Origin of the sequence: Aequorivita sublithincola DSM 14238, assembly GCF_000265385.1 — a bacterium.
Taxonomy (GTDB): domain Bacteria; phylum Bacteroidota; class Bacteroidia; order Flavobacteriales; family Flavobacteriaceae; genus Aequorivita; species Aequorivita sublithincola.
Map to the genome: position 1 here is coordinate 3370858 of NC_018013.1, position 57671 is coordinate 3428528.

The following is a 57671-nucleotide window of genomic DNA, read 5'->3' on the forward strand; positions in this document are numbered from 1 at the left end:
CCTCAAATTTACTCCTTTTATTAAGCATTTCTGCGGCTATGGCTACTAGACCATCAACCTCTATGTCAAACACCCCTTTGTTGGAATTGGTTGCGGGTTCAAATTCAAGCGCTCCCATACCTCTAGTACCGATAAAGCATAATTTTTCTATGGGATTCATGCTGTTTTCTGCACGACCCTGTTGTGCCAACCAATTATTGATAAGTTGATTTCCGTAACGATCTGGCAATACATCGGCCAAGAGACCTGGCAGCCCATTGAATGTATTCTCTGAATTGATATTTCTTGGTCTTAACTCTGGAAAGCTATATATCGTTCCTTCCTGTAGTGGCATTTTAAGAGGAGCTAGTTGATATCCATTTTTTACAAAACTTGGCGCATATTCAAAAGTAGCTACTTGTTCATTTTCAAGCCACAGTACCGCTCCAACAGTTTCACCCCATATTTTAATTGTGGCCGTATCAATCATTACCAATCACTTTTATGGTTTGGAAGTTTGCTTTTATTTTTAATGGTAACACCACTGGCTCTCTGTCTTTCATTTTTCTGCAATTTCACTGCCTGTAGCGGACTTATTTGTTTACTTATTGTAAAATTGTCAAGCACATATAGTGCGTCCAACGCCCTTAAAATTTGAATCAATAGGGATAAAGTGATGGACTCTCCATTTTCCATTTTACTCACAGTCCATCTATTTATACCCGCTGCTTCAGCAATTTGGGCTTGTGTTTTATTTTTTGCTATTCTCGTTTTCTTGATAAAATTCCCTATTTGTTTGATAATTCCATCATCCGTCATTGCAATCCATTTAACGTTGGTATCTGCCATCATAATAAAGTAAAGTTATGTTTAATGTTGGTATTTACAAACAAAGATAAAGAATTATTACATATAATACAAGGTTAGCATATACCAACATTATTGATTAAAATATAATTTAATGTTTGTAAAAACTAACATTAACAAACATTACCGCCTTGTTTTTAAACCTCATAATTTAATCCTACATAGATATGATAAATTGTTGTTGAATTGCCATGCTTAGATATACCAGCTCTGATGGAGGTAGACAGCAAATCCAATTCTATGGAAACATCTTTGGTTTCAGAGGAGGTAAAATTAAAGTCTTTTGGATAGTTTAAACTTGGAATTTCGTTATGCCAGTATTTTTGCCATCTTTTATCAAAACCACTGAAGTCAGGATGATCATCATAGACCATAATGTAAAAGCGTTCCCTTCTATGCGTATAATTGAATATTTTGGTCATATGATCTTGAAGTGTTGACTTGCTCTTATAAATCAATGCCTCAAAAACGGCCAACTCATCATGCCCCCTGCCTATTACCAAATCTTTTTCTCCTGCAGATTTTTTAGAAGGAGAATGACCTCCAGTGGATTGGGGTGAATTGAGAAGCCCCAAGTACAGAGGGATAACTTTAATCCCATTTCAACGATATCGGAAAATGAATCTTCAAAATGTAACTTCCTAATTGATTTAATTTTTAGAAGATATAAGTTTGCAACATCGATTATCCTCTCCATTAAGTAGTAACCGATATTGGTGCTTTTGGTAGGATCCTTATTAAGAATTTTTGCAAATATTTCCGCTGGCGCCATACAGACTTGATTAATAATATTTATAATGCCGGCCCCTTTTATCTTGACTTTGTCAGAAAAAAAACCTAACTTCGCCTACATACCTTTTACTAAGGTGTTTAATAAAACAAACTTCTAATAAAAGTAAAAAACACCTTAGTAAAAGGTATGTAGTATAGTGTCATCCATAACACAGAAAAGAGGGCAGTTGCCCTCTTTTCTGTGTTATGGAGTTAACTCCTATTTTCCTTCTATATCTACATACTTTATTACCATCTTATTTGTCACAATTATTTACTATATTTGTGACAGAATTTAAACAAGAAAATGGCTGTATCTATTGAGAATAGAGTAAAAAAGGCTATCACTAATTATAAGAGGGGTAAAATATTTTTCCCAAGTGATTTTTCAAAACTTGGATCATCAACTGCTATAAGAAAAGCCTTAAACAGATTAGAAAATGACACCTTTCTTTTGCGAATAGCACATGGAGTTTATCTATATCCAAAAGAACATCCTTCATTTGGTATTTTATATCCAAGTACCGAGCAAATTGCTAAAGCTATTGCTAAAAGAGATAAGGCTAGGATAATACCTACAGGGATTCAGGCACTTAACAAATTGGGACTATCTACACAGGTACCGATGAACATTGTGTATTTGACGGATGGTTCAGCAAGGTCAATAAATGTAAATAATGGGAGCATCAAGTTTAAAAAAGCTTCTCCAAAGTTGCTTTCTGTAAAAAGTAATAGTATTATACTGATTATTCAAGCCCTTAAGGAATTGGAGGAAAAGAATGTTAATTCAAAAATTAAAGAAAGAATAAAACAAATATTACAAACCGAAGATAAAGATATTATAACACACGACATTAAACTTGCCCCCCAGTGGATAGCCAAAATAATTAAAGAATTAATTGCACTTTAAAATATGGAGGAATGGTTTAAATTAACAGAAGAGGATAGAAGAATTATAATAAATCAAGTTAGTTCTAAAACTGGGTTACTACCTGTAGCTGTGGAAAAGGATTTATGGGTCATGATAGCATTGCAGGCTATATTTTCAACAGAAATAGCACCCCATTTGGTTTTTAAAGGGGGAACTTCCTTGAGTAAGGCATGGGGAATAATAGAAAGGTTTTCAGAGGATATAGATTTAGCCATAGACCGATCTTTCTTTGCTTTTGAAGGTGACTTAAATAGAACTCAAATTAAAAATCTTAGAAAGGCTTCGTGCAAGTATGTGGATGAAAAGCTCCCTAAGCTACTTAAAGAAGCTCTTCTAAAAAATGGAGTAAAAGAATTTGAATTAAGCGTAACAGAATTTGAAGAATCTGATACCGACCCATTGGCTTTAGAACTGAGATATAATTCCTTGGTAGAAAAACAAGAGTATCTACAACCAAGAATACTTATAGAAATTAGTTCAAGATCACTTATAGAACCCTTTGAAAATAGAGAACTGTCCTCTGTAATAAGCGAAGTTTATCCAGATCAAAAATTCATAGCTAAACCCGTTCTAATACCTACTGTTACACCAACTAGAACTTTAATTGAAAAAATGTTTCTATTGCACGAGGAGTTTCAAAAACCAAAAGACAAAGAAATAAAAAGTGAGCGAATGACAAGACACTTGTATGATCTCTCCAGACTTATGGACACCGATTTTTTGGAAAAAGCTATTGAAAGCAAAGAATTATATAGAACAATAATAGCACACCGCAGTAAATTAACTAGAGTTTCGTGGGTAGATTATAGTAAGCACGATTATAAGACTCTTGATTTCATCCCTCCACCTGAAATTATTGCAGAGTATAAAAAAGATTATTTGGCTATGAAGGAAAGTATGTTTTATGGAAAAACCGAATCTTTTGACAGCTTGATTAAAAAATTGAAAAAGTTAAGAGATAGATTCAACAATTTAGAATAATTAATATCGTCTTTCACCCTATTACGATTTCTCACAAATAATTTTATTTCATTAAAAATTTGACAACCAATTAACAATTATAATCCTCCTAAAATAACTTTGTTTCAGAACATTATTAAACTGTCCTTTTAACGGTGTTGTGACGGTGTTGTGTTTTGTTTGAGGGGACCGTTTACTTGGTCACTAAGTTTGGTTATTTGGGTGCTTAAATTTTGGGGTATGTTATTATCATTGTCTTTAGCTTGGTCATTAGCTTGGACATAGTGTACAAGTAGATAGTCAAAATGATAATAATGATGCTAAGCTTGGACATAAACTTGGACACCATGTCTAAGTAGATAGCAATGGAGGAAGGAATAGGGTAAAGCTTGGACACCTTCATTCTTTAAAACAGATACAAGTCATGTTCGATTTACATATAGTGTTTAGAATATAGTGTAACTGTAGATTTAATTTTTAGACGATATGAGGAATTTTTTATTCCAAAATTATTATTTACTCTTGACAGAATATTCTTGACAAGGTTTTGAAACCTCCTAATAAATTAATAAAATCAATGCTAACGGCTGACAACATGAATATCAAGCTCCAAAAACAGTTTGTAAATATGTATGTTCTCTGCTATTTATTATATAAATATTTCCGTACTTAATGAATTGAAAATTTATAATAATTTATAATAATTTATAATATAAGCACGATTAAAGTTATAATATTTCGTTTATTGGGAACTATATTTTAATATTCTTTTAAAAATAGTTAAATATTTAATAAATAATTTATTATATTTAAGAAAAATTAGTTTAACTTAAATCTCAATGCTATGAAAAAAATTATCTATTTATTTCTGTTCTTTACTTGTTTCGCATGGTCTCAAGCTAAAGATGACATTAGACCGTGCACTTTAACTTCTGGACATTCAACCAATCAAATAGATTGTGATAGCTATCAATTTACCGCTACCTCGACGGGTGGTACTTATACAAATATTATAGGATATTATTGGAATTTTGGTGATGGCACTTCTGGGACAGGCCAGACGGTTTCCCACAATTATAATAATAATGGAACGTACACTGTAATTTTAACCACTATTGGCAAAACGAATAGAGGTTGTTGTTCTACAACAGAATGCTTTACCGTATCTGTTAATTGTATAGGAAGCGATTGTGGTACGTTATTTAATTTTAGTGATGTGGCCGGTAATGGTAATTGTGACGTTTTACTGATTGTTAGTACAAATGACTATATTCTAGATCCAGGATGGACAATAATAACTGGTGCTAATGCTTACGAATGGCATTTGGTTAATCAAAATAACAATATTGACAGATATGAATACGGTGGGCCATCCCATTTTGCTGACTTAACTGATGGGGACATTGGGCCATGGACAATTACTTTAAAAATCACCTTAGAGGACGGAAATGGTAATTTCTGCGCCTTAGAACATACTGAAACTTTAATGTCTGGATGTGGAGGAAATCAGAAAATTATTATTCATCCAAATCCAGTAAATGATTTTATAAATGTTACATATGAAAAGGTACCTGATAATAACCAAAATATGGAAATATACGATTACTCAGGATTAAAAATTCGTGATGTATTAATTCCAAAAAGTAATGACTTTTCGATTGATGTATCCGATTTAAAAAGTGGAATTTATTTTATGAAGATATTTGAAAATGATCAGGTTATCAAAACTGAAAAATTTATAAAAGAATAAATAAAATAGGATATTTATGATAGTAATAGGGCTGTTTGAACAGCCCTATTTTTTTTGTGATTCTCATTTAAATATTGAATTACTAGGTGCTTAACAAACTTTTGCGATTTTGTAGCAATGTGTGTTTGTAAATACTAATCCTCCCATCTACAAATGGATCTACCCTTATCCTTTGCTTTACCAATGGTCAAGGAATCAATTTTTAACCCTCTACAGTCCTTTTTATAATGATATCCTTTGCTTTGTGGACCGTTGCATATATAATTATTTTAAAAAATAGAAGTTTGTTGTTTTCAATAATTTGATTGATGCTTGCTACTTTTTAATTAAAGAATTAGTACAATATAATTTAAATTTTCGAAAAATTACATCCGTTTCTAATACTTTCAAATCGGAAGGAAAACTGTGTATTTATTAAAAATGTAACAAAAATCTGAATAATTCGTCAGTCTTTTGGAATGAGAATGGATGAGGAAGGTAAAATCTGAGAATGAAAAGTTTCAAGGAATTAGATCATTTTGTATTTAAATTCTTTTTGAGATTGCTGAGCCTTTTGCTGCTTGGAACTATTGCGTTATAAATTATAAATATTAATTAAAAAATGATAACTGATAAAAATTTAGCTCGTATTGCCGGACTTTGTTATCTAATTGTGATAGCTACAGGTTTATTTTCCGAAGTTTTTGTCCGACAAACATTAAGGGTTGCGAACGATGCTATGACTACGGCCAACAACATCCAAACCTACGAAATGCTATATCGTTGGGGATTTGTGGCGGACATTATTAATTTTGTGATTGGTCTGCCAAGCGTTTTAATTATGTACTTTTTGTTCAAAAGAGTGAACAAACTTTTGGTTCAGCTTGCATTAGCATTTGTCATTATCCAGACGGCAATTATCGCAGTCAATCTTTTAAATCAAATTTCGCCATTATTAATTTTAAGTAACGATGTTTATCTCAATTCATTTCAGCCAGAACAATTAGCATCACTTTCATTATTGTCCCTTAATATCCAAGCTCAAGGATATGGTCTTGGCTTGGTGTTTTTTGGTTTTTATTGTATAATTATTGGTTATGTATTATTTAAATCTGAAATGCTACCTAAATTCCTCGGCATGCTTTACGTTATTACGGGGCTGTGTTATCTTATAAATAGTTTTGTAATGTTTCTTTCAAAAGGATTTGAAAATCCATACTTTGTTTATTTGGCAATTCCAATATTTATTGGGGAACTAACATTATGTTTGTGGTTGCTAATTAAAGGGGTTGATACAGCAAAAATTAGCGGGTGATAAAGGTATTTTAAAATAAATAGATATTAAATATTTAATTCCAATTTTGGCTGCATTCTTTAGAGTACGAATTTGATGTTTATATTATAGCTTCCTTGGAAATAATGAAGTTCTTGTGAAGTTCCTGTGTCAGGATAATTGTAATTCAAATTTTAGTTTGGCAATCTTTCCAATAATTTTTTAATCACAGATGTCTTAGGAAAAACAACATGACCAAACCGAAAATAATGTGTCCAACTACCAATTGACAATAAAACAAAATCCTATTATTTACGGGAGGATTTGGGTGTACTGCAAATGCTAGCGCGTATATTATTACTCCTAATATACCGCCAAAAAACCCATATATGAAGCCAGTGAAATATGTTAGATCGACAAGAAAATAAATTCTGATTATTTTAAAAACCGCTACAAACAAAATGCCAACAGCGAAATGAATGATCCAGCCATAAATATCATGCCTTTTTACATAAGATTGATTTTTAAGGGTTTTAAAGATTATAAGATTTATAATCTGAGGTTCTTTAAAATTACTTTTTAAGAAGAACGACAGGACATAACTGAAAAAAGTCATAACAATAGTGGCAAAAATTCCAGCAATAAAAATTTGGGAAACGAATGACATATATTCTACAAATAAATTTTCCTAGAAGTAAATTTATAAATTAAAGTGTTATAAGACTAAAATGTATTTGATTGCATTAATATTCTAATCGATTTCAACAAAAATGAAGTGAATAATTTTTTTATGGGAATTGTAATTTTAAAAAACCTTTTTGAAAATTTGGCTATACTATATTTTTCTGTTGTAGTAAGTTGAAAAAAGAAGACCTTTCATTTGTATACTATCAAAAATATATTTGATTGAGTCATTAACATATTCTAACCTGCAATAAATTTGCAGAAAATTAATTCAGGGTAACGCTATTTTGGGGTTAAAACTGATTACGATATGCCTGATAAAAAAGCGAAATTTTCAATTTTGAATAGTCCAAAATTTTTAATTTTTATTTTTGTTATAGGATTAGTATTATTTTTCGCTATTTTATTTCTTATGATTTTGCTGCACTATGAAATTCGCTAATTATTGGAAAGTTCTTATTAAATTAGCAGTCCTTTAATAAGAAAAAGAGTTTTAAATTTGTTTAGATTCTTTAGCCTACTCGAGTTGAATTTTATTATGAATTATTATTATAAAATTTATAATTTGAACATTTTTTCAAAAACTTTTAATATGGAAGATAAAGAAGACAATACCCGGCCAGATCAACGACCTATAGATCCAGATAAAAACAATGCAAACCAGGAGAAGGAATACAGAAAAGATAAACGGAAAGGGAAAATAGATAAGGATGATATAGGTGAGTTGGAGGATTGATTAAAATTAGAATGCTCAATTCTTATTTTAAAGCTCTTTTTGTATTAACTCAAAGGCAGCTGATTTTCAGCCAATTTAATCTTTAAAAAATTACAATCCGTAAAAACACAGTATTACCACTTAAATAAAAATCCCGCAATTTGCGGGATATATATATTAATAATTAGCGACTAAGTCTTAATCAAACTTCATATCATCAAAGAACTTATTGACATTTTCCTTAGTCTCTCCTGTTCTTTTTTGAATTCTACCTTTTAATTCGTCTTCTTTACCTTCGGCGTAATCCAAATCATCATCGGTAAGATCGCCCCATTGTTGTTTTATTTTTCCTTTAGCAATATTCCAATTGCCTTTCATTTTATCTGAAAATGCACTCATAACTTATATTTTTTTAGGTTAATAATTTTGTTGATTGAATTTACGAACTTATTTTATCTTTTCTGGACTTTGAATCGATATTTCTTTCTAATTAAAGAAACTTTAACTGTAAAAATGGTTTTAGATTAATTCGTGAATGATACGAGCTAACAAAAATTTTCTCACCATTTTTATTTAATATCATTTTAAACCATTCAAATAAAACACTGCGAAAGCAAGTGAATTTCTCTGAAGAATTTTAGATTATTATATTCTCTGCTTATTTATATTCTTAACTTCAACCTCACCAATATAACTAATAGCAGAATATTAATGAATTTGAGAGCACTTTTAAAATGCGGGAATGATCAATTTTAAGGTTTAAGATTATATATATACTCCAAATTGCAAACGACGATCTCTGTTTGCGGTTTAATTTAATAGATAATTGTTAGGCAAAGGGATTGGAACTTTCGTAAGAAACTACTACTGCTGAGAGCTGAAATTAGTATTGAAAAATGATTTTATTTTGAACAATTCAACTTTTCCCCGAAAAAATAGGGGGATTTACCTGTACGATAAATCCCACATTCTTCGTAACTTAGATAAAATTTCTGCAGAATTTTTATACTTATTTTGATGGAGGAACCCGAAAAGCCAGTTTATAGAGTAGGGATAAAATAAATTTATTCTCATGAAAAAGCTTACAATTTTTCTACTGACCATTTTCTTGATAACAGGAGCGACTATTTACTCACAAGAAAAAATGACAATTAATCAACAGATTTTCACAAAAGTTGATTTGGATTGGAAATTAATAGACCAAAAGACAGGTAATTTATTTAATCTAAGCGACGAATTAACTATTCAATTTAAAAGCTCTCCATCCCAGGAAAAAATTAAACAATTGGAAAAAGCCTATGGCATGAAACTAGTTAGAAGTAATAAGCTCGGGTTTTATGACTTTCGTCCCGTCCAAAAGCAAAATTTAATAGATATATATCGGCAATTGCTCAAAAACCCGATTGTAAAGGATGTATTTGCAAATACTATTGGAAAATATATATTAATACCGAATGATACACAATATACTGCACAATGGTATCTGGAACAAGCCAGCGATGCTGATATAGATATTTCCAATGCTTGGGATATAACAACTGGAAATAGTAGTGTTGTGGTGGCTATTTTAGATTCTGGATCAGATTGGACCCATCAAGATTTAGGATTTGGAACAGATTCCTACCAAAATATCCATTTAAATACTGGAGAAGATAGTTGGACTAACCCGAATAATCCAGCTACAGGAAATGGAGTGGATGATGATGGAAATGGATATATTGATGATTGGAAAGGATGGGATTTTGGAAATTCCAATAACGATTCCCGTGGACCTTATTTTCACGGAACTCACGTTGCTGGCATAATAGGCGCTAAAACAAATAATGGTATTGGAATTTCTGGTATTGCAGGAGGAAATAATAGTCCAGGCGCAGGATTAATGATTGTTGGTGTTGGAGATTACGGTCCCAACTCAGCTGCAATGGACGATGCTATTCTTTACGCAATGGACAATGGCGCAAAAATAATTCAACTTAGTTTAACTGTTGCGCCATCCTCAGCAATTGATGCTGCACTGCAGGCTGCGTATATTAGTGGTGTTTTTATTGTATGTTCATCAGGAAATGGAAGCAGTACCAGCATTGGTTATCCCTCGTCCAATTCCTATGTATTTTCTGTTGGGGCCACTACCCAAACCGATATAAAAGCGGGCTTTTCTAATTCAGGAACTGATTTAGATCTGGCAGCACCTGGGGTTAGCATTTTGAGTACTCAAATCGGGAATACCTATGGCTATAGTGATGGAACTTCATTTTCTTCGCCAATTGTATCTGCAACTGTGGCATTAATGCTTTCAGTAGATGCGACATTAACAAATGAAGAAATTGAATATACGTTAAAATGCACAGCAGATAAAGTGGGCAGCTATAATTACAATTGGAATCCTTCCAAACAAGGGCACTCTAAAGAATTGGGCTATGGACGTTTAAATGCATATCAAGCTGTTTTAGCCGTAAGTACTTCAGATATTTATACAAGAGATACTCCTACTGACAATGGCGTAGAACCTTCGTCTGGAATTATGTGGGCAAGTCCTGATATTTGGGTGCGTAATGACGATGATGGTGGTTTGACCAATGAAAATCCAGAATATAAGACTTCAAGTCCTAATTGGGTTTACATTCGGATTAATAATAAAGATTGTTCTAAAATAGATGACGCAAGTGTGAAGCTATATTTCAGTAAGGCATCAACAGGACTTTCTTGGCCGTTGCACTGGAACAATTATTATGAATTCGTGGGTAGCAATAGTGTTTTACATGGAGATTATATTGGCTCTACTTCAATTCCCATGTCCATTCAAGAAGAAGTAATTGTTAAAATACCATGGTATCCTCCAAATCCTGCGGATTATATAAATGATGTTCACCATTTCTGTTTACTTAGTAGAATTGAATCAGCTTCTGATCCCATTGGAACAGAAGGAAATTCTGTAAATACCAATACTATTAATAATAATAATATCTCTTGGAAAAATGTAAGTGTCTATGATTTAAATCAATTTGATTCTAATGCTCCTTGGGTTTTTATTAGAAATGTAGATAAAAAGAACCAAAGTATAAACTTGAATTTAAATCTGACGGAAAATAATACTGGAGTTGCTTTTAAAGATATTGGAAAGTTTTATATTAAGGCTGACAAAAAATTAGAGAGATTATTAGAAAAAAGCAAGTTGGAAGGTATAAAACGAGTAGATAAGCAAACCTATCAAATAATATATCCAGAAGCTCGTATAGATAATATTCTAGCTAAAGCTTTTGAGACATATAGTTTAAAGTTTTATATTATACCTAATCAAGAATTGCCAGAAGGGAAGAGCATTACTTATGATATAATTCAAACTGATGCAAGACAAAATAATGTTGGAGGCGAGAGATATACGATAGGTAATTTCAAGAAGAAAAAATCTTCTAATCAAAATTCAGTTATTGATGAAAATAATAATGAGAAGAATTTCTATAGTATTGTTCCTAATCCAACTTCGGGGGAAATTAATATTCTTTTTGATAAAACCTATTCAGGTATTTCAATAACAGTGAAGAGTATTACAGGGCAAGATTTTGGGGCAAAGTATTTGCAGAAAGGTAATGAGGTTTCACTTAATATCAATGGACCAAAAGGACTTTATTTCGTTAGCGTATTAACTGATGAAGGATTTTCAAAGGTTTCGAAAGTTTTAAAAGAATAAGTATTACTTTTATTTTAATTAATAAGAGGCTCCCAAATAGGGAGCCTCTTTTTTTCGGATTAAGGGTAGTGAAATTACAAATATTTTACAATTTATAAGAAAATTTGAACAACATTACTTCTTGTCCTTATTGCTATAATGATGATATATAAAATGAAAAAAAAATAATATTTAGTATTGATAGTAAAATTTTAAATCATTAGAAGATGGGACTAAAATTTTTTAAATTTAAAATTTCAATTACCAAAATTTTGCTTAAAATGCAAGCTAAGTGTTGAACGAGTTTAAATATTGAATCAAGTTTTAGCAAATTTTGTAGCGAACGTAAATTAAAAGATGCAGATGATTTGAAGTTTAATCGATTCCGGTATTTTTTGAAGAATAAGCGATCAAGAAAACGGAATCTTAATCTTTAAAGCTTTGTTCAAGATTTTTTGAAGAAGATCTCTCTACGGAATTAAGCTTACCTGCAACACAGTAAAATGAGCTTACTTCATTCTCAATTTCAAATATATTTTCTGTTATTAATACAAGATTAATAAGCCCGTCAAAAAAAAAAATCAAGGATATTAATTTAATTTATAAATTGAATCAGCTAAAAAAATATTTTATAAAATGCCTAACTAAATGTTTCAATTCATAATTTAGCAGAAGGTTACAATATAATTACATTTATAGCATGATCGTAAATAAATCTATAAAAGGTTTACACATTATTTTTCATCAGGCTCATGGTTTATTGGCCGGAAAAATAGCCAATGAAATTAAAGAAGAGTTTAGACCGCCCCATTGGTTTGAGACCCTTATTGCGGTTTGTGAACACGATGACAGACAACTTAATTTTAAAGAAAAAGATTATCTGTCTGAGATTGGGGTTCCTCTGGATTTTACGGAAGATAAATCAACTGTGAAAGAAGTTCTTGAAAGAATGGAAAAAATAATCAGCAGCGCCAATAACAAATCTCGGTGGATTAGGCTGCTTATTTCGTACCATCTAGAATTTATTTATTCAGACTACAAAAATAGTAGTAAGCAGATAGCTCAATTTTTTGAGAATGAAGAAATTGAGCGAAAAATTATTTTGAAGGTCTATAAATTTTCAGATGTAAAGGCAAGAGCATATTATGAGTTTTTACGTTTCTGCGATAGATTATCTTTAATTCTCTGCAATGATGAAGCACCAGATTGTGAAAGATTATTGGAAATAAATACTTCGATTAAAGAAGAGACTTACTTCATTAAAAAATCTGAGGATGACACCTTAGTCATTTCACCTTGGATTTTCACTTCGGCTAAATTTGAGCTTTCGGTTGAAGAACGTATTCTTAAACAAACCCAATTTTCCTCAGCCAAAGAATTTGAATCGATTTTAATGGCAACACCTCCAAGTTTGAAGAAATGGAAACTCGGCAAATTATAATTGTCGAAGCGTTTAGCAAACCAACAAGATTTTTAGTAAATATAGTTTCAAATGAGCTATTTTAAAATGTTTTTGAATCCATTTAAAAACATTCAAATTTTTAGATTTGATTACTTTAAGGTGAACATTAAATCCATAAGTTCTAAATAATCCATTATGATCGAAGGAAGTGAATATTTTTTTGATTTTCAACGAATTTTCATAGGCGATTTTGACCTGATGATTTATTTGGAAATAGTGCTTAGAGTCGTGATAATTATGACCTACACAATAATAATTATTAGATGGATTGGCAAACGTGCTGTTGGCGGTTTAGGAAGTGCCGATGTTTTAATAATAATTGCGATGGGTAGTGCTGTAGGGGATGCAATGCTTTATCCTACAATTCCCTTAAGCGTTGCCATAACTGTCATTACATTAATTGCCGCTTTCCAAAAGCTCTACGTCTATATTAGTGTCCGAAATAATAAGGTGCGAAAAATCACCCATCCTTCAGTTCTTAAGTTAGTTGCAAATGGTAAACTTTTAGAAAAGAATTTTAAAGTAGATGAGATTGACAAAAACGAAGTTTTAATGTTGCTTAGACAAAATGGAATTAAATATCTATCTGAGGTTGAACACGCTTATTACGAACAATCGGGCGAACTAAGTGTTTATAAATATGATAATCCTATTTTGGAAAATTCAATTTTGCCTGAAAATGTTGATAGTATTGACTATAAAGATAATACATAAGAATTATTTTTTACCACTGTAAATTGAGCCAATAAATTATGTTATACCCCAAAATTCCAATACAAAATAAGGGAGATTATCATGACTTTGTCAGCACTATCTGTGCCGATTCTATTGATGAGGCAAATAGAAATTTTAAAAATTTAATCTTAAGATTAAAATCAGTGAATGACTGGCATTCTTATTCTGAAGAGGTTAATGCGAATTTTAGTTTAATAGATTACAACACAAGTGAAATTACCACAAACGTCGCCATTGATAATTTAATTAAAATTGATATTCCAGGTCCTGGAAGTCCAAGCGGTAACGGAAGCGATTGGACAAAAATAATTGATTTGCAAAATGGATTAAATAATTATCAAAGTCCTTTTTTTGCGATAACAATAAGGACTTGCAGTGCACCAGGATCTGAAGATATCACAACTGTACAATTTTATACAGAAGAATCGACAAATACTTTTATAGTAAGGAGAATTGGCACTTGTATTTATGCAGAAGTTCACGGACGCAATCTACAAGAAAACTCTAAGGATGTACCGTTAACAGATTTGGTTAGAAACAAAGCAATAGTTATAGGAAGTAAGATTGCTATACGTAATTTAAAATGGGTGGCTCTTACAGAAGCGCTAATTGAACCATTTGAAATCAAACAAAATTTATAGTTGCTTTAACAGAAAAAAGACAGCAAATTATTATATTAAATAAAAAATTATGAAAAAAAGTACACGTAAAACAATTTCGAGAATATTTACTTTAACTACAATAGCACAGGTTGGATTCTATGCTTATTTGTATTTTAGAAATTCAAAGAATAAGAAAGCTAAATAAAGAAAAAACAACTTTTAGGAAAATGGGTGTCGAGAAAATTCTTGACACTTTTTTTTCGAAATTATTTTTCAGAAATTGTACCTAAAGCATTTTCTATATTGATACCCTGCCCTAATACTCCTTGAAATATGTCACCTATTTTTTCCAGACGCTTTGGAACGGTTTTAATAGTAAAATCTTCTAATTGTAAACCTTTTTTCAGTTCATTCCAAGATATCGGCGTTGAAACTGTTGCACCAACTTTAGGACGCACGCAATATACTGAAGCTAATGTCTGCCCTCGCCTATTTTGCAGGTAATCTAGATATATTTTTCCTTTTCTATTTTTTACAGCTCTCTCCATACTTGTTAGTTTTGGCAAACGCTCTTGAATGTAATAGCAAAGCAGTTTTGTAAAATCTCTTGCTTCCTGATAACTATAGAGTTCATCCAAAGGCAAATAAATATGAATTCCAGAGGAGCCAGAGGTTTTGCAATAGCCTTCAATTTTAAATAAGTCCAGAACTTCTTTAGCAACTTGGGCTACCTCAATTACCTCAGCAAATGAATTTTCAGCTGAAGGGTCCAAATCGATTACCGTATAACTCGGATTTTCGAGATTATTAATTTTAGAATTCCAAGGATTTATTTCTATGCATCCCAAGTTAGCCATATAGAGTAAGGTTGCTTGATTTTGACAAATTAAATATTCAATATTTTTTTGGGAAGATTCGGAATGAATTTTAGTTGTCTCAACCCAGTTTGGTAGCTGATCGTTATCCTTTTGATAGAAAGATTCTCCATTAATTCCGTTGGGATGGCGGTGTAAATTTTGAGGACGATCCTTCAAATACGGTAATATGAAGTCGGAAATATTTAAGTAGTAATCTATCAAGTCATATTTTGTATAACCCATTTCTGGCCAATACACTTTCTCTAAATTAGAAATTGGTACCGATATTCCATTTACATCTAAAAGTGTGGAAGGATTTGAAGCGAAGGATTTTTTTTCCTTAATAGGTTGAGGGACAATTTCTTCAACATTTTTATCTTGTCTTATACCTTTATAGACAGGATGTCTCAAAATTCCATTTTTAGTTTTCTCCGAAAACTTTACCTCACAAACTAAAAATGGTTTCACCCAATGTGGTTTTCTACCTTTTAAATTTATTTTTTCTTTAAATGGACTTTCATCAATTGTAATTTTTTGAAATTTTGCCAACAACTCCTTTTGTTCTGTAACTGAAAATCCAGAACCACAATTCCCTATATATTTTAAATCTTCTTCGTTATATTGCCCCAAAATAAGCGATCCGAATAATGTATCACCACCTACAGAATCAGTGTAGCCACAAATTAAGGCTTCTTCCGTGGTGCTATTTTTAATTTTCAACCAATTTTCACTTCTATATCCGGGAGAATATTTGGAATCTGCTTTCTTCGCTATTACCCCTTCCATTCCTGCATCCAATGCACGATTATATAATGTTGGCCCCATTCCTTGGATATGATCGCAGTAAAAGACGTTTTTTAGGTCGTTTAATAATTCAGGCAACAGACTTTTACGTTCTAATAGGGTTAAGGCAATTGTATCCATTCCGTTGAGATGAAGTAAGTCGAAAACATAATATTTCAAATTTAAATTTTCAATGGTATCATCATAATTCTGAAGTTTTTGAAAATCGTTTTTTCCTTCCTTGTCTATAATAACTATCTCTCCATCTAATATGCAATCGTGTGGAATATTTTTCAACTCCTTCGCAATACTTGCAAATTTCTCATTATATGAAATTCCATTACGTGAATATAGTTCCACATTATTTTGAAATAGATTTGAGAGTACACGATATCCATCCCACTTTAATTCAAAAACCCATTCAGGATCCTTGAAAATTTTCTTTGCAGGACTGGCAAGCATAGGCTTTACAAAGCTCTGAATGTCTAAAGCTCTATAACTTTCTGAACTTTTTACATTATTGTTTTCAATAAATATTTCAGAATCGTATTCTAAATCGGTTGAATATTCATCCTTCTTCTTTATCAATAGCCACTGATTGCCTTTATCGCCTCTTTTAGTATGAACGAGAGCAAATGTTCCTTTTATTTTCTTTCCAAAGAATTCTATTTTCAGATCCCCTTTTTCTAATTGTTGAACTGGGTCATTTCCTATTTCACTTAATAACACATTATAATTTCCCTCGTCCCAAATTGTCATTACTCCCGCTCCGTAATTTCCTTTGGGAATGGTGCCATGAAAATTTAAATAACCTACAGGATGATCCTCGGTCATAATGGCCAAGCGTTTGTCAGAAGCATTCATTGAAGGTCCCTTTGGAACAGCCCAACTCTTTAAAACTCCATCCATTTCTAATCTTAAATCGTAATGTAATTTTGAAGCTTTATGACGTTGAATAACAAAACGTCTCGCATTTTCCTTATTTACAACTCCTTTGGGTTCAGGCGTCTGATCAAACTTTCTTTTTTCTATGTATTTATCTAAACTCAAATTAAGATGCTTTGCTTTTTTTCTTCTCCAGACTGGCTTTTAATTTCGCCATAAGATCTTCAGCTTGTGTGGGAGTAGTGTCCACTTTTTTAGAACGCGATTTTTTTCCGGTTGATTTGTTTTTAATGATTTTCATTAATTGTTTGTTGTAAACATCCTTATACTTTTCCAAATCGAATTTGGATGTATAATTTGCAATTAATGACAAAGCCATATCCACCTCTTTCTTAGAAACTTTAGTAGTTGGTAACTTTAAGTCTTTTGGATCTCTTATTTCATCTGCAAATCTAATTACGTGAAGCACTAAGGCGTCTTTGTAAATACCAATCAAACTAAGGTGCTCTTTTTGTCGCATCACAAAAGTAGCAACTCCTAATTTCTTGGTTTTCTTTAAAGCATCACGTAATAAATTGTAACTCTTACTGCCTTCTTTTTGAGGCTCTAAAAAATAAGGGCTTTTATAGAGTAGATCACTTACCTCACTTTCTTCAATAAATTCTTCAATGTCAATGGTTTTACTTTTTTTCATATTAGCCATTTCAAAATCCTCTTTTTCAAGAATTACATAGCTATCATCCTGTTTAAAACCTTTAACAATATCTTTCCACTCTACTTCTTTCCCTGTTTCTTCATTAACACGTTTGTATCTAATTCTAGCATTGTCGTGAACATCCAGCATATCCAAATCAAGTTTCCTATCTTCTGAAGCACTATACATTTTAATGGGGATTGACACTAATCCAAAGCTTATTGAACCGTTCCATATTGATCTCATAATATATTTTTATTTTAAAAATAGAGCTTATATGATTACGAAATAAATTGTTTCACGATATTTTAACTACTAGATAAAATCTATAACAGTAAAAACCTATCGATGTCTATGCGCCAACAAAATTGGAGGCCTCCCATCAAATGGGTTTCCTTGATTCCCAATTGTTTTTGATCCTCGCCCCAAAGTAGCTGCACGACGCACATAGTGATCGCCATATTTATCTCTAATTTTATCCATTGCCTTATAGAGATTTACCGTTTTGTTTGTATCTTCAAACATATCTATTTGATAGTGTCCATCTGCTAATCCTCCAAACTTAACTCCCACTAGCCTTACTAATACTCTTCGGTCATACAATTTTTGAAAAAGTTCTTTTACGGTCGGAATTAAAATATGATCTGCGGAAGTGTGCATAATTTTAATTTGTTTTGAATACGTCTGAAAATCGGAGTATCGAACTTTTACCATTACGGTTGAAGTTAATTTATTACCTCTCCGTAATTGAAAAGCCAAATTCTCTACCATTGCCAATATGGTTGTATTAATCATTTCCTGATCAAAAGTATCCTTGCCGTAAGTTCGTTCGCTGGAAATGGATTTGCGCTCGTGAAACGGCTTAATTGGGCTATCATCAATACCATTGCAGCGCTCCCAGATTATTTTACCATTTTTTCCAAATACGGAGATCATACGTTCCAAGGGCATTTTTTGCACCAGACCAACTTCTCGAATTCCAAGTAAAGAAAAAGTTTTATAGGTTTGGTTTCCAACCATCGGTATCTTTTTGATTGAGAGCGGTGCCAAAAAAGTCTTTTCACAACCATCTGCAACATTTATTTGATTGTTGGGCTTGGCTTCGCCAGTGGCAACTTTTGAAACGGTTTTATTTATGGAAAGTCCAAAGGATATCGGCAATCCGGTTTCCCTTATAATTTTAGATCGCAATTCCTTCGCAAATTTATAGCAGCCGAAGAATTTATCCATGCCACTCAAATCTGCATAAAACTCATCTACACTTGCCTTCTCAACTATTGGCAGATTTTGGGTGAGTATTTCCGTAACCTCTTGCGACATTTTTCCATACAGATGCCCATTACCGCGAATATAAATTGCCTGCGGACATAATTGCCGCGCCATTTTCATATTCATAGCACTGTGTACGCCAAATTTACGAGCCTCATAACTCGCCGCTGTAACTACTCCCCTATTTCCTGTGCCGCCAATAATTACCGGTCGATTGTTCAAACTACTATCTATTCTACGTTCACACGAAACAAAAAAGGCATCTAAATCAAAATGAATAATTGCTTTTCCCATTGTATTTGGAATTTGTCCAAAATTATGGAATATTTCCAAAATTTGATTTAGTTTTGTAAAACAATTTATCAACAATGTATCTTAATTGCCATTCGTATTATTCGCTTAGATATGGAACTTTTTCTGAAAGCACACTTTTGGAATTGGCGAAGGAAAATGGCATTACACAACTTGCACTTACAGATATTAATAGCACCAGTGCTTGCTTAAGCTTTATTAAACAAGCTCAGGAACACAATATTCACAGCGTAGTTGGAGTGGATGTTCGTAATGGTGTGGATCAATTATATATTTTGATTGCGAAGAACAATGAGGGGTTTTCAGAAATAAATACCTTCATTTCAGAACATCTTCATATAAAAAAGCTATTCCCGGATGTTGCACCCAAATTTGAAAATTGTTATTGTATCTATCCCTTTGAAAAGGCGATGGAAATTAAGTCGCATACTTTTTCAGAATATGAATTTATCGGCATTTCAATTAAAAACCTAAATCGTTTACCATTTTCTCCTTTCAATAAAATGATGGATAAATTGGTTATTCACCAAACGGTAAGTTTTAGAAATCAATCAGATTATAATGCGCACCGATTGTTGCGGACTATAGATTTAAATACCCTTTTAAGTAAACTTCCGCTCTCGGAACAAGGTGATAAAACGGATGTGCTTTTAGCTCCGGAATTGGTTAAAGTGAAATATCAGGAGTATCCAGAATTACTTTTCAATACTGACAAACTACTGAAATCCTGCAAAGTAAATTTCTATTTTGATGAACACAGAGTGAATCAAAATCAAATTATTTATGGGGAAGATAAAGATTCAGATTACACAATTTTGGAGGAGCTGTGCTATAATAAAATCAAGGAACGCTACAAAAATCCAAAAATGGAGGTTTATGAACGGGTCGAAAAGGAATTGGCGGCCATCAAGCAAATGGATTTTGTTTCCTATTTCCTAATAAACAACGATATTTTAGATTATGCCCGTTCTAAAGACTATCCATACATTGGTCGCGGAAGTGGCGCCAATAGTGTTGTTGCGTATATAATTGGCATTACGAATGTAGATCCCATTGAACTGGATCTTTATTTTGAGCGGTTTATAAATGTGTACCGTAGCAGTCCGCCAGATTTCGATATTGATTTTTCGTGGAAAGACCGAGATGATATTACCGATTATATTTTCAGAAGATTTAAAAATACCGCCTTGATGGGAACCTATGTAACTTTTCAATATCGCGCGGTTATTCGCGAATTGGGCAAAGTGTTTGGGGTTCCAAAATTTGAGGTGGACAGTTTTCTAAAAGGCTATAAAGTAAAGAAAAGCGCCAGTAGTGCTTATATTCAACTGATTGAAAAATATGCGCATTATATTCATGGTTTTCCTAATTATCTCAGCGTGCATTCCGGCGGAATTATAATAACCCAAAAGCCAATTTATTACTATACAAGTACTTTTTTGCCACCAAAGGGTTTTCAGACCGTTCAGTTTGATATGAATATCGCTGAAGAAGTTGGCATTTTTAAATTCGATATTCTCGCGCAACGCGGACTGTCGAAAATTAAGGATACTTTGGAAATATTAGCATACAACCAACCTGAAACTGATGTGCTGGATATGGAAGATATAGAGGTTTTTAAGAATGATCCCAATATAAATAAATTGCTTAATACCGGAGATTGTATGGGCGTGTTTTATGTGGAATCGCCCGCAATGCGGACTTTGATGACGAAACTACAAACCAACGATTATCTTAACCTTGTGGCTGCAAGTAGTATTATTAGACCTGGCGTTAGTAACGGCGGAATGAAAAATGAATATATTCTGCGCCACCGAATTCCCGAAAAGCGTAAAGAAGCGCATCCTGTTATGCTCGAAATTTTGGAAGATACCTATGGCGTAATGGTTTATCAGGAAGATGTGCTAAAAGTGGCCCACAAATTTGCCGGACTCTCCTTGGCAGAAGCAGATATTTTAAGGCGCGGTATGGGTGGTAAGGTAAAATCGAAAGGGCAATTTGAGCAGATAGAGAAAAAGTTTATAAGCTATTGCTTAAAGAAAGGATATTCTGAAACCCTCACCAACGAAGTCTGGAACCAAATAAAAGCCTTTGCCGGTTATGCCTTTGCGAAAGGTCATTCCGCATCTTATGCGGTTGAAAGCTACCAATCGCTCTATCTAAAAAAATATTTTCCTTTGGAATTTATGACGGCTGTTTTAAACAACGGCGGTGGTTTTTATAATATTGAAACCTATATTCACGAAATTAAAATGCAGGGCGGCACCGTGGAAGCACCTTGCATAAATAAAAGCGATCATGGTAATAAAATTTATGGCGAAGCCGTTTTTCTAGGTCTTGGAATGTTGAAGTCATTAGAGTTTAGGGCCATTCAATCTATTTTGAACGAACGGGATGTTTACGGTAAATTTTCGGGTTTTGATGATTTTGTAGATCGTGTGAAGATTGGTATTGAACAGATTATAATATTAATTCGCATCGATGCATTTCGATTTACTGGAGCCGATAAGCATACTTTGCTCTGGGAGGCCCATTTAAAGTTGGACAAAAACAAAACCCAAAATCCGTATCCCGTTCTTTTTAAACCTAAGCAAATTACCTACGATATTCCTGAAATAAAATCTACAACGGTTATTGATGCATACGACCAGATTGAATTATTGGGCTTTCCCTTACACTCAAGATTCAATCTTTTAGCTGCGCCCTTGCCCACGGATTTTAAGGCGAAAGATATGGTTGCATACGTAAATAGAAAAATAACAATCTGCGGAAAGTTGGTAACCGCCAAAGGCACGCCGACAAAAGACAAACGCTTAATGCACTTCGGGACTTTTTACGATAGTGAGGGCGTATTTTTTGATACCGTACACTTCCCGAATATTGCAGAAAAGTTTAGCATAAGCTCTGAAGGTATTTATGTGGTTCGCGGGAAAGTTGTGGACGATTTGGGATGTTTGGCGATTATTGTAGATTACATACAACATTTAGAAATGATTCCAGATCCAAGATTTGAAGATGCGGATAAGAGTGTTAAGTTGATGGATTAATAGATAATCTTTATTTAAAATTCTATAATAATATTAATGATTAGACTTTTCTAAACTTAAAATTTGCTTACGAAGTTTATCCACATCTTTATTTTTTGAACTTTCCGGTAGACTTTCAACCCTCTTGATATATATTAATCTTTCTGAGTATTTTTGTTTGGTTAATTCGAGAGTTAAATTAATCAAAGCTAAATTTTCTAAATATTCGTTGCCTACCCTCTTAGCATTAATCATAGCTGTAGTGTAAAAGTCAATACCTAATTTCTTTTCGCCTTTTTTTAAATAAATTAGACCCAGTGTAGCTTGGAATGTTATCTGTGATTCCACTGATAAATTTTTTAAATCAATATTTTCTAGTTTAGAGGTGTATTTATCTAATAATTTTATGTCTTCTGAGGTTGCTATTGAATAAATTATATTATTTAAAATAGTTGGATCATTAGGATTTGCTCTTAAACCAATTTGACAAATTTTAATAGCTAATTCTTTATTATTTAGTAAAGATCCCGCTATATATGATCCAAGAAGTATAGGACGTTTTGAATACGGCATATCCACAAACCAGTTCAGAGAATTAATTAATGCACTTTCCCAATCACCTGATCTGTATTGATCAATTGCGAATGCTTCAAATGGGTTTATGACATTAGTAAAATTAAAAGGATTAAATCTAATACGATTGTCATGTTTTGACATCCATTCAATTTGTGCCAAACTGTTATCGTTAGGGTTTTTCAAAGCCTCATCTATATGAGTTTTAGCTTTTTTAAATGTTCCTGACATTAATTCTAATGTGCCTATAGAGCTATTCAATTCAGTTAAATCAAAATTAGAATAATTGAGATTTTTAATCATTCCTTGTCCATTTTTTATAAGCGGTGAATACCGATCCATCAAAGACGATGTAGCTATATGTGCTGAAATTAACCATGGATCATATTTAGTTCTGTCGGATTTCCTCAAATAGAATAAAGCTTTATCAAAACTTTCAATATGTACAAAGAATCGAACTGACGATCTAAGAACGAATCTGTTGTTAGGTGCTAAAAAAAGAGCAGTTAATATAGCTTGCTCTGCCTTTGCATCTTGTCCTTGCATTGCGTAAAGTCTCGCAAGTTCTACATAGGGAATTGGATTATTTAACTGACCATGGATTTGAGCTTTAGTTTTACTTATTATTTTATGTATTGCTTTGTAATCGGTTAAATTTGTAAAATCTTCAACCGAGGATATTTTTTTTTCCAATAAACTATTTTTACTATTAGTTTTCGAGAAAAGCATCTCTCTTTTTGGATCCTCAATCAATTTTTTTGCTATATCATTTAAAATATTTGATGAATTCTCACTATTATCAATAATAAATTGCGCAGCATCTTCGACATCAGTATTTTCGTGAAGTCTTGATACAAATGCTGAATTAATTAAATCTGATGCGGTACCAATATTTTTTCTGTTGTTCCAATCCCGAATTTGTTGATCAATATTAAATTTGATTATGTTATTCGATTCCCAATTATTGCCTAATTCTCCCAGCTGAATTGTTCGTTTAAAATCCCGCCAATTGGGTATTACTCTTCTATCCTTTAATTGATATATTATAGCCATTATTTTACAAATTTAAGTTGCGCTTTTTTTGCGAGAATATCCAATTTTGAAATTAATCGTTGAAAATCATATTGATTCAATTTATTTCCACGTAATTCTTGATTCTTAGCGATCCGAATATTTGTTGGATGACCACGTAATTCTGGTATAGGGTGGCAACAGTATGTAATAATTTGTATTAATTCTCTACTTAATTCTTTATCATCTAAAGCAACCTCAAATTCTTTTAAAGATTTATAATACCCATTTATAAGGTAATCTTTAACATCTACGAAGGAACCTGTCCAAATATACCATCTAAAACTTTCTTCGATATTTTTAGAAAGTAAAGATGTCATGCTTACACCAATAAAATAATATATAATCATGCTTCCGAACAAATACAGATCTGTTGATTTTACTCTCTCTTCCCAATCAGGATTACTATAGCCATAAAGAAATTCGGGCGGTGCATAAGAATTATCGCCAGTAAAATTACCACCTCTATCGTGTGGTGCTAAAATATCTTTACAGAGTGAACGACCTAAATCACCAATTTTAGAAACTAGGTTATCTTCATACAATAATACATTTGATGGCTTTAGATCTTGATGAGCTATATTTACTGAGTGCAGTTGTTTGATACCAATTGCGACATTATGCAACGATTTTAATTTCCAAGCTGTTTCTATATGCTTTGTAAAATTTATAAAACCTCGAAGATCATCTCCAGCTTTTTCAAAAATTAAATATGGAACATAGGGTATTGCAAAGCCCTCATTTTCGAAAGATGCTTCACCTTCATCAAGAATCAAAGAAACTTTACTCAATTTGTTATTTTTACATCTCTGAAGTAAATCTACTTCAAATTTATATGCTGCTGTTTGTTCTTGAATAATATCTATAGCTTTCTTCCCTGGAGATAGTTCAAAAAATGCTTTAAAATTCAAAGCCTTTAAAAAAGCTTCATAGCCATCTTTCTCAACTAAATAGCAAACACTAAAGTAGCCACCAGAAGAACCAAGTTTTCTTTCCAACTTTTTGGTTACTTTCCAACCATTTTTAAGTTCTTTACCAAGTAGAGCTTCAGCAGCAATTTCGAAATTTTGAGAATTCATAATATTTTTCTTTAATTTGGTTTTGACATTTTCTTATACTTGCTCAGTCCATACGAATTTTAAGAATTCAAATAATCACCAAGTTAACAGACTATTTAAATTTTTGGGTCCACATCTGATACGAGCCCTAATCTTTGGTATAAGATTTTAATTAATTAGAAGTTCACAATAAGCTACCGGATACGATTCAATTCTTCTCCACAATCCTAATCTCCTCCTCTGTCAAACCATAAAGATCATAAACAATTTGGTCAATTTCCTTTTCTGTGCTCGCTATTTGCGTTTGTAGTTCTTGCGCTTTCTTTTTATTAACCTCAAAAAGTTCCATCCACTCAAACTCATCTTTTTTGGTTAGCTCGGGGATTTCAATAAAAGCATTTTCGCCAGCATCTTTTTTACGGTCGCGGTTTTCTTTTTTTATGGCTTTGTTTAGTTCTTTAATGAAATCTCCGAAGGAGTGTTCGTGCCAATTTTGGAGTTTGCGAGTTAGATTTCTGTAGCCGTATTTATTCGAAACATAGCTACTAAAATCATTTTTTATTTTCAAAAATAATTCTAAAGTTTTTTCTAATTTTCGAGATACTTCTATAAAAATTTCTTGTTCACTAAGAATTAAATGTTTGATATAAGTGTTACGAAGATTCGGCGAAGAAAAAAGTAAATATCCTCCAGACATACGTAATCCATCAAAAAAACATTCAAACATATAATTATAAAGCCTTGAATTAATCCAGCATAGAATATATTCAGGCAAAAAATTGAAGTTAAATGAATGGATGCAATTTGTGTTTATTGATGCATATATCCCTTCTCTATCATAGAATGCTTCACATTTTAATCCAATTTTCGAAATTATAATTTTTGGTGAGGAATAGAGTTTATTTCGATTTTTGGAAATTTCGGAAGAATCAATTGGTAGGTATGGACTTAAATATTTACTTCCCTTATCTGTTAATTCCGAAATTCCCCACATATTTGAATATGGATCAATTGTTCCAGTATTTATTAGTTTGTAACCTTTTAAATTTTCTGAAATAAGTTTGGAATAATCGTCTGCCTCACCGGCAGTGGATGTGGCATTTATTTTTCCAGAAGTTTCAAGCCTCTCTGATTGATTAATGATTTTCTCTGTAATTATTAATTTATCATTTAACAGGAAACCTAAGATATAATCCTCAAGTACATCTAATTTTTCAGAAGAAAATTCCGTTTTAATTATTTGTTTACTTTCTTCTTCGAAGTGTCCAGTAATTACAATATATTTTTCCTTCAATTTATGTCTTAGAAAAGAAATTACTGGATACGTACTTGCGTCAGCAAATACTTTTTTGTCAGAATAATCAATTAAAGAACTTATCTCAAAATTTTTAACCAAAATTTCTCTCAAAGCTTTACCATAACTAGCAGATAAATATCTATTTGGAGTTATAAAAGATAAAATTCCATTTTTACCTAATATATCCAATCCTTTTTCAAAGAAATAAATATATAAATCGACAGTCCCTTTCGCAATTTCAAAATTCTTCTTTAGGAATGCATATTCCAGTTTAGAACTACTTTTCTTTAATTCATTTGCGCTTACATAAGGCGGATTCCCAATAACCACATCAAAACCACCATTCGCAAAAATTTCAGCAAATTCATTTTCCCATTTAAAAGCCTTATTCCCGGCAACGGCCTTACTATCAATTAAACTATTGCCACATTTTATATTACTACTTAAATCGTTTAGTTTTCGGCGCGGTTGCGCGGTGCGTAACCAAAGGGAAAGTTTTGCTATTTCTACACTTTCCTCATTTAAATCAACACCATAAATATTATTTTCAAGTATCGTATTTTCAATATCTGGAAACTGGAATCCACCACCTAAAATTTTGGTTTTTAATTCATCTAAATAAGTATGTTCCTTAATTAGAAAATCTAAGGCTTGATTTAAAAATGCGCCCGAACCACAAGCAGGATCGCAGATTGTAATTTTCAAAAGCCATTCACGGTAAACATCAAGCGTTTCCAAAAGTTGCTTTTTGGTATTTTGGTGTGTCCCTTTTTTTACTTCAAAATAATCTGCTTCCTTAAATCCTAATTCCACCTTCTTTTCTTCGCAGAGCTTCCCAACGGTATTTTCAACTATGTATTTGGTAATGTATTTCGGCGTATAAAAAACACCATCTTTTTTCCGTTTACTGGTTCGCTTATCAAAATCGCCACCTTCAATTTCTGCATTTACGCTTTCAATTTCATTTAAGGAATTTTCAAAAATATGGCCGAGTATATTTACATCTACTTGGCTTTCAAAATCGTAATTGGATAGTTTAAGGGTATATTTATAAAGTAGATCATTATCAATTTCCAAGGCATCAAGAATGGCATCGGGTTTAAAGAGTCCGCCGTTGTAAGCGTAGATTTCTGCGCGCTTTTCCGTTCCTTTTCGACCAATATCCAGATAATTAAAATATTGCTTAAAAAGGTTGTATAAATCCCGTTCATCGCCAAAATCCCAATCGTCCTTCCACTTGCTCAATATTTGCAGCGTAGAGTTGGAGGGCAATAGGTTTCTATCTTCCGCAAAAAAGATAAATAGAAAACGGTCCAATAATTTTTGCGACTTTTGGAATAAGGTGAGTTTTACATTTTTTTCAAGCCGTGTAATTTCCAAGTGATCCTCCTTCTCGTCTCTGGACTGCGTAGGTGATGACAAGCTCGAACTACTATTTGCAAATTTCTCTTTTACGGTTTTGGCATTTTTCTTTACCAAATCGCGATAGAGCTCACGTTTAAATATGGAATAATCCTTATAAAATGCTTTGGTAATTTCTTCTTCCTCCGCAATGGAAGCTTCCTTAATTTTTAAGGGTATGTTATTAAGAATGTTATCAAAGTGAAGACAGAGATATAATATTTCGAATCGCTTTTTGGAAAGCGTAAACAGGTCAAATTCCTCAAATTCGGTTGCATCATTTATATAAAAACGAAGTTTTTCAAAGTTTGAGGTAATTACATAAACGCAGCCTTTATGGTTTGCTTTATAGTCAAAAGCTTGTCGGCGTATGCTTTCCAAATCTTTTGTATTGGTGCCTTTAAGCTCAACAATGCCAATGGCAGCGCCATCTTTTAAAATAGCGCCATCTGCTTTTCGAGCGTTTTTTTCGTTCTTAAATTCTGTGGTAAGATTATAGTTGGGATTTGGAAAAAGCGTGTACCCAAAAATATTCACAAACAGCTCGCTTAAAAAAGTAGCCTGAAATTGTTCCTCCTTCGCGCTTTTTATATTTTCCTGTATGGTAGTATTCCAGAAATATTTTTGATATTTTTTATATGCTTTATCCACAGCTGCTGCATTGAGTAAAGCAAGCTGCGATTTAAGTACTGAATTTTGAAATAATGCCATAGATGGTATAGAAAGTTACTGCTTTTCCAAAAATAGTAAAAGTAATTTGGCATTTCAGGTTTACTTATGCACAGAAGGTTAACAATTTTTTAATTTACCTATTGTTGTCAATCCTCGGCAAGCCTGAAAATATTTTCTTTTGAAATTTTCTTCGAAAGACCGCTTACAATTCTAGAAGTATCATAATTGTTTTTCTGCGGAATCAGATATCCCAAAATATCATTTATAGTATTGCTCTGCTCTTCTTTAGCTATAAATCCATAACCTTCATAAATACCATTAACCATATAAACAAAAGCGTCCTCAGTTGCCGACCTGCCTTTCAATTTATAAATGTAGCGTTCCTTTGTTTTCTCAAAAGCCTCCAATGCGCTCTGAAATCGCAAATTATATGTTTCAATAGTTTCTCCGCCAGAACAAACGCAATCGAGATGCAATTTGGTAACTTTTGAACACTGACCTTTTACGCGCTCAATTCCGCAATGTTTTCTACAGAGATTATTTGATTTACAAAATCGAATCAATACTTTTTTGACAGATTCACGATTAAAATATTTTTCCGGTAAATTATTTTGAATTTCTTTTCGTGTTATTTGAAGTTTGAGAATTCCGTTTGCAGTTTTACCTGTGCTAATAATATAAGGCGCCGGATCCAGAACTTGTTGGGTATTATAAATTGGCTTTAAATTTTTTATATTTTCAGATTCTACAAGTTGCGCAATAATGTCTGATCCGGTATATTCTACTTGAATATCTTCAACTTTAGTATAGTCAATGTTTGAGGCAATTGTCTGGCTAGAAAAATGACTTTGCAATCGCTTTCTAACGTTTTTTGCTTTTCCTACATAAATGACAGTCTCATTTTCATCCAAAAAGAAATAAACGCCAGACCTCATTTTAAAATTTGAAATCAATTCCTGTAACGGATTATTTCTAAAAACCTTTTCAATTTTCTTAAACCCTTCTTTTTCTGAAATTGAATTTCGCATAAATTCAATCATATTGTGAGCAAATGTTTCACTTGATACTATTGCGAGATTTTCTTCGGAAAAGATGGCTTCAAGTTCTTCCGGCTTTTTTGAGTGAAGAACAACTTTCGGATTGCAATTAAAATTATAGCCAATAGTTTTAAACTGATGTTTTAAAAGGTAGAACTGATTTCTATCTAAAAATACCAGTTGCCGTTCTTGAAAAATTTCAATCAATTCATCCGCAACATCGCAAAAAGGTGGCGATGATAACGACGCCAGTCTATCTAATCCACAGATTTTATAAACTTTATTCGGAATTGAAATCTCTGGTCTAATGGTAAAAAACCTACTTTCAAAATTATTTTCAGCAACCATTATTTGAAATGGAATTTCCTGTTTCTTATTGATTTTAAAGGTCTGAATGTAGATAAATATCATACCCGTAAAAGTAGGAATAATTCCTTTAGTTGGAAATATTCCCAAACGCAATTTTATAGTTATCTTTACAAAAAAGCGAAATTGAAAAATCATATTTTAAACGAAAAACAGAAAAAAGCTGTTGAATTTGAGGGTGAGCACCTTCTCGTCCTCGCAGGTGCTGGAACAGGCAAAACGAGATGTATTGTGGGCAGAGCTGCTTACTTAATTGAAAAAGGAGTTCAGCCTGAAAAAATACAAATCCTCACCTTTACAAAACGTTCTGCCAATGAAATTGTTGAGCGCGTTAAAGCTTCTCTAACCGACAATCAGGCACAGAGTTTAAACGGTTCTACCTTCCATTCGTGGTGCAATCAATTAATTGTGCGCTATCCCAATTTATTTGGGGCGGCTTCTTACACCGTTATTGATCCTGACGATCAATTAAGTGTTATGAAAATGGTTTGCGGCGATCAGATTTTGGAATATAAGGGCATCCGCATAAAGCCGCAACAGCTTATTGATATTTATAGTTACGGAAGAAATACCCGCCAAAACTTGACGAATTCAATTCGGGAGAAAGTTTTTAAGGGGAAAACCGATGAAGAAACCAATGACGAAATAGATATTATTCGTCCAAAGGTTGAAATATTACTGAAAGCATACCAACAAAAAAAAGGCGAAGGAAGATATATAGATTATGATGATTTGCTGCTAATTGTCGCCAACAGATTGCGCAATGATGAAGAAGCAAGAAAGATTTTATCACATCAAGTAAAGCATTTGTTGATTGATGAATTTCAGGATACAAATCCGCTGCAATGGTTTTTACTAGAGCCATTTTTGGAGATCGCGAATTTTTATTGTGTGGGCGACGATGCACAATCTATCTATTCTTTTAGAGGTGCAGATTATAAAAACGTTCATTTATTTAAAGAACGGGTTCCAAATTCTGAAATACTAATTCTAGATAAAAACTACAGATCTACGCAAGAAATACTCGATTTATCCAATTGGTTAATTGAAGAATCACCGCTCGATTATAAAAAGAAATTGGTTTCTTCAAGAGGAGAAGGAATGAAACCAAAGCTTATAAATGTTTCGAGCCAATGGGAAGAAGCAAATTTTATTGCTGAAAATATTCTAGAAAATTTCACCGAAAACAATAAAAATTTCGCCAGTCATTTAATACTTTCAAAATCTACCTATTATACCAAACCATTGCAGGCTGTTTTTATTCAGAAGAAAATCCCTTATGTAACTTATGGCGGCAGAAAATTTATGGAGGCTGCGCACATAAAGGATGTTGTTTCTGCACTTCGGGTTGTAAATAATCTATATGATGAAATTGGATGGATGCGTTTTCTAACTTTTTGGGATGGCATTGGTGAAATAAAAGCGGGTAAGTATATTTCAAAAATTCTGGAATTTAAAGATCCGCTGGATTGTGCCCAAAATTTAGATGATGCCATTGGAGGTCCGGAAGGCGAAAAAATAGGAGATATCTATAATACCATACTGCTAAATTCAGGAAATGTAAAACGTGCCATTCAAGAAACCTATTCTAAAATGGAGCTCTCACTTGCTTTTAAATATAGAAAGGATTGGGAAGAAAAGCGAAAATCGGATTTTCCTGTTTTAGAAATGTTGGGCGATAATTATGCCTCCATCGGACAATTAATTTCTGAAGGGATTTTGGAGAATGCGAAACAATTAAACGGCAATCCAGTTTTGGAAGGTTCACAAATTAATGATAGCGAAATTAAGGATCACGTAATTATTTCGACAGTCCATTCCGCTAAAGGGCTGGAAGCTGATGTTTGTTATGTGTTGAATGTATCCCCAAAAGTATATCCCAGTGCCTGGAATCTTGATAAGGAGGAAAGTATTGAAGAGGATAGACGCGTTTTATATGTGGCATTGACACGAGCTAAGAATGAATTGTATGTTACGCGGGATACAAATTCCATAAATACCGTAAAAACACCAAATTCTGGTGATACAAATTCAAACTATTTCTTGGAAGAATTACCGGGAAATCTTGTTGAGCAAGCCACTAACCCATATTTAATAATAAAACCGAAGGATATTTTAACTCCAAATAAAATTGATCTTTCGTTGGGGATGGATTTTTCGTAAATTTATAATTATCAATTTTCTATTTTATTACATAGTTCAACCCAGTAAACTTTAAAAAGGTTTTATATTTCATTAAATAATAAAAAATATGTGTTACGAAACTGCCCTAACCAAAAATGGAAAACAAATACAGGAATTTTTTCAGAAAGAACTGGCGATTCCCTTAGAATTCGAACCATATTACCATTTATCAGGATTTTCCCATCCAAATTTGCAAATTGTTAAAATGGATGAACCAGAGAAGATATATCCGGCAAATTGGGGGTTTGTTCCAACTTGGGGAACGAAAGATATTCCAGCCTTTTATAAAAAATATAATACCTTAAATACAAAATCTGAAACGCTATTTAACGGGTTGTCAAAAGAATCGGCATTGAATAAAAGATGCCTTATCATTGCCGATGGTTTTTTTGAGCCACATCAAAAAGCTGGTGTTTCCCTTCCTTATTTCTGTCACATTCCTAGCTCAAAATTTGATGATGGAAGAGACTTATTTATGTTTGGAGGTATCTATTCTGAAATTGAAAAGGATTCAAATTTGTTTTCCGTTTCAATTTTAACAATGGAAGCAAATTCATTTTTTTCTGAAATACATAATGTAAAGAAAAGACAACCTTTTGTTATTGACGAAGAATTATATGACGAGTGGTTTAATCCTAATTTGAAAGAAGAAAATGTTTTGGAGCTAATTAAACACGGATTTACTTCAAAAGAATTTAGTGCATATCCAGTAAGCAGAGATTTATACAAACGATCTATAGATACAAATAATCCTGAAATTCTTAAAGCTGTTGTTACAGATTAAGAATGCTAGCAATTTTCCCATTCTATCAAAAAAATATCCTAATTAAAATCCATCTAAAAGTGGCATTATCTTATTGTATAGTGACAGTATCTTAAAATTCAAGTTGATAATTTTGTATGTGTTTTAGCACCATCGTTTGATATGTTATAAATTATTAATAAAAATGCAATTTGAACAAATAATTGGAATTTTAGCGGGGCTTTTTACAACACTGGCGGTTCTACCTCAAATTATAAAAGCTTTAAAGACTAAAAGTGTTGATGATGTTAGCCCTATAATGTTTATAACCTTGTGTATTGGTCTAGGCTTATGGACTGTTTATGGTTTTTTAAAGGAGGATCTACCTATTATAATAACCAACGGTATATCATTTATTTTAAATAGTTTCATGTTAATTCTCTCAATTACTTCAAGATCTAAAAGCAAAAATTTCTAAATTTTACTAGTTATGAATAAATCAATTAATCAATTTCCAAAAACTGAGGAGGCTATCAGAGAATTTATATTAGATGATCATCCGTGTGTAATGGCTCAAAGCTTAGTTGCAGATGATAACTTAACTATTCGGGATTACGGAATTTTAAATTGTCAAGAAACTTACCAACAAATTTTAAAAGATTTAAATCTTTATATAGAGGATGTTGATAGTGATACTATGAAGTTTCAAACTTTTATTGCGACATTTGCGGACGATCATTTTGAAGATGAAGTTATTTTCGAAAATGAATTATGGAAATTTCTACACGTATTGCATAAAATAGATCCTCAACCTTGGGATGAAACAACAAGTGCAGATCCAAGGTCGACAGAATTCAGTTTTAGCTTTTTAGGTGTTTCATTTTATATTGTTGGAATGCATCCAAATTCATCCAGAGAAGCTAGGAGTACTCCTTTTCCCATGATTGTTTTTAACTTGCACAGCCAGTTTGAAATGCTACGCGGATCCGGAAGATATAAACGTGTTCGCGATTTGATTAGAAGACGTGACAAAGAAAAGCAAGGCACTATAAATCCGATGCTAGAGGATTTTGGATTAAATAGCGAAGCCCGTCAATATAGTGGTCGTGCCGTTGATGAAAATTGGAAATGTCCTTATAACTTTAAAAAATAAGTGATGAATATAATTGAACCTAAGTCTGGAGCTTCGTTAATCTTGAAAAAGGGAGAAATCCTTAAAGTTACAGATATTGAAGGATGTCAAGTTTCGGATATGCTACTTTATAATCTTAACAACCATGACGAAAAAATATCTGCAGGAAAAACTTTTGATTATGAGGAGTGTATCTTATTAACCAATGGGAATTATCTTTGGAGCAACCAAAGTAACAAAATGGTTAAAATTATAGAAGATACCAATGGAAGAAATGATTTTCTACTTGCTCCTTGCGACAGCAAGACAATGAAACATTTTTATAATATTTCAGAATACCACCCAAGCTGTTTTGAAAATCTTTATCAAGGTTTGAATAAATTTGGAATTGCTAAAGAAACTATACCTTCAGCTTTTAATATTTTTATGAATGTTATATTTAATGAAGAAGGAAAATTGAATGTTGCCCCTCCAACCTCAATTGCGGGAGATTATGTTTGTTTTGAAGCACAAATGGACTTAATAGTTGCTTTAACCGCTTGTTCTGCTCTTGATAGTAATGGTGGTTCTTTTAAGCCAATTGGATATGACGTACTAGAGAATAAATAATCATCCATTTTAAGCTATTTTACCAATATTCTTTGGATTATCAACTTGAGAATAACACTACGAATTTCTATTTGTGTCATTTTTTATATTGATTACGATACTTTATTAACTAAGGATTTCTGAAATTTAAGGTTCGTTAAATTTATATTCAACCAATTTTATAATTCAGAAAAATATGTGCGCGAAAAAAAAAGACTCTATAAGTAGAAAAACAGAGCAATTAAAGCAATTTGAAAAATCTTTTGAAGGCCAAACAATGACCACACGTCAAGGTCTAAAAGTAAATGACACTAATAATTCATTAAAGGCTGGGGAAAGAGGTCCAACTTTATTAGAAGATTTTTTATTGCGTGAAAAAATCCACAATTTTGATCACGAACGCATACCTGAGCGCATTGTTCACGCAAGGGGAAGTGGAGCGCATGGTTATTTTGAATTGTATGAAAGTATTGAAGAATATTCCAAAGCTGGTATTTTTACAGATACTTCAAGAAAAACTCCGGTTTTTGTAAGATTTTCTACTGTAGCCGGCTCTAAGGGATCAACTGATTTAGCCAGGGATGTTCGAGGCTTTGCAGTTAAATTTTATACTGAAGAAGGCACGTGGGACCTTGTAGGTAATAATATGCCTATTTTTTTTATTCAGGATGCAATGAAATTTCCAGATTTAGTGCATTCTGTTAAGCCAGAACCAAATAAAGAAATTCCTCAAGCTGCCTCTGCCCACGATACTTTTTATGATTTTGTTTCGCTTACACCAGAAACCTTGCACAATCAAATTTGGGTTATGAGTGATCGCGCCATTCCACGTAGTTTGAGAATGATGGAAGGTTTTGGAATACATACTTTTAGGTTAATAAACAAAGAAGGAAAAGCGCATTTCGTAAAATTTCATTGGAAACCAAAACTTGGTATTCATTCAGTTACGTGGGAAGAAGCAGTTAAAATAAGTGGTGCAGACAGCGATTTTCACAGAAGGGATCTTTGGGATGCTATTGATGCAGGAATGTTTCCAGAATGGGAATTAGGCTTACAGATTATTCCCGAAGAAGACGAGCATAAATATGATTTCGATTTATTGGATCCTACCAAATTGGTGCCAGAAGAAGTGGTGCCAGTAAAAATTATAGGGAAAATGACCCTTAACAAAAATCCTGAGAACTTTTTTGCCGAAACAGAACAAGTTGCTTTTTTACCAGGAAATATAGTGCCTGGAATAGACTTTACGAACGATCCATTGCTTCAAGGTAGATTATTTTCGTATCGTGACACACAACTTTCTCGTTTAGGAAGCCATAATTTTCATCAACTTCCAATTAACAGACCTATAGGGGAAGTTCATAATAATCAAAGAGATGGCCACATGCAGATGGAGATACCAAAAGGCAGAGCTGCTTATTTTCCGAATACTTTGGGTGGCGGTTGTCCGCATATGGCTAAAGTGGCAGATGGAGGATTTTCACATTATCAAGAAAAAATAGATTCGCATAAAATTAGAAATAGAAGTGAAAGTTTTAGCGATCACTTTTCACAACCAGCACTTTTCTATAGAAGTCTTTCAGATTGGGAAAAACAACATGTTATAGATGCATATAGTTTTGAACTTGGTAAATGTGAAGTAGCGCATATAGTAAGTAGAATGTTATGGCTTGTTTCACAAATAGACAGCTCATTAGCAAAGGAGGTGTCTCGTAATCTAGGAATTAAAATTCCAAAATCAATTGACAAACCAATCAATCAAGCTATTGGTGCAGATGCAGATGTTGAGAAACACCAACCTAGTAAAAAGAAGAATTATTTAGACAAATCTCCCGCGTTGAGTCAATCAAATACAAAATTCGATACTATAGAATCTCGCAAAATCGCATTTCTTATGGCTGATGGATTTAAAATGAGTGACTATAAAAAAATGAAAACCGGATTGGAAAAGAAAAATGCGGTAGTAAAAATTATAGCACCACACGGAGGAACAATTACCTGTGATGAGAACATGGAGCATAAAGTTGATGCCTCTATTTCAACAACTGAAAGTGTATTGTTTGACGCGGTCTATATTCCGGGCGGCAAGAAATCGTGTGAAAAATTATTAGCGGATAAAAAATTTATAAAATTCATCAATGAATCTCTAAAATACTGTAAAGCAATTTCTGTGGATAATGAAGGTGAAATGCTTTTGGATAATTCTGAAGTGAAAAATTTCAAAAATGATGATGAAGCTATTTTAGTGAATTCAACACCTGATAAATTTATCAAGGCAATTTCTAAACATAGAAATTGGAATAGAAGTGATGCTGCAAAGAATATTGCTGTATAGATTCATTGAAAAATAAATTTGAAAAACATCAGTACTACAATTATGAAGTTCGCTGAATCCAGAGGTTTAGAAAAAACCTTTTGTCCTTCAGAAGTTGCAAGAGAATTATTTCCAGAAACTTGGCGGAAGGAAATGGAGAGGGTTAGACTTGAAGCTGATAAATTGGTAAAAGCTAAGAAGATAGAGGTAGTTCAGAAAGGTGTTGTTCAATCTAAATTACCCTCGCAATTAACGGGACCTATACGATTAAGGATTTCACATAATTAAAAATAAAAATGGGCGATTTTGAAATCGCCCATTTTTAAATTGTGGTAATTTCAAAATTTATTTCTCTGAATTTACCATCCAATTAATTCCAAATCTGTCTGTGCATCTGCCGAAGTAACCCCACTCTCTTTCACGAAAGTTATGATGAATCTGACCTCCCTTAGACAAAGATTCAAAAACTTTCTCCGCATCTTGTCTAGAATCTGCATCAACACTCATATGGATTTGGTTCCCGTGATTTATTGGGGTATCTGGTGAGGCATCATATGCCATAAATTGAACACCTTTTCCGTTTAATTCTGCGTGCTGTAATTTATCTCTGAAAGAATTCGGAATATCAATTTTTGCATCCTCATAGGTTTGTCTATTTTTAATTTCAGCATTAAATAGATCGCTGTAAAAATTTAGAGCTTCCTGGCAATTACCGTCAAAGGCTAAATAAGATTGTACTTTCATAGTAGTTTTTTTTAATTAAAGTTGAGTAACCAATTTAATAAAAGGTTGATAAAAGTTTGCAGTGTTTAAAATTGATTTAACATTTTTATTTTTTAGAATTAGTAATTTAATTGATACGATCACTTTAAAAAATTAAAAAAGTTTAAATTTAAAGTATAATATAAAAATATAATTATGGGAAATACAACAGATGGATTTGGTAAGAAACGTGATAATAATCAATATGGAGAAGTTGAGAAAGAGAAGCATGATAAAAGAAATGCAGAACTTCCAAAAAGACCAAATAAAGGTGCTACAGAAGAAGAATAAAATTTCGTGATTTTATAAATGGATATGGATTTGTACTAAAAAAATAATCTAATGTGCTATTAATGTATTAGATGAGTATTTATTTTTGTATATGGTTAAATCTAAAAAAAGGAGGTATGTATGGAAAAATAGATAAATTAAGTTTCCTATTTAGGAAAAAGCTTTGTAAAGCAAATTTAATTTTAAAATAATAATGAATTAGCCATAAAACCATCTTCATTGAGAAGATGGTTTTTCGTTAAATTCTCCATACTGCTGCAACTAGTTCAGTAATAAAGCGCAACGATAAATTGCCTCCTAAATAAAATTCTAATTTGAAAACTAACATCAGATTACTGCCAATTATATAAATTTTACAGAAGTTTACTCCTCTTTATTCACAAGGTAATGATCTTCACCCAATCCTACAATTGAAATGATATTTGTAACAGTACTGTATAGAAGTAATATGACCGTTACCATTAATCCACTAAGAACAGATGAGAAGAAGAGTGTAGCCCAATAGATATAAGCAAACCAATATGTTGGAAGACTTTCTGATTCAGTAATAGGAATGTTGAAAAGTTGAAATAGTACTAAAGACCCAACAAACAAAACGGTATCAAATTTCGCAATATTTAATACTTGCTTATAATGCGCCTTTTTAATTTTTGATTCAGTTCCGGTACTTATTCCTAATAAAGTTAAAAGCAAAGCTAATATTGTTGCTGAAGCAAGCAGAATAGTATTACACAACATATTTATGCCGTCAATTGAACTGGTGATTAAGGATTTTGCTTCATAACCTGAGATATCGCCTAATAAAAATGCTCCTAATCCTGTAAATGTCGCTGCGGCAATGCCTCCAAAAATGGATCGTTTGTTTTGAGTAAAGAAATTTTTCATATAGATTGTATTTATAGCTGTTTAAGAATATTTGAGATGGATCTATTCCACTTAGAAAAGATTTCAATGGGCTCTGGATAAGCTTTAGTATTATACTCTTTGCTTTCTTCGCGCCAAGGTAGATAAATATGGTTATCATCAATATGTGAAAGTTCTGGAATCCAAGTCTGGATAAATTTTTTCGATTTATATTTTAAGCTTTGATGAATTGGGTTTGTGTACCAAATTTCATATGCCTGCATGTGCCAGTTTAACCAGTTGGCACTTACATCATAATCTATAAGCTTACTTTCAAAATAAGCAGCACCCCAGGTCCAATCTACTTTATAATCATGAACTAAAAAACTTGCGCAATTAACTCTACCTCTATTACTTATATAGCCAGTTTTATTTAATTGGCGCATATGTGCATCAACGAACGGAATACCTGTAGTTCCCCAACACCACCTTTTAAATAAATCTATGTTGTTTTCGAATTCTATAGTTTTTTTTGAAAATCCTTTCGTTTTAAAAATTGAATTGCCAATACGCATTCCTTTGAAAGTGAAATAATCTCTCCAAACAAGTTCAAAAACTAACCACCAAGTACTCTGATTTTTCTTTACAATTTCTTCATAATGCTTTACTTGCTGATAGATAAATCTTGGACTTACGCATCCTAATGCCAAATAGGGAGAAAATTTAGAGCTATAATCCATCCCTAAAGATTTATTTCTAGACCATCGATAGCCAGTTAATTGCTCTGTTTCGAACGTATAATAATGCAATCTATCTATACCTGCGCTTTCACCACCTGCAACGTAGGGATCAGCTTCCAAAATTTCCAATGAATTAAAACCTAAAATTTTAAATTCTGGAAACTCAGTTGACTTAACCTCATCATAAGCATTTAAATTGGAAGGCTCTTTCAATGGCTCTCTAACTGTTGATTGATTTCCTGTAGGAATTCTGTAGGCTTTACTTGTTAGCGGAATTTTAGAAATTTCAAAAGGGATATCATCTTTATGATATAGCGTCTTACCCCAGAATGTAGTTAACGAGGCAGTACCGTCTATTAACTTTTCAACTTTTTTCATCATTTGCAGTTCTTCCCAGGCGTATTCTTCTTCAGCATAAATTTGTTTTACAGTATAATTGGTGACATAGCTTGCTATAATATCTTCAGGAATACCATATTCAATTATTAAATGACCACCTAATTCTTCCAATTTAATTTGTAAATCTTCTAAAGATTGTTTTAAAAAAATTGCTCTATTAGCATCTGCTTTTCTAAACCCTAAATTCAAAGACTTAAAAATTCTACTGTCAATACAGTAAAGATAAATGACTGGCAAATTACAAGCTATTGCATTACATAAGGCTTCATTATCGTGTAGTCTTAAATCGTTTTTAAACCACATTAATGCGGTGGCTTTTTTTATTGCAACATCTTTCATGGATATGCTTTCAGTTTTATATGACGTATATCTTTATAGAAATCATTTACCTTAAACGAACTCCTTTTAGCATTTTGTCCATTAATTTTTTATCAGAATTTGTGTGAAGTACTGAAACATCACCAGTAGATTCTAAAACTACTGCTCTCACTTCGTCAAAGTCTATCACATTTGCCTCTCTTAGTTTAGCGATTAGATTTTCTTCACTCAAATTTGTTTTATGAAGATTTTCAGTTAAAATGACACCGTCCTTCATTATTAGCATTGGCTTATTTGTGACAAGTTCTTCAAATGCTGGTACCTTCCTAATTAAGTACGTAAATAAGGATTGAAATAGTACTATGCTCGCTAATGCAAAACCTCCTTTCAATATTGAGTTTGACGGATTTAGAATAATTGATGCTATAATGGATCCAATAGCTATGGTTGAAGCAAAATCGAAACTCGAAATTTTGGCAAAAGTTCGCAACCCAGAGATTCTTGTTATTAAAATAACTAATGCAAATATTGCAAGAACTGTTATAAAAACTTTTGCGATAATTGGTAATGATGCGTAAAGCCAATTTTCCATAATAAAATAATTAGGTAGTGTGATTATTGATTAAAAAATTAAAATTCAATTCTAAGATATAAAAAAGCCGTCTTAAAGACGGCCTTAATTTCAATTCATTTAAAGCGTACCTTAAATCCAAATAGTTGTATTAAAATGAATTCAAAATAAAAATCTTACTGATAGTAAGAGGTTTAAGAGAATCATTTTATTTTTTCGCTTTTTTATTTAATCTATCTTCAGCCATATCATTCAATTTGTCATCGGCAGCATATTCTTCATCTAATGTAGCTTGTAGTAGGGTTACGATTTTATCATGACCTAATTCTTTTGCATAGCGTACGGCTGTTCCATAACCGGATATTTCATAATGTTCTACGCGTTGTGCTTCAGCTATTAAACCCGCATCACGCACTTCTTTGCTCGCGTCCTCCTCAATAAACCCTTCTGCTTCTTTAATTAGACCTTTCATTGCTTTGCAGGTTTCTCCGCCAGGCTTTATTCCTAATTCATCACAAACCTTTTCAAGGCGTTCTTTTTGCTTTTTTGTTTCCTCCAAATGATCCTCGAAAGCTTTTTTTAATTTCTTATCGTTGGCCGCTTTTGCCATTTTAGGAAGTGCGTCTATAAGTTGGGTTTCTGCACTGTATAAATCTTTAATTTGATGTTCGAATAAATCTTCTAATTTTTTCATTTTTCGTTTAGTTTAAGTTAATAAGGCTAAATTTAGAAGTAAAGAATTCACCGTAAAAGAAATTTATAGCAAGCTTAACGAATAGCGTTAAGAGCTTTTTAAAACGAATGCAAATACACTAATGAATTATGTTTTTCAACTATTAATTATAATTCGGAATATTGGTTTTTGGTAATAAAAAAGGGATTCTTTAACGCAAAACGCAAATTTAAATGAATTAGATATAACTTCTTTTGTGCCATATAAAACGCAATGATTATGGTAAATTTGAGAGAAAATTTTAGTTAGATGATAATTCAAGTAAATTCACTTCCAGTTTTAGAAGTCATTAAAGATTTTGCAAAGGAATTCAATACAGAATACACCGTTGATATTTGCGAATTCACTGTGCAGATACCCAGTGACATTGGCTCAGGTACAATTAAGGCTTATCATTTAGATAATGGAATGGGTATTCTAGAATATAATTGTACTTTTTATATTGATGTAGAAATAAAATTTATAGTAAATGATGTTCATCCACTAAAATTTGTTTTTGTCACAAAAGGAAATTTAGAACATCAATTTGAAAATAATGACGAAGAACATTTTATTGAAGAATATCAAAGTGCAATAATTGCCAGCTCAGACAAATTTGGACATATCTTAAAGTTTAAAATGAATACTTCTGTTTCAAAATTTAGTGTGGAGATTAATAGAGAGATTTTTGATCTGGAGAAAGCTTTTGACAATCCAAAAGTAAACAACAAATTGTATACATTATTTAGTGATGTGGATGCAATAGATTCTTTTTATTATAAAGGAGATTATAGTTTATCCATTGCAGATATTTTCAGCAATTTAAAAACTTATGCGGATTTTGAAGGAGATAGATTGGTTTATAAAATTTATATGGAAAGTATTGCCTATCAAACTTTAGTTTTCCATTTATCACAATATTTGGATGACCAAAATGGTAATAATACCCAACAGATTTTAAGAAAAAAAGAATTTGAACAACTCAAAGAAGGGGTTACATATATAGTTAAAAATCTTGATGACTATGGAGGCATTGATGAATTATCTAAAGCAACTGGCCTTAATCCAATAAAATTACAAAAAGGATTTAAGCATTTGTTCAATTCAACTATAAACCAATATGTCCAAGAGAAACGCCTTGAGAAAGCTCGCGATTTATTACTAAACAGCGAATTATCAATTAATGAAATTGTTTCTTCCATAGGTTTAAAAAGTGCAAGTTATTTTAGCCGAATTTTTAAAGAGAAATATGGAATTCAGCCTTCGCATTTTAATAAAAGTATTTAAATAACTACATTTTTTTTAAGCTTTCTGAATGGATGAAGATTTTTCGAATTTAAAATGCTTCTCTAAATTTTTAGTGATTTTATTTCAACATTTTGACATTTAACAATTCAAATTCTCCAAATTATTAAAAATCCTTTTATTGTAAAATTCAATTAGAATAGTACTTATCCACTTGTTCGTAGTTCAATTACTTTTACTTTAACAATAACTTCACAATAAAATTTAAACATTCCTTAAAGCTGAACCTATCAACCATTCTTAGTTTTAATTTTAAGAAAATTATTAATTTAACCTTAATACAAAAATCTAAATATTATGAAATCGTCAGAAGAAATTTCAAAGAAAATAAATTTATTAATTGAAAAAAATAATGATGCTTATAAAGGCTTTAAAAAAGCTTCAGAAAATGCAGAAAGCACACATTTGCGCGATTATTTGTTGCAGCAAGCGAGTGAGCGACAATCTTTTGCACATAAATTATCAGGAAATTTAAAAGCTTATAATCCGGACTTTAAAATTGATACCGATGGTAGCGCAACTGGTTCTGTTCATAGAGCCTGGATTGATATTAAGGCTACGCTTTCTTTAGATGATGACGAATCAATTTTGGAAGAATGTATTCGTGGAGATAAAGCGAGTGTAGAAGAGTACAGAGAGTTTTTAACAGATTATCCAACTGCTGCGTCAGAAATAAGCCACACTATTAAAGAACAGTTACACAATATTCAATCTACTTTAGACAGAGTAAAAAGATTGGAAGATATTCATTAAAATTATTTAAAGCCAAGTCAAAGGTTGAATTGGCAATTTCACTAATATAAATTCAAAATTATGAGTAAGCAAGATTCAGAAAATAATAATCCAGCTAAAACAAGCACAAAACATCCTACTGGAAGTACCAGTGTGCATAGTGAAAAGGATAATTCTACTGAAGATGGTTTTAAACCAAATGCTAGTAGGAACAAAAAGGAAGAAGAATAGAATATTATACTAACAATTTACAAAAGGTGCGCAATTCGGTGCGTATAAAAAACTGCCAACTTGTTAGGTCTTATTAACACTATCTTTCTAAGAAAATGGTTAGTTCCTCTTTCTCCGCTAAAACCCTGTTAGTCAATGACTTACGGGGTTTTTTATATTTTTTTTAATTCAATATGAAAAAGAGAATAATTGTTAATCTTCTTCGCTGAGAGATTATAAATTCTCAAGATAACTTGCTAAACATAGTATTTAGCAAGTTTTTTCATTTTCTTCGATATCAATTAATTTCATCTAATATTTCGGCGATTCCAAAGTGTTGTGCAGTTGCGACAATTGCGCCTTCGAAGGCATTTTTATAGTGGTGTAATTTCATTAGACAATGTTCCAGTTTGAGATAGTAGGTAATGTTTTTTCGGAAATTCCGAATTCATAGCTACTTAAATAATTAATAGATTTTTAAGTGATTCGCTCAATTCGTCAAGTGAAAGTACTTCAAAAATTGCGCCCAATAAAGCTATAACTTTTGGGGTGTAGGCTTTTGCCTAAGCAGTTAGTTTATATTTATCTATATTGGAAAGGTTTTCAATCTTTTCCTTTAGAAAATCAACACCTCTTTTTTTATCCATATCTGGAATGTTCTTAAAATCCTTCATTACATCCAATAGCTGTAATAATGGCACATTCTTTCTTGTAACGGGCACGTAACTCTTGGCAGGTTTTATAATTAGGTTTCCAATTTTTGTCTTTATCTCTTTATCCCTACTTGCTAATCTCACAACTTTTGGAACTTGCGTAGTTAGTCCAAATTGATTGTATAATCGAACACCAGTTATATATGCAATTTGTTTATTGCTCTCAAAGAGATACTTTTTAAGCAATTCATCTTCTCTTGGTTTTAGTTCTCCAAAAGGTGCTTGCTTGGGTTTATAGTACATTCCATTTTTATACCTCTTGATTACTCCATTAGCAACCATCCTACTTAAAGCCTTCGCAGCAGCAGAAAATTCACTTTGAGGAAGAGCAAGAGTATCGTATGTAAATACTTCTCCAGTATCTATACGAGCGACTTTGGTTTTTATGGATGTTGTTATATTCATAATTCAAGTAGTACAAAGATATTTTTTAAGATAAATTTGTCAAGTTTTTTCCATTGTTTACTTGACTATTATTTATGGTGTCTATTCCAGCAATAGCTATAGCATCTATAAGAGCATTAATTCACCAACAGTTTCTCTTTCTATCTATATTTAAGAATAAAAAAATCTAGTGTCGTCTTTATTTGATATTAGAATCTATTTTGTTTGTCCTTCTCAACTTGTTCTATATTCTTATATTATATTGGGTACTGTCATTGTTATCTGCCTGGGTTATTAGGAATTCAATAGTACTTTTCTTTTATTATATCGGCTTCTTTATCTGTAGGCTGTAAAGCCCAATATTTTGGTTTGAATACCTCAGTCGCAAAATAAAACTTGTAAGTAAAAAGCCACAGATCATCACTAAAAACAATTATGTCCATAATTCAATCTTAAATCAAAACAACATAGGATGATCCCAGAGCAAAGCAAAAGACTCAATTTCAATTTCCTCCCACTCCCCAATCCATTATAACCTCTTCATCAAAATTATAACAAACAGATTCCAGTCAATTTTTAAGAACATTTTTAAGCCCCGAAAAAAAAATTAAAAAAATTGACGAAAACTGTGATAATTTTTAATGCTATGCGAATAATAGAGTAAACAGTATTCATTTAAAAAACAAAACCCATAAAAAGCAATATTATGAAAACCCAAAAAAATCATTCAACCATGACAAGCATTATTCATTTTTCATTTCTGTTCGCAATGTTAATAATATCCTCCTGCAAAGAAAATACAATGTCTGCACAGGGTAATCCTTTAGAAAAATCTACTGCTAAAGCGCCAAATGTTGATTTACAAACCGCCGTTCTGACTGATAATATTCAAGCAATAAAAGAACATATTTCGGCTGGTTCCAATCTAAATGAAAAAGAACAGTTTGGTGGTTCAACTCCATTAATTACTGCTTCAGTATTCGGGAAAACACAAATTGCGGAACTTTTAATTAACGCTGGAGCAGATATTAATATTCAAAATAATGATGGCTCAACAGCTCTTATAACAGCGGCATTTTTCTGCAGACCAGAAATTGTAAAGATGCTTTTGAAAAAGAACGCAAATAAGACTTTAAAAAACAATTATGGGCAAACTGCATACGAGTCTGTAGCTGGTTCATTTGATAGTGTAAAGGGCGCTTACGAAGGTTTGGGTGCTATGCTTGAGCCTATGGGGTTGAAGCTGGACCATGCTTATTTAAAAAAGACAAGACCGGAAATAGCAAAAATGCTAAAATAAATCAGTCAACCGTCCAATTCTACAATGATGCCAGCAGCTATAAGAAGATACGATATTGATTGGTTACGTGTAATTGCTATTGGGCTGTTACTATTATATCACGTAAGCATCGGTTTCCAAAAATGGGGAACAATGATTGGATTCATTACAAATGGCGAGTCGTGGGATTCATTATGGCCACCAATGACAATGCTTAACGTATGGAGAATACCAATACTGTTTTTTGTGTCTGGAATGGGCGTTTATTTCGCAATCAGAAAAAGAAATTGGAAACAACTGCTTAAAGAACGCACCGTCAGAATCCTAATCCCCTATATTTTTGGAATTTTAACAATCGTTCCACTGCAGTTTTTAGTTGTACAGAAGTATTACAATTTCGAGTTAAGCTATAATGCAATCCCCGCCCATTTATGGTTTCTTGGAAATATATTCGCTTACGTAGTTCTCCTTTTACCTCTGTTTTATTATCTAAAGATAAATGAAGAAAAAAGGGTCGTTACCCTGATAAAAAAAGCGTTTAGCAGTCCTTTCGGGTTATTACTGGTTATTGCAGCATTCATTGTTGAAGCGTTGTTGGCAAACCCTACCATTTACGAAATGTACGCAATGACTTGGCACGGTTTTTTTCTTGGACTTATAGCCTTCTTTTTTGGTTTCTGCTTTGTGTTGAGTGGAGCTTCCTTTTGGAATATGATTCTTAAATGGCGATGGCTATTTTTGAGTCTTGCTATCTTACTTTATGCCTATCGTTTATACGAAATGAGAGTGTCGGATTTTCAAATAGCCATTGAATCTAATCTATGGATATTTACAGTTTTTGCGTTTGTTTATAAATACTTGAATCATCCAAGCAGAATTTTAAGTTATTTAAGTCAAGCCGCGTATCCAGTTTATATCGTGCATATGTTGTTTTTGTTCTTGGCCTCTTTTTTTATTTTTCCATTATCTATTCCAGTCCAGTTAAAATTCTTGATTGTTCTGTTGTTTACGTTTATTGGAAGTTTCGCTTTCTATGAATTTATTATCAGAAGAGTAAAATTTATTAGACCGTTATTCGGTTTAAAAATTAATAAACCTTGATGTTTTAAGAAATGAAAAATAAGATTGTAACGCTCGCCATAGCCCTATTCTTGGCAAACTCTTTCCAACTTAAAGCCCAATATGCTAAAGAAGACACCATCTATAAAAATTGTTTTGTAGGCAGTACGCTTTTTATGCTCGGCAACTTGGACTCAAAAAATAGACCTGATTTTATTCAGCTTAATCTTGGGTATCGCATAACCGGCAAGGATGTTATCTCACTTGAACTGAAAACCTGGAAATATGCTTGGCCATTGGGAATTCCTTATGGTAAATCCTTTGAAGCAACAGAAGAACAATTTCCAGGATACATCAGAGAGTATGGGTTTGCCCTCGCCTATCAACGTTTTTGGTGGAAAGGTTTATACACTGGCATTCACGTTATGAATGCTTGGCAAACCTTTGTTGATAATGATGGAAATAAAATTGATAATGGGTTCCAGATTTTCAATACTTATAGAGTGGGATACCATTTCAAACTATTTAAAGACCGATTTTTTATCGAACCTTCTCTCGGCATAACACATCGACCTTACCATACCGAAATGCCAGAAGATTTTAAACAGCTGGACGATAAATGGTCAAGGTTCTTTGTTGGAGAGCCTGGGCTACATTTTGGATTTAATTTTTAAAAGCTTATATCAGGCAACTTTGTTCAAACTAAAACTTTGTAAATGAAAAAAGTACCGTTGTGGGACATTTGACCAGAGAACAAACATTTGAACCAAAATTAAAAATGAAAAATCTAAATATACTTATTATAGGTGCAGGAGTAGCAGGACTTACTTGTGCTAATTTACTAAAAAGACAAGGTTCTAAATTCCAAATAGTGGAAAAAGAAAGTCTTGGTAATTTCAATGGTTCAGGATATATGCTTGGGTTACTTCCTTTAGGTGGTAGAGTTTTAACGGAATTGGATTTGGACAAAGAATATTTTGAACAAAGTATTGAAATGACTGACTATGAAATACACAAGGAAAACGGGACATTGAACAAAGCCTATTCATTGAATTTCATAAACAAAGATTATGGTTCTTATAGAGGCATTGGTCGAAAAGAACTAATCAGTATTTTAACAAAAAGTATTGGAAATGAACATATACAATTTGACACAACAATTACCGAAATCCAACAAAAGGAAAATCTTGTAATTGTAATATTTTCTGACGGTAAAAAAGATAGTTTTGATTTGGTCATTGTCGCAGATGGCATTCATTCCGAAACAAGAAAATTACTTTGGAACGACAACGAATACAAATATTACGACACAGATTGGGGAGGTTGGGTCGCTTGGTTGGAAAACAAAAACTTGAACGCATATAAAGAATATTGGGGAGCTGCTTCGTTTTTGGGTCTATATCCCGTAAAAAATAAAATTGGAGTTTTTCTTGGAGGACCGAACGAACTGATAAAAAAAGAAGGAATGAGTGGTTTCGTACAGAAAATAAAAAAGGAAATCCTTCCCGAATTTAAAATCGTTCACAATTCACTTGATACTCTTGAATCAACCGAAAACCCATTTTATTGGGAGTTTCACGACTGTAGAACAAAGGATTGGCAGAAAGGTAACGTAATTTTACTTGGCGATTCCGCTTGTGGATTTTTACCAACAGCCGGAGTTGGAGCATCAATGGCAATGGATTCTGCATCTGCATTAGTCGATGAACTTTCTCGAACTGATAAAGAACACATTGGATATGGACTTAAATTGTACATTAAAAGACAGAAAAAGAAAGTGGAAACGGCCCAAGAAGATTCGAGAAAATTGGGGAAATTAATGTTCGTTAAATCGAATTTAATTGCTGGAATTCGTGATTATGCAATTAGATTTTATTCCATTAAGCAATTGGCGAAAAATATAAGTAAAACGATTGAAGGATAATGAAAACGCACCAAATCATTGTATAAGCTTAATACGGGCTACGGTGCTATATAAAATTTATAACTCTTAATTTGATTTGTTTTGTGAGCTTGCACCTAATGGTCAAGTATAAGCGTAGTGCGGGATTAGAAGCACTTTACTTTCGGTTTATCGATATGTCTGTAATATTCAATTCGTTTAACTCTATAAATATTGATCCTTTTACACAATTTGCTTCTATATAATAGCCAATAATAACGATAAACTTCAAAAATATTAAATGATACAAGTAGAGCAATTAGAGTTTAAATACCCAAAAAGTGATAAAGTGACTCTAAAAGGATTAAATTTTGAAATCAATAACGGAGAAATATTTGGCTTTCTTGGTCCATCAGGCGCAGGAAAAAGCACAACTCAAAAAGTGCTTTACAAAATTTTGAGTGGCTACAACGGTTCGGTTATCATTGACGGTAAAAACATTAAGGAGTGGGATAATTCGTATTTCGAAAAAATAGGAGTGGGATTTGAATTACCAAATCATTACTTGAAACTTACAGGGAAAGAAAATATGGATTTGTTTGCTTCATTTTATAAAAAGGGAAGTGTGAGTAACGTAGAAGAATTGTTTGAGATAGTGGACTTAAATGACGCTATGAACAAACCTGTAGAAACCTATTCCAAAGGGATGAAAATTCGCTTGAATTTCATAAGAGCAGTGCAACATAATCCCGATATTTTATTTTTTGATGAACCTACTTCAGGTTTAGATCCTGTAAATGCGCATAAAATTAAGCAACAAATTTTAGATTTAAAAGCACAGGGTAAGACCATTTTTATTACAACGCATGCTATGGATATAGCGGATCAACTTTGTGATAGGGTTTCATTTATAGTAGATGGTTATCTAAAGGCGACGGACACACCTTTAAATCTTAAAAAGGAGTATGGAAAAGAAGCAGTAAATGTGGAACTAACAAACGGAGCAGTCCAGGAATTTCCACTCATAAATTTAGGTATTAATAGTGCTTTTTTGAATTTTATAAAACAAGAAGAAATAAAACGCATACATACGCTCGAAGCCACATTAGAAGAAGTATTTATTAAGATAACAGGTAAATCTTTAATCATATGAGTACTTTTTTAAAGCAACTTAAATGGCAATTTGTACTACTGCAAAAAAACAATATAATAAGCATAAGCTTTGTGGTAACGCTTGTATATGGTTTAATTCTTTTCTTTCTGAATGATGTAAAGTATATCGACGAACTTTTAGTTTCGTTAGTCCTCAATGACCCTTCGGTTATAGGTTATTTTTTTATTGCACTATTTATCTATACTGAAATTAAGCACGGAGTTTTAAATGCTTTATTCGTGACGCCAGTCAAGATTCATCATTATTTATTATCAAAAATAATAGCCCTTACATTAATTGGCACAATTTGTTCTGTCGGTTTAGTTCTATCTGTAAAGGGATTAAACTTTGACATTTTTAACTATGTACTCGGATCATTTAGCATCTGTTTTTTATCTGCCATAGTAGGTCTCATTATGCTCACTTTCGCTTCCGAATTTTTAAATTTTGCCCTGCTTTCAATTCCTGTTTTCTTTTTATTTACAGGAATTTCCCTTTTAAATTATCTAGGAACATTTGATTTAGGGAACTTTAAATATTTGTTTCCCGTGCAAGGAGGATTGGATTTAATCGATAATGCAGTAAGTGATTCAGTTATCAATTATAGCTATGCCTATATCTCATTAAGCTTTTCAATAATACTTTTATATTTTATCACATTTAGATTATTTACGAAAAAATTTGTGGCTGCATGAAAAAAATACTAAAACTCGCGATTACAGACTTTAAACTTATTTTTCGAGACCCCTCACTACGGTCTTTTCTGTTCTTCCCCATTATACTCATGACTTTAATTATTTGGGTACTTCCAACTTTGGTGCAAAAACATGATTTTTTAATCCCCTTTGTTCCCGTTTTTTTAATAGTGGCAGCCATTGAAAACACGCAGATGTTTAGCTTTATAAGCAGTATGGTTTTAATAGATGAAAAGGAAAGTGATGTAGCAAAAGTGTACGCTATCGTTCCATTTACCAAATTTAATTATATTATTTCGAGATTCTTACTTCCTTATCTTTTTACAGTTACACTTAATGTAGTTCTTTTTTCCATACAACCTTTTTACAGCATTACTTTAGGTAATATTCTCGTAATCTCAGCTCTTACTGCACTCATAGTACCTCTGTATGTTTTGTCTATAAACGCTATTGTTAAAAATCGAATGCAAGGAATGGTTTACATTAAAGCGTTCAACATGATTGTATTGTTACCAATAGCTGCGTTTTTCGTACCTGAAAAAATGAAATATATTTTTGGCATTTTGCCTACACATTGGATTTTTCAAAGTATAGACAACCTTGTGCGTGGAATTCCTATAGCCAATTTTGCAATCATAGGATTTGTATTCATTGGCGTATTAATAGGAATAGCCTCTAAACAGTTTATTCAAAAACATTTTGTGTAACTTTTTATAAAAATCACAATTAGCAAATCAAAATGACCAAAAAAGATAAAATAGAAATATTCGAAAATGCTACAAGTTGGATTGTAGTTTTTGCAATGTTCGTTTATGGCGGTGCGAAAATCATACAATTTGATGGCGCTATTGCTATCGACCAAAGCGTTTCTGAATTGACGGGAATGGAATTAATGTGGGCTTTTTATGGGTATTCAAAATCCTTTGCTGTTACACTCGGAATTTTCGAAATAATTGGTGGCCTTCTAATTTTTTTAAAGAAAACAAGAATTATCGGCTGCTTATTTACATCAACCATACTAGTGAATGTTATTCTACAAGATATTTTTTATGATGTGCATTTAGGAGCTTTAAGAGCCGCAATTTTATATCAAGTATTGATTTTGATCATCCTGTGGATTAATAAAGAAAAACTAATTAGAAGCATAAAAGTACTTTTAGAATCTACCAAACTTGAACAAACAAAACTGAAATTATTCACTAAGCTACTTATTGCCTTTGCAATTTTTATCGGATTAAGAATTTTGGAATATTATATAACTATGAAATTGTGAAAGACAGTTAGCGAAAATGACACAACCAAAACAACATTAATAGACTAAAAAATGAGAAAAATATCAATTGCAATATTATTGACTTTGTTTTTTTACACAATTTCATTTGCACAACAAAAAAACACAAACCAAATAATCAAACGCATTGAAACGTATATAACAGAACTTGAAAAAGTCGGTTTTTCAGGAACCGTGCTTATAGAACTTGACGGCAAAAAAGTCATTTCAAAGGGTTATGGATATAGAAACTTGGAACTTAAAGAAAGAAATACACCAAATACAATATTTGGCATTGGTTCTCTGACAAAACAATTTACATCTTCAGCCATCCTAAAATTAGAAATGCAAGGAAAATTGACTACTTCTGATACCATCACAAAATACTTTCAAAATGTTCCTGGTGATAAATCAACTATAACGATTCACGATTTATTACGACACCAATCGGGATTGCCAAGCAATTTAGGTGGCGACTATGACTCCATAAGTGAAACTGATTTTTTAGACACTTTAATGAAATTATCTCTAAGGTCTGAAACAGGTACAAATTTTTCTTACTCGAACATAGGATATAGTTTACTTGCCATTATTATTGAAAAGGTTTCGGGGGAAACTTATGAGCAATACCTATACGAAAACTTATGGAAACCAGCAGGAATGGAAAAAACTGGTTATAGCCGACCAAAATTTGATGATGATTTAATCGCTATCGGTTATGGAAAAAACAATACTGTTTGGGGAAAACCAACGCGTAAAAATTGGAATGGAAACGAACCTTACCTTAACTTAAAAGGAAATGGGGGCATACTTTCAACCACGGAGGATTTATACAAATGGAATAAAGCATTAATGACCGACAGCATATTGTCGAAAGAAGCAAAACATAAACTATATCACCCAAAATTAAGACCAAACGAAGAAAATGATTCTTACTATGCTTATGGTTGGGATGTACACAAAACCGCCAGAAATACTTTTCAGGTTTGGCATAATGGTTCAAATAATATTTTCTATGCAGACTTTATGAGATTTATTGATGAAAAGACGACTTTGATTTTTATGTCAAATAAATCGAACCAAGATTTAGACCGGCTTAACTTTGAAGTGGCAAAAATTATTTTCGAAAAAAACTATAAGCCAATTATACCAATAGCCGACAATGAAACCAATCAAATATTTTCACAAGAGATAATTGAAACCATTTTGTCCAATGGGCTAGAAAAAGCAACAATTAAATACAAAAGCAGACCAACTAAAACGGATGTTATAGAAAATATTTTGAATGCGAAGGGCTATGAACTATTATCACAAAACAAATTTGATGAAGCAATTAGCATTTTTACAATGAATACAATTGCTTACCCAAAATCATATAATGCTTTTGACAGTTTAGGAGAAGCCTATATGAATAAAGGCGAAAAAGTATCAGCAATAAAGAATTATGAAAAAAGCTTACAATTAGACCCAACTAATGGAAATGCAGAAGATATGATTAAAAAGTTAAAACAATAGTTCAGAAGAATGCACTATCGCGAACAATATATTTAAGGGAATAACAATGGGAATGACCTTGAAGTGACGTATTTAATCCGCAAACGCTATAACCATCTAAAAATAACCAAAATCTATAAATATGAAAATTGTCAAACTTTTAATTCTTACATTATTAACTCAATTATCTTTTGGGCAAACCCAGAAAGACACCCTAAGCATGATTGATAAAACGTTGAGTCAATATGTTGCTTCAAATCCAGGGTGTCAGCTATCAGTTTCAAAAAACGGAAAACTAATCTATTCAAATGCAGTGGGTATGGCAGATTTAGAGCACAATATTCCGCTAACCACCAATTCCCTTCTTGAAGCGGGATCGGTCTCAAAACAATTTACTGCTGCAGCCATTCTTTTATTGGAGCAACAAGGAAAACTGTCTTTAGATGATGATGTAAGAAAGTATATTCCTGAACTACCAGATTATGGCACTCCAATAAAGCTTCACCACATGCTTCACCACACTAGTGGCTTGAGAGATTGGGGTGTAATTGCAGCATATACAGGTTGGCCTCGGGGCACAAAATTTTACACCAACGATGATGCGTTGGACATCATTAGTCGTCAAAAGGGTTTGAATAATAAACCAGGTGATGAGTTTATTTATAGTAATTCAAATTACAATCTTTTTGCAATAATCGTACAGAGAGTAAGTGGATTAACCTTAGCAGATTTTACCAAGAAATATATTTTTGAGCCAGCGGAAATGACTCATACACAATGGAGAGACGACCCGAATAAGATTGTACCTAACAGAGCCATTGCCTATTCAAACACTAAAAATGGTTATAAAACCGATATGCCCAATGAATATGTTTATGGAAATGGTGGGCTTTTGACTACCACAGAAGATTTATTAAAGTGGAATCAGTTTTATCAGGAAGGAAGATTAGGTAATCCTTCCTTATTATTAAAACAAACACAAACAGAACTATTAAATGATAATAAGAAAAATGAATACGCCGCAGGGCTATATATAAAAAAAGTAAGTGGTTGGGACAATATAAGCCATGGTGGAACCGCTGGTGGTTATCGTTCTTATTTAGAAGTATATCCACAATTAAATATTTCAATTGCGGTTTTAAGCAATACCTCTCAATTTAGTCCAAATGTAGTATCTAGCAATGTTGCCAAAATATTTATGCCTGATATATCGGACAAAGAAAAAGTAACAAAAAATCCAAAACAGGATTCCTTTGTTGTATTGCCAGAAGAGAAGTTAAATAGATATGTAGGTACATACAAATGGGATACAAAATCTGTTTTATTTGATTTGAAAGTCAAAGGCAAAGGTTTACTATTAAAAAATCAAATATTATTTAAACCAGTATCAGAAAATAGATTTGTTGCCAAAAATTCTTTTCTTGAAATTAAGGGAAACAAAGGAATTTATGTGAATTACTCTAACAATGATACAATTCATTATACGAAACTTCCAAGTACGAAACTTCTAGACACGAAACCTTTAGAAAAAGAAGTAAGTGCTTTTAAAGGTAAATACTTTTCTGAAGAGACTAATTCTGGTGCTAGCATTTATCAGGAAAATGATAAATTAATAATCCGTCTAAATCCTAATGTGGCTTATATATTAATACCATCATATAAAGATGTTTTTGTTGTTGAAAACGCTGATACGGAATTGAAAATCATCAGAAATTCATACAATGAAATTAAATCTTTTACCTTGAGTTCTGAACGTGCAATAAATGTGGAATTTAAGAAATTATGATAAGGATGTAAATTCTTGTGTTAGTCCTGTTCTTGGTAAACTCATTCAAATTAAACGCACAATACGCAAAAGGCGACACTCCATCTCATGTCCTAACTCTCTTTAAATAAATATATTATCCTATTTATCATTTCATAAATAGTAACAAATTAGAAGGTCTTCAGTCTTAAAGTTAAACAACCTTATTATGAGTGAATATATTATTGAAACCCAAAACCTAAACTTTTCATATTCAAAATCGAATCGAGATATAGAAGAGTTAAACTTACAAGTACCTAAAGGAAGTATTTATGGTTTTTTAGGACCGAATGGCTCAGGTAAGTCCACATCAATTAGACTTCTGTTAGGACTGCTAAAAAAAGAATCGGGAACCATAACACTCTTCGGAAATACTTTTGAAAATAACAGAATAGAAACGCTTTCTAAAATTGGTGCCCTTATCGAAAATCCCTCTTTATATGGGCATTTAAATGCAATTGATAACCTAAGAATTGCAGCAAACTATAAATCCATTGATAAAAGTAGAATAGATGAAGTTTTGGAGATTGTAAAACTCACTTATGCTAAAAATAAGAAAGTAGCAAAGTATTCTCTTGGAATGAAACAACGCTTAGGTATTGCTACAGCACTTCTAAGCAATCCAGAAATTTTAATTTTAGATGAGCCGACCAATGGTTTAGATCCTAAAGGCATTATTGAAATGAGAGCATTAATTAAAACGCTGAATGAGAACTATGGAACAACCATATTTATATCCAGCCATTTATTAAGTGAAATAGAAAAAACATGCAGTCATGTAGGTATTATAAGAAACGGAAAAATGTTGTTTCAAAATACGGTTAAAGCGCTAAAAAAATCACAAAGTGATACTGTGGCTATAGATATTGAAACAAGCGATTCCAGACGCTTAAAAAGTGTTATAGCCCCACTTTGTATCGACACTGAAACTATAGATATGTCGTTAACGAGCATAATCCTAAATAGTAAAGATGAAATTTCTGCTTTAATTGATGAAATTCGAAAAGAAGGAATTGATATCTATCAAATTACTATAAAGAATAACCTTGAAGACTTATTCCTAACCCTAACCGAGAAATAGCATCATGAATCCAATATACTATTTTAGAAAAAGCGTTCAAAACGAAGCACTCAAACTAAAAAACACTTTTGCCTTTTGGTTAGCAGTTATTAGCGCTCTATTTATTCCTGCAATTTACTTTATTTATTATGTCTTAAAATATAAATCCTTAATTCCAGCAAGTGGTTCTAACCCTTGGGAAAAATTTATGGTCGATCAAATTATGGCAGCAGCTTCATTATTAATCCCAATGTTCATCATATTAATAACAAGTCTAATAATACAAGTTGAGCATAAATCCTCTGCTATGAAATACTTGTTCTCGCTTCCCATTCCAAAATGGAGTGTATATTTTGGCAAATTAACCGTTTCCGCAGGTCTGATATTATTTACTTATATCGTTTTCTTTGTAGCCATGTTAGCGGCAGGTGCATTAGTCGGATGGATTCACAAGGAATTGAACTTTCTGGAATACTTTCCTAATTATGAAAAACCATTAAAATTACTTTTCAGATCTTTTATAGCTGTTTTAGGTATTGTTGGAATTCAGTTTTGGTTGAGCTTTAGAATTAAAAATTTCATTATACCATTGGGGATAGGAATGGTTTTGGTAATAACTGGACTTACTATATATAGGGCTCAGGAATCTTTCTATTTCCCGTATGCTTATAATATGCTAAGCCTATTTTCAATAAATAATGAGGGAGCGAGTATAACTTTATGGTTTCCAAAAGTCTCTCTTTTAAGCGTAGGTTATTTTATGTTCTTTTCAATTCTTGGCTTTTTGGATATTAGAAGAATGAACATTAAATAACATCCAACATGATGATTTCTAAATTAATATCGAATAACTTTAATCTCATAAAAAGATGATTGATAAAATAATCTTCTGCCATATATAGGTTACGCTTAAACTTGAACTAAAATAAATGTATAAACTATGAAAAAACCATCAATATTAGGATTGCGAACTACCATTTACAAAGTAAACGACATCCAAAAAGCAAGACACTGGTATGCAAAAGCATTTGAAACAAAAGCATATTTTGACGAAACCTATTATGTTGGATTCAACATAGGTGGCTATGAATTAGGACTTCAGCCAGAAGAAGGACTTAAGGGCGAAAAGATAGAAAGCGTTGTTTCCTATTGGGGAGTTGATAAAATCCAAGAAGTTTATGACCGTCTCATAACATTGGGAGCAACTGAAAACGAAAAACCTTATAATACAGGTGGTGAAATGATGACTGCAACACTTAAAGACCCTTATGGAAATGTAATCGGACTTATTTACAACCCATATTTTAAGCTAAGTGAATAAGGATTTAAGACCTTTATTTTGGGGTTGTTATTTGGAAA

At 32.4% G+C, this 57671-nt stretch carries 51 protein-coding genes (1 of these 51 running past the window's edge); 34 read left to right on the forward strand and 17 right to left on the reverse strand.

Features of this window, described 5'->3' with window-relative positions:
• The 3 genes from AEQSU_RS15325 to AEQSU_RS15335 form a co-directional block, all read right to left on the reverse strand.
• Positions 1–469, reverse strand: the 5' end (the start) of a protein-coding gene (locus tag AEQSU_RS15325; protein ID WP_014783785.1) for a type II toxin-antitoxin system HipA family toxin. 833 nt of this gene lie to the left of the window's left edge; 469 of the gene's 1302 nt are visible here — the first part of the coding sequence; its start codon is at positions 467–469; its stop codon lies beyond the left edge, outside the window.
• On the reverse strand, positions 469–831 hold the full coding sequence (locus AEQSU_RS15330) for a helix-turn-helix transcriptional regulator (RefSeq protein WP_014783786.1): 363 nt from the start codon (positions 829–831) through the stop codon (positions 469–471). Before AEQSU_RS15330 ends, AEQSU_RS15325 begins: the two co-directional genes overlap by 1 nt.
• A 152-nt stretch (positions 832–983) precedes the next feature.
• Positions 984–1421: a hypothetical protein gene (locus tag AEQSU_RS15335; RefSeq protein ID WP_042492136.1), complete on the reverse strand. Its 438-nt coding sequence runs from the start codon at positions 1419–1421 to the stop codon at positions 984–986.
• A 503-nt stretch (positions 1422–1924) separates the two neighbouring features.
• Between AEQSU_RS15335 and AEQSU_RS15340 the strand changes: the two genes are divergently transcribed.
• The 5 genes from AEQSU_RS15340 (at position 1925) to AEQSU_RS15365 (ending at position 7930) form a co-directional block, all read left to right on the forward strand.
• Positions 1925–2527, forward strand: a complete 603-nt coding sequence (locus tag AEQSU_RS15340) for a DUF6088 family protein (protein WP_014783787.1) — start codon at positions 1925–1927, stop codon at positions 2525–2527.
• Positions 2528–2530: 3 nt separating this feature from the next.
• A complete protein-coding gene (locus tag AEQSU_RS15345; protein ID WP_014783788.1) occupies positions 2531–3529 on the forward strand; it encodes a nucleotidyl transferase AbiEii/AbiGii toxin family protein in 999 nt (332 codons plus the stop codon).
• Between the two features lie 823 nt (positions 3530–4352).
• Positions 4353–5258: a T9SS type A sorting domain-containing protein gene (locus AEQSU_RS15350; RefSeq protein ID WP_014783789.1), complete on the forward strand. Its 906-nt coding sequence runs from the start codon at positions 4353–4355 to the stop codon at positions 5256–5258.
• A 601-nt stretch (positions 5259–5859) separates the two neighbouring features.
• Complete coding sequence (locus AEQSU_RS15355; RefSeq protein WP_014783790.1) at positions 5860–6552, forward strand: DUF4386 domain-containing protein; 693 nt, start codon at positions 5860–5862, stop codon at positions 6550–6552.
• A 1207-nt stretch (positions 6553–7759) separates the two neighbouring features.
• Positions 7760–7930 (forward strand): hypothetical protein, encoded by a 171-nt coding sequence (locus AEQSU_RS15365; RefSeq protein WP_157429299.1) that lies wholly within the window; start codon positions 7760–7762, stop codon positions 7928–7930.
• Between the two features lie 177 nt (positions 7931–8107).
• Here AEQSU_RS15365 and AEQSU_RS15370 read toward each other — a convergent pair whose 3' ends face one another.
• Positions 8108–8308, reverse strand: a complete 201-nt coding sequence (locus AEQSU_RS15370; protein ID WP_014783793.1) for a CsbD family protein — start codon at positions 8306–8308, stop codon at positions 8108–8110.
• Between the two features lie 673 nt (positions 8309–8981).
• Here AEQSU_RS15370 and AEQSU_RS16300 point away from each other — a divergent pair.
• The 4 genes from AEQSU_RS16300 to AEQSU_RS15390 all read left to right on the forward strand — a co-directional run bounded on the left by AEQSU_RS16300 (position 8982) and on the right by AEQSU_RS15390 (position 14414).
• The gene (locus AEQSU_RS16300; RefSeq protein WP_014783794.1) at positions 8982–11597 is read left to right on the forward strand and encodes a S8 family peptidase; all 2616 of its coding nucleotides are present in this window, start codon (positions 8982–8984) and stop codon (positions 11595–11597) included.
• 679 nt (positions 11598–12276) lie between these two features.
• Complete coding sequence (locus AEQSU_RS15380; protein WP_014783795.1) at positions 12277–13017, forward strand: DUF3891 family protein; 741 nt, start codon at positions 12277–12279, stop codon at positions 13015–13017.
• A 156-nt stretch (positions 13018–13173) separates the two neighbouring features.
• Entirely contained in the window at positions 13174–13752 is a 579-nt protein-coding gene (locus tag AEQSU_RS15385; RefSeq protein WP_014783796.1) for a DUF421 domain-containing protein, read from the forward strand.
• A 38-nt stretch (positions 13753–13790) separates the two neighbouring features.
• Positions 13791–14414, forward strand: a complete 624-nt coding sequence (locus AEQSU_RS15390) for a hypothetical protein (protein WP_014783797.1) — start codon at positions 13791–13793, stop codon at positions 14412–14414.
• Between the two features lie 227 nt (positions 14415–14641).
• Here the strand turns inward: AEQSU_RS15390 and ligD are convergent, their stop codons facing one another.
• The 3 genes from ligD to dinB form a co-directional block, all read right to left on the reverse strand.
• Positions 14642–17065 carry a DNA ligase D gene (gene ligD, locus AEQSU_RS15395; protein WP_014783799.1) on the reverse strand — a complete coding sequence of 808 codons (2424 nt, stop codon included), beginning with the start codon at positions 17063–17065 and terminating at the stop codon, positions 14642–14644.
• A gap of 1 nt (position 17066) precedes the next feature.
• The gene (ku, locus tag AEQSU_RS15400) at positions 17067–17840 is read right to left on the reverse strand and encodes a non-homologous end joining protein Ku (RefSeq protein WP_014783800.1); all 774 of its coding nucleotides are present in this window, start codon (positions 17838–17840) and stop codon (positions 17067–17069) included.
• A 96-nt stretch (positions 17841–17936) separates the two neighbouring features.
• A complete protein-coding gene (dinB, locus tag AEQSU_RS15405; RefSeq protein WP_042492601.1) occupies positions 17937–19157 on the reverse strand; it encodes a DNA polymerase IV in 1221 nt (406 codons plus the stop codon).
• 74 nt (positions 19158–19231) lie between these two features.
• Here dinB and AEQSU_RS15410 point away from each other — a divergent pair, with 74 nt between their 5' ends.
• The gene (locus tag AEQSU_RS15410) at positions 19232–22222 is read left to right on the forward strand and encodes a DNA polymerase III subunit alpha (RefSeq protein WP_014783802.1); all 2991 of its coding nucleotides are present in this window, start codon (positions 19232–19234) and stop codon (positions 22220–22222) included.
• A gap of 33 nt (positions 22223–22255) precedes the next feature.
• Here AEQSU_RS15410 and AEQSU_RS15415 read toward each other — a convergent pair whose 3' ends face one another.
• The 4 genes from AEQSU_RS15415 to AEQSU_RS15430 all read right to left on the reverse strand — a co-directional run bounded on the left by AEQSU_RS15415 (position 22256) and on the right by AEQSU_RS15430 (position 29814).
• Positions 22256–23827 (reverse strand): tetratricopeptide repeat protein, encoded by a 1572-nt coding sequence (locus AEQSU_RS15415; RefSeq protein WP_014783803.1) that lies wholly within the window; start codon positions 23825–23827, stop codon positions 22256–22258.
• Entirely contained in the window at positions 23827–24924 is a 1098-nt protein-coding gene (locus tag AEQSU_RS15420; protein ID WP_014783804.1) for a protein kinase domain-containing protein, read from the reverse strand. The genes AEQSU_RS15415 and AEQSU_RS15420 overlap by 1 nt, the downstream gene beginning before the upstream one ends.
• A gap of 187 nt (positions 24925–25111) precedes the next feature.
• On the reverse strand, positions 25112–28312 hold the full coding sequence (locus tag AEQSU_RS15425; protein ID WP_014783805.1) for an Eco57I restriction-modification methylase domain-containing protein: 3201 nt from the start codon (positions 28310–28312) through the stop codon (positions 25112–25114).
• Between the two features lie 107 nt (positions 28313–28419).
• On the reverse strand, positions 28420–29814 hold the full coding sequence (locus AEQSU_RS15430) for a GIY-YIG nuclease family protein (RefSeq protein WP_083834454.1): 1395 nt from the start codon (positions 29812–29814) through the stop codon (positions 28420–28422).
• Here AEQSU_RS15430 and AEQSU_RS15435 point away from each other — a divergent pair.
• From AEQSU_RS15435 to AEQSU_RS15465, 7 genes are all read left to right on the forward strand, one after another.
• Positions 29803–31839 carry an ATP-dependent helicase gene (locus AEQSU_RS15435; RefSeq protein ID WP_014783807.1) on the forward strand — a complete coding sequence of 679 codons (2037 nt, stop codon included), beginning with the start codon at positions 29803–29805 and terminating at the stop codon, positions 31837–31839. The two genes, AEQSU_RS15430 and AEQSU_RS15435, sit on opposite strands and share 12 nt — an antisense overlap.
• 88 nt (positions 31840–31927) lie before the next feature.
• Positions 31928–32644: an SOS response-associated peptidase gene (locus AEQSU_RS15440; protein WP_014783808.1), complete on the forward strand. Its 717-nt coding sequence runs from the start codon at positions 31928–31930 to the stop codon at positions 32642–32644.
• A gap of 163 nt (positions 32645–32807) precedes the next feature.
• Entirely contained in the window at positions 32808–33080 is a 273-nt protein-coding gene (locus AEQSU_RS15445; protein WP_014783809.1) for a SemiSWEET family sugar transporter, read from the forward strand.
• A 12-nt stretch (positions 33081–33092) separates the two neighbouring features.
• On the forward strand, positions 33093–33755 hold the full coding sequence (gntA, locus tag AEQSU_RS15450) for a guanitoxin biosynthesis heme-dependent pre-guanitoxin N-hydroxylase GntA (protein WP_014783810.1): 663 nt from the start codon (positions 33093–33095) through the stop codon (positions 33753–33755).
• 3 nt (positions 33756–33758) lie between these two features.
• On the forward strand, positions 33759–34343 hold the full coding sequence (locus AEQSU_RS15455) for a DUF1989 domain-containing protein (RefSeq protein ID WP_014783811.1): 585 nt from the start codon (positions 33759–33761) through the stop codon (positions 34341–34343).
• A gap of 175 nt (positions 34344–34518) precedes the next feature.
• Positions 34519–36657 carry a catalase gene (locus tag AEQSU_RS15460; protein ID WP_014783812.1) on the forward strand — a complete coding sequence of 713 codons (2139 nt, stop codon included), beginning with the start codon at positions 34519–34521 and terminating at the stop codon, positions 36655–36657.
• Positions 36658–36675: 18 nt separating this feature from the next.
• Positions 36676–36924, forward strand: coding sequence for a DUF3253 domain-containing protein (locus AEQSU_RS15465; protein WP_014783813.1), 249 nt, complete (start codon positions 36676–36678; stop codon positions 36922–36924).
• A 57-nt stretch (positions 36925–36981) separates the two neighbouring features.
• Here AEQSU_RS15465 and AEQSU_RS15470 read toward each other — a convergent pair whose 3' ends face one another.
• Positions 36982–37380 carry a VOC family protein gene (locus tag AEQSU_RS15470; protein WP_014783814.1) on the reverse strand — a complete coding sequence of 133 codons (399 nt, stop codon included), beginning with the start codon at positions 37378–37380 and terminating at the stop codon, positions 36982–36984.
• 174 nt (positions 37381–37554) lie between these two features.
• On the opposite strand from AEQSU_RS15470, the gene AEQSU_RS17020 reads away from it, so the two are divergent.
• The gene (locus AEQSU_RS17020; RefSeq protein ID WP_014783815.1) at positions 37555–37689 is read left to right on the forward strand and encodes a hypothetical protein; all 135 of its coding nucleotides are present in this window, start codon (positions 37555–37557) and stop codon (positions 37687–37689) included.
• Positions 37690–38052: 363 nt separating this feature from the next.
• Here the strand turns inward: AEQSU_RS17020 and AEQSU_RS15475 are convergent, their stop codons facing one another.
• The 4 genes from AEQSU_RS15475 to AEQSU_RS15490 form a co-directional block, all read right to left on the reverse strand.
• Positions 38053–38574, reverse strand: a complete 522-nt coding sequence (locus tag AEQSU_RS15475; RefSeq protein ID WP_014783816.1) for a hypothetical protein — start codon at positions 38572–38574, stop codon at positions 38053–38055.
• Between the two features lie 11 nt (positions 38575–38585).
• Positions 38586–40010, reverse strand: coding sequence for a DASH family cryptochrome (locus AEQSU_RS15480; RefSeq protein WP_014783817.1), 1425 nt, complete (start codon positions 40008–40010; stop codon positions 38586–38588).
• 46 nt (positions 40011–40056) lie between these two features.
• Positions 40057–40581 carry a DUF421 domain-containing protein gene (locus AEQSU_RS17100; protein WP_014783818.1) on the reverse strand — a complete coding sequence of 175 codons (525 nt, stop codon included), beginning with the start codon at positions 40579–40581 and terminating at the stop codon, positions 40057–40059.
• 187 nt (positions 40582–40768) lie between these two features.
• Entirely contained in the window at positions 40769–41254 is a 486-nt protein-coding gene (locus AEQSU_RS15490) for a YciE/YciF ferroxidase family protein (RefSeq protein WP_014783819.1), read from the reverse strand.
• A 288-nt stretch (positions 41255–41542) separates the two neighbouring features.
• On the opposite strand from AEQSU_RS15490, the gene AEQSU_RS15495 reads away from it, so the two are divergent.
• From AEQSU_RS15495 to AEQSU_RS16700, 3 genes are all read left to right on the forward strand, one after another.
• A complete protein-coding gene (locus AEQSU_RS15495) occupies positions 41543–42559 on the forward strand; it encodes a helix-turn-helix domain-containing protein (RefSeq protein ID WP_014783820.1) in 1017 nt (338 codons plus the stop codon).
• A gap of 315 nt (positions 42560–42874) precedes the next feature.
• The gene (locus tag AEQSU_RS15500; RefSeq protein ID WP_014783821.1) at positions 42875–43330 is read left to right on the forward strand and encodes a ferritin-like domain-containing protein; all 456 of its coding nucleotides are present in this window, start codon (positions 42875–42877) and stop codon (positions 43328–43330) included.
• A 60-nt stretch (positions 43331–43390) separates the two neighbouring features.
• Entirely contained in the window at positions 43391–43540 is a 150-nt protein-coding gene (locus tag AEQSU_RS16700; protein WP_014783822.1) for a hypothetical protein, read from the forward strand.
• A gap of 542 nt (positions 43541–44082) precedes the next feature.
• Here the strand turns inward: AEQSU_RS16700 and AEQSU_RS15505 are convergent.
• Positions 44083–44637 (reverse strand): DUF6088 family protein, encoded by a 555-nt coding sequence (locus tag AEQSU_RS15505; RefSeq protein ID WP_014783823.1) that lies wholly within the window; start codon positions 44635–44637, stop codon positions 44083–44085.
• 685 nt (positions 44638–45322) lie between these two features.
• Here AEQSU_RS15505 and AEQSU_RS15510 point away from each other — a divergent pair.
• The 13 genes from AEQSU_RS15510 (at position 45323) to AEQSU_RS15570 (ending at position 57633) form a co-directional block, all read left to right on the forward strand.
• Positions 45323–45916: an ankyrin repeat domain-containing protein gene (locus tag AEQSU_RS15510; RefSeq protein WP_014783825.1), complete on the forward strand. Its 594-nt coding sequence runs from the start codon at positions 45323–45325 to the stop codon at positions 45914–45916.
• Between the two features lie 24 nt (positions 45917–45940).
• Entirely contained in the window at positions 45941–46996 is a 1056-nt protein-coding gene (locus AEQSU_RS15515) for an acyltransferase family protein (RefSeq protein WP_014783826.1), read from the forward strand.
• Positions 46997–47007: 11 nt separating this feature from the next.
• Entirely contained in the window at positions 47008–47628 is a 621-nt protein-coding gene (locus AEQSU_RS15520; protein ID WP_014783827.1) for a hypothetical protein, read from the forward strand.
• Positions 47629–47732: 104 nt separating this feature from the next.
• Positions 47733–48878 (forward strand): FAD-dependent oxidoreductase, encoded by a 1146-nt coding sequence (locus tag AEQSU_RS15525; protein WP_157429300.1) that lies wholly within the window; start codon positions 47733–47735, stop codon positions 48876–48878.
• A 259-nt stretch (positions 48879–49137) separates the two neighbouring features.
• Positions 49138–49989: an ABC transporter ATP-binding protein gene (locus tag AEQSU_RS15530; RefSeq protein ID WP_014783829.1), complete on the forward strand. Its 852-nt coding sequence runs from the start codon at positions 49138–49140 to the stop codon at positions 49987–49989.
• Positions 49986–50684 (forward strand): ABC transporter permease, encoded by a 699-nt coding sequence (locus AEQSU_RS15535; RefSeq protein ID WP_014783830.1) that lies wholly within the window; start codon positions 49986–49988, stop codon positions 50682–50684. The genes AEQSU_RS15530 and AEQSU_RS15535 overlap by 4 nt, the downstream gene beginning before the upstream one ends.
• Positions 50685–50773: 89 nt before the next feature.
• Complete coding sequence (locus tag AEQSU_RS15540; RefSeq protein ID WP_157429301.1) at positions 50774–51391, forward strand: hypothetical protein; 618 nt, start codon at positions 50774–50776, stop codon at positions 51389–51391.
• A 32-nt stretch (positions 51392–51423) separates the two neighbouring features.
• The gene (locus AEQSU_RS15545) at positions 51424–51957 is read left to right on the forward strand and encodes a hypothetical protein (protein WP_014783832.1); all 534 of its coding nucleotides are present in this window, start codon (positions 51424–51426) and stop codon (positions 51955–51957) included.
• Between the two features lie 51 nt (positions 51958–52008).
• Complete coding sequence (locus AEQSU_RS16305) at positions 52009–53469, forward strand: serine hydrolase (protein ID WP_014783833.1); 1461 nt, start codon at positions 52009–52011, stop codon at positions 53467–53469.
• A gap of 121 nt (positions 53470–53590) precedes the next feature.
• Positions 53591–55234, forward strand: a complete 1644-nt coding sequence (locus tag AEQSU_RS16310) for a serine hydrolase domain-containing protein (RefSeq protein WP_014783834.1) — start codon at positions 53591–53593, stop codon at positions 55232–55234.
• Between the two features lie 187 nt (positions 55235–55421).
• Positions 55422–56333: an ABC transporter ATP-binding protein gene (locus AEQSU_RS15560; RefSeq protein ID WP_014783835.1), complete on the forward strand. Its 912-nt coding sequence runs from the start codon at positions 55422–55424 to the stop codon at positions 56331–56333.
• Positions 56334–56337: 4 nt separating this feature from the next.
• Complete coding sequence (locus AEQSU_RS15565) at positions 56338–57126, forward strand: ABC transporter permease (protein ID WP_014783836.1); 789 nt, start codon at positions 56338–56340, stop codon at positions 57124–57126.
• A 126-nt stretch (positions 57127–57252) separates the two neighbouring features.
• Complete coding sequence (locus AEQSU_RS15570) at positions 57253–57633, forward strand: VOC family protein (protein ID WP_014783838.1); 381 nt, start codon at positions 57253–57255, stop codon at positions 57631–57633.
• Positions 57634–57671: the final 38 nt, after the last annotated feature.

Coding starts and splice junctions, on each gene's coding strand:
- AEQSU_RS15330 (WP_014783786.1), bottom strand. CDS start 831: ATGATGGCAGATACCAACGTTAAATGGATTGCAATGACGGATGATGGA.
- AEQSU_RS15340 (WP_014783787.1), top strand. CDS start 1,925: ATGGCTGTATCTATTGAGAATAGAGTAAAAAAGGCTATCACTAATTAT.
- AEQSU_RS15345 (WP_014783788.1), top strand. CDS start 2,531: ATGGAGGAATGGTTTAAATTAACAGAAGAGGATAGAAGAATTATAATA.
- AEQSU_RS15350 (WP_014783789.1), top strand. CDS start 4,353: ATGAAAAAAATTATCTATTTATTTCTGTTCTTTACTTGTTTCGCATGG.
- AEQSU_RS15355 (WP_014783790.1), top strand. CDS start 5,860: ATGATAACTGATAAAAATTTAGCTCGTATTGCCGGACTTTGTTATCTA.
- AEQSU_RS15370 (WP_014783793.1), bottom strand. CDS start 8,308: ATGAGTGCATTTTCAGATAAAATGAAAGGCAATTGGAATATTGCTAAA.
- AEQSU_RS16300 (WP_014783794.1), top strand. CDS start 8,982: ATGAAAAAGCTTACAATTTTTCTACTGACCATTTTCTTGATAACAGGA.
- AEQSU_RS15380 (WP_014783795.1), top strand. CDS start 12,277: ATGATCGTAAATAAATCTATAAAAGGTTTACACATTATTTTTCATCAG.
- AEQSU_RS15385 (WP_014783796.1), top strand. CDS start 13,174: ATGATCGAAGGAAGTGAATATTTTTTTGATTTTCAACGAATTTTCATA.
- AEQSU_RS15390 (WP_014783797.1), top strand. CDS start 13,791: ATGTTATACCCCAAAATTCCAATACAAAATAAGGGAGATTATCATGAC.
- ku (WP_014783800.1), bottom strand. CDS start 17,840: ATGAGATCAATATGGAACGGTTCAATAAGCTTTGGATTAGTGTCAATC.
- dinB (WP_042492601.1), bottom strand. CDS start 19,157: ATGGGAAAAGCAATTATTCATTTTGATTTAGATGCCTTTTTTGTTTCG.
- AEQSU_RS15410 (WP_014783802.1), top strand. CDS start 19,232: ATGTATCTTAATTGCCATTCGTATTATTCGCTTAGATATGGAACTTTT.
- AEQSU_RS15415 (WP_014783803.1), bottom strand. CDS start 23,827: ATGGCTATAATATATCAATTAAAGGATAGAAGAGTAATACCCAATTGG.
- AEQSU_RS15420 (WP_014783804.1), bottom strand. CDS start 24,924: ATGAATTCTCAAAATTTCGAAATTGCTGCTGAAGCTCTACTTGGTAAA.
- AEQSU_RS15425 (WP_014783805.1), bottom strand. CDS start 28,312: ATGGCATTATTTCAAAATTCAGTACTTAAATCGCAGCTTGCTTTACTC.
- AEQSU_RS15430 (WP_083834454.1), bottom strand. CDS start 29,814: ATGATTTTTCAATTTCGCTTTTTTGTAAAGATAACTATAAAATTGCGT.
- AEQSU_RS15440 (WP_014783808.1), top strand. CDS start 31,928: ATGTGTTACGAAACTGCCCTAACCAAAAATGGAAAACAAATACAGGAA.
- AEQSU_RS15445 (WP_014783809.1), top strand. CDS start 32,808: ATGCAATTTGAACAAATAATTGGAATTTTAGCGGGGCTTTTTACAACA.
- gntA (WP_014783810.1), top strand. CDS start 33,093: ATGAATAAATCAATTAATCAATTTCCAAAAACTGAGGAGGCTATCAGA.
- AEQSU_RS15455 (WP_014783811.1), top strand. CDS start 33,759: ATGAATATAATTGAACCTAAGTCTGGAGCTTCGTTAATCTTGAAAAAG.
- AEQSU_RS15460 (WP_014783812.1), top strand. CDS start 34,519: ATGTGCGCGAAAAAAAAAGACTCTATAAGTAGAAAAACAGAGCAATTA.
- AEQSU_RS15470 (WP_014783814.1), bottom strand. CDS start 37,380: ATGAAAGTACAATCTTATTTAGCCTTTGACGGTAATTGCCAGGAAGCT.
- AEQSU_RS17020 (WP_014783815.1), top strand. CDS start 37,555: ATGGGAAATACAACAGATGGATTTGGTAAGAAACGTGATAATAATCAA.
- AEQSU_RS15475 (WP_014783816.1), bottom strand. CDS start 38,574: ATGAAAAATTTCTTTACTCAAAACAAACGATCCATTTTTGGAGGCATT.
- AEQSU_RS15480 (WP_014783817.1), bottom strand. CDS start 40,010: ATGAAAGATGTTGCAATAAAAAAAGCCACCGCATTAATGTGGTTTAAA.
- AEQSU_RS17100 (WP_014783818.1), bottom strand. CDS start 40,581: ATGGAAAATTGGCTTTACGCATCATTACCAATTATCGCAAAAGTTTTT.
- AEQSU_RS15490 (WP_014783819.1), bottom strand. CDS start 41,254: ATGAAAAAATTAGAAGATTTATTCGAACATCAAATTAAAGATTTATAC.
- AEQSU_RS15495 (WP_014783820.1), top strand. CDS start 41,543: ATGATAATTCAAGTAAATTCACTTCCAGTTTTAGAAGTCATTAAAGAT.
- AEQSU_RS15500 (WP_014783821.1), top strand. CDS start 42,875: ATGAAATCGTCAGAAGAAATTTCAAAGAAAATAAATTTATTAATTGAA.
- AEQSU_RS16700 (WP_014783822.1), top strand. CDS start 43,391: ATGAGTAAGCAAGATTCAGAAAATAATAATCCAGCTAAAACAAGCACA.
- AEQSU_RS15505 (WP_014783823.1), bottom strand. CDS start 44,637: ATGAATATAACAACATCCATAAAAACCAAAGTCGCTCGTATAGATACT.
- AEQSU_RS15510 (WP_014783825.1), top strand. CDS start 45,323: ATGAAAACCCAAAAAAATCATTCAACCATGACAAGCATTATTCATTTT.
- AEQSU_RS15515 (WP_014783826.1), top strand. CDS start 45,941: ATGATGCCAGCAGCTATAAGAAGATACGATATTGATTGGTTACGTGTA.
- AEQSU_RS15520 (WP_014783827.1), top strand. CDS start 47,008: ATGAAAAATAAGATTGTAACGCTCGCCATAGCCCTATTCTTGGCAAAC.
- AEQSU_RS15525 (WP_157429300.1), top strand. CDS start 47,733: ATGAAAAATCTAAATATACTTATTATAGGTGCAGGAGTAGCAGGACTT.
- AEQSU_RS15530 (WP_014783829.1), top strand. CDS start 49,138: ATGATACAAGTAGAGCAATTAGAGTTTAAATACCCAAAAAGTGATAAA.
- AEQSU_RS15535 (WP_014783830.1), top strand. CDS start 49,986: ATGAGTACTTTTTTAAAGCAACTTAAATGGCAATTTGTACTACTGCAA.
- AEQSU_RS15540 (WP_157429301.1), top strand. CDS start 50,774: ATGACTTTAATTATTTGGGTACTTCCAACTTTGGTGCAAAAACATGAT.
- AEQSU_RS15545 (WP_014783832.1), top strand. CDS start 51,424: ATGACCAAAAAAGATAAAATAGAAATATTCGAAAATGCTACAAGTTGG.
- AEQSU_RS16305 (WP_014783833.1), top strand. CDS start 52,009: ATGAGAAAAATATCAATTGCAATATTATTGACTTTGTTTTTTTACACA.
- AEQSU_RS16310 (WP_014783834.1), top strand. CDS start 53,591: ATGAAAATTGTCAAACTTTTAATTCTTACATTATTAACTCAATTATCT.
- AEQSU_RS15560 (WP_014783835.1), top strand. CDS start 55,422: ATGAGTGAATATATTATTGAAACCCAAAACCTAAACTTTTCATATTCA.
- AEQSU_RS15565 (WP_014783836.1), top strand. CDS start 56,338: ATGAATCCAATATACTATTTTAGAAAAAGCGTTCAAAACGAAGCACTC.
- AEQSU_RS15570 (WP_014783838.1), top strand. CDS start 57,253: ATGAAAAAACCATCAATATTAGGATTGCGAACTACCATTTACAAAGTA.